Raw genomic sequence first — 50,214 nt, forward strand, 5'->3', positions numbered from 1 at the left:
ACACGACGACTATCGTTATAATCCGTCCATCCCGGGGTAAAGTAAGCATCGCCCACTCTTTGTCCATTTAACTCCAGTTCATACAGACCCAGGCTTGTAGCATAAATGACTGCTTTTTTACTTTTCCCTCAACTGAAAAACATTTGGAAGTGGCAAAAGGAGCGCGTGTCTGAAACTCTTCATTTATGCTCCGCTCCTTCACCGTGATCCATTGTGCTTTCCAGTCCTGCTCATGGAGCAACCCCATCTCCCAAAAGCCGGACTCACTCCATTTCGATTCTTCTGGTTCTGTGTCACCCGCTCCTTGAGCCCACACTTTTACCCGATAATAATATCTTTGTCCTGATTCCAGTGGAGGGCCTTCATATGGAAACAGAATGGATTGATCCGAATAGGCAAAATGATTCCAGATCAGCAGTTCAAAAGTGGGATTAACGGATACTTGCAATTGGAACCGTTTTTGTGAAACATACATTTTGTCAGATTCAATCTGCCAACTGAGTCGCGGCTTTTTACAACCAAGTCCAATCGGATTATTTAAATGCTCGCATCTAAGCGCTTTCACTTTTAGCATTCTTATGTCCTCCCTGAGGTCTTCTTTTGTATTTCTATACTTAAATTAAAACGCTTTCATCGATTATGCGTCAATGTTGTATCCATGCATGTTATATGCTTGATTTACAGGTGTTGAAATTCCACCCCTTATATTGAATCTTAAAATGGATCTATTAGAAAAATATGTACGTTTTCAAAGCAGCACTCCTTAAAAAAGCCTGAATCCGTTTGGGGCGGATTCAGGCTTGAATTTTACTATAAAGTATATTTATTCTTTTTTAGCTAGCTTATGCCTGTCCGGCTATCACTTGTTCCGGCGTGGAGGTCGGGTACAAGTGGCAGGCGACCTGCCGACCCGGTGCAGCTTCGGCAAAGATTGGCTGTACTTTGCTGCAAATGTCCATGGCTGCCGGGCAGCGGTTGTGAAACGCGCAGCCGCTGGGCGGATTTTCCGGGCTCGGCACATCGCCTTTAAGCACGATCCGGTCCCGTTCCGCTTCTGGATCGGCTACAGGTACCGCAGACATCAACGCCTTCGTATACGGATGCAGCGGCTCCTTGAACATTTCTTTGGTCGGTGCGAGTTCGACTAGCTTGCCCAGGTACATCACACCAACGCGATCGCTAATAAATTTGACGACCGACAGATCATGGGAAATGAACATATACGTCAGGTCGTACTGTTTTTGCAAGTCCTTCATCAGGTTGAGCACCTGCGCCTGAATGGACACATCGAGCGCTGAGACCGGCTCGTCACAAACGATAAATTTGGGATTGAGCGCCAGTGCCCTTGCAATCCCGATCCGCTGACGTTGACCGCCCGAAAACTCATGCGGGTAACGATGAGCGTGATAAGGGGACAATCCGACTACTTCGAGTAGGTTTTCTACACGCTCTTTGAGCTGTGCTTTGCTCAACTTTTCATGGGTGATGAGCGGTTCTTCCAGCACCTGCTGTACCGTCCATCTTGGATCAAGTGAAGCAAACGGGTCCTGAAACACCATCTGCATATCCGTTCTGAATTTGCGCAGTTGCTCGTTATTTAGCTTCCGTATATCCGTACCGTTAAACAGAATCTCTCCATCGGTTGGTTCAATCAATCTGAGGATTGCTCGACCGGTTGTAGATTTTCCACAGCCGGATTCCCCCACGATTGCCAGGGTTTCACCCTGCTGTACAGTCAGGTTAATACCATCCACCGCTTTGACTGCTCCCACTTGTTTGGAAAAAAGTCCTTTTTTGAGCGGATAGTGTTTTTTCAGATTACGTAATTCAAGCAGTGTACTCATGATATCCCTCCTGCTGTAGCAAGCAGCGGCTTTTGTGCCCAGGTTCCACTTCCACAAGCCCCGGGGCCTCTGCAAGGCAAATTTCTTTGGCAAACTGACAGCGTGGTGCAAAACGGCAGCCTTTTGGCATATCGAGCGGGTTGGGAACCTGGCCCGGAATGGAAGCCAGACGCTCCTGATCACTGTTCAATTGCGGCAATGATGCTAACAGACTTTGTGTATATGGATGCTTGGGAGCTTTAAAAAGCGTTTTGACATCCGTTTCTTCCACCACCTGCCCGGCGTACATAATAACCACCCGATCACACATTTCAGCTACAACGCCAAGGTCATGGGTAATCATCAGAATGGAAGTTCCTTCGGACTTTTGCAGGTCACGCATCAAATCAAGGATTTGCGCCTGAATGGTCACGTCGAGTGCCGTGGTCGGCTCATCCGCGATCAGCAGCTTCGGATTGCAGACCATTGCCATTGCAATCATAACCCGCTGGCGCATCCCTCCCGAGAGCTCATGCGGATAAGAAACGGCTACTTTCTCTGGGCGTGGAATACCAACTTTCGTCAACATTTCCACGGCCATGTCCTTGGCTTTATGTTTACTTACACCGTGATGGTATCTGGCAGATTCGGCAATTTGTTTACCGATTTTGAACACGGGATTCAGCGAGGTCATAGGCTCCTGAAAAATCATAGCCATCTCATTGCCTCGAATTGAACGCATTTTCCGCTCTGAGTAATCCAGTATGTTTTCGCCGTTAAACCGCACTTCACCAGCAGCTACTTTCCCAAGCCCTTTGGGGAGAAGCTGCATAATGGAAAGGGAAGTGATGCTTTTGCCACACCCAGATTCCCCAACGATTCCAAGTGTTTCCCCTTTGCCAACCGACAGATCGACGCCATCCACTGCCCGGATGGTACCCGCCGCAGTCTCGAACTCTGTGCGGAGATTGGTTACTTCAAGCAATTGTGCCATGTCCTCTTCCCCCTCCTTGTCCATCACGAATCTTCACGTTTTTATCTAAAAGGACGAGTCTATTCGGACTTGCCCATCGTTTGCAGATGCTTCATGTCTCCGTACAGCTTGGTGATATGTTGAAATTCTTTTTCCGAATGAAAAGAGCATTGGCCGCGTCCATAGGCCTTGGCTGTTTCCACAGCCACTTTAGCAGCCAGCGAAATATCGCCTTCGTGGCTTGCACCCGTTGCACTGCCTGGTACGGGGGCGGCTGCGGTAATTGCTACACCCACAACCGGGGCCGAGGTTGCCACCGCTGGCTGCAAAATGCTGTTGATATGATACAGATCATTGCCGTAAGGTGTAATATCCTGCGTGGTCACAGCAAAAGTAACACACGGTTCGCCGGTTACGGTCTGCACAATATCGACAAGGTCTTCACTGATCCGCAACACGTAGCCCTCACGTACGGTAGGGGAAATAGCAATCCCTTTATGATTGATGACACGATTCCCTTTTGTGGTATCAATCGACAGAATGGCTTCCATCTCGGGAGTCACTTCGTAGTTGTTCATAGTCAAAATATCTACTGGCGAATCCATAAATGGAACCGGATCATGCGGCTGGGTAGGTGCATCCGGGCAAATGTGTGTACAGATAATCACGTCGCCGTCCAGCACATCACCTTTGGACTGCATAGACAAAAGCTTGGCTGCTGCTGAAATCGCTGCTGCCGCGCCATCACCATCAGATACAAATCCGATCATTTCCGGACGTGCTCCAAGTCCGCCAAGACGACCAATCACACCCAGGGTTGGGCAATCGCCACCGCGAATACGACCGTTTTTTCCGGCAATAACAACTTTGATAAAATCCGTAGAGCCTTTCTGACCCTCAACGGTTGTGACGCTGATGTCCGCTTGACCCAGTTGTTCCAGATAAGCTTTTACTTCCGCCCCGCTAGCGGACGGGCTGTCCAAAAGATCATATACCTCGTAAACTTGTTTCATCATACGTCTAGCTCCCCTTAAGCTTCTGTTTTTGTTGTGTTCAGATATTTAAGCGCCGTCAAGGCGTATACTTTCGCGGATTGAATGATCTGCCATACCGGAGCTCTTTCGTTGAAGTTGTGGATGGTTCCCAGGTCGGCAGGTCCATATTGCAATACCGGAATATTATATTGGCGGAATGCACGTGCATCACTGGTTGCCCACTGCAACACGCCATAGGCTTCTTTACCGCTAACCTCAGCGATGGAATCCACAAGATCATGCACAATCGGTTCGGTTGGCGGAGTCCAGTTGGCATTACCGAAAAACCCGAACTGCTTGGGTTCAACGTGAATGTCTACACTAGCAAGTAATTCTTTCGCTCTAGCCAGTACATCCCGGTGGTCTACACCAAAAGGAACGCGGGAATCCACTTGTACCGTACAACGGTCGGCAACCACATTGACTTTGGTGCCCCCCTGAATCGTACCGATGTTCACTGTTACATGGTCAAAGGCTTGCCCATAAGCCGGGTTTTCCCGTTCGCTTACATAACGCTTGGAAATTTCAATGATCTCTTTGACTTCTTCCGGAATGTCTGGTTTGATATCCCACAGTTGTTGCAGGGCTTCAATTCCTCTGGCCGCTTTCAAAATAGCACTTTCACCTGCGATCGGTTGCAGACTGCCGTGACCCGGCGTACCTTCAACGGTAAACTCAAACCAGCAGCTTCCTTTTTGACCGATCGTCGGGTTTTGCGGGCCCGAAGGCTCTGCGATCACAGCAGCCGTTCCTTCAATCAGTTTTCTTTCCAGCACCCAAGGTACCCCAAGATGTCCCCCGGTTTCTTCGTCTGGAACAACCAGCAGCGACAATGCGCCCTCAAGCGGTACACCAAGTTTAGATAACAGTGCCACTGTAAAAATCAATCCACCCAGTCCGGCTTTCATGTCCGAAGCGCCGCGGCCAAGCAGATAGCCGTCACGAATTTCACCACAGAACGGATCAAAATCCCAACGGGTACGATCCCCTGCCGGAACAACATCCGTATGTCCGCAGAAGATCAGTTTTTTTCCATCTACGGATTCAGTTCCATAGTCGGAAATAAGATTCCACATATTTGGCCCGGATTCATGTACAGTTGTTTCAATTCCCGCTTCTTTAAGGTAGTCCATAATAAACTGGCTGATTTCACGTGAATCACCTGGAGGATTTTCCGAGGGAAACTGAATTAACCGCGAGCAAAGCTCAAGCAGTTCATCCTGCCGTTTTTCTATTTCATCAAGAACTAACGTTTTCCAATCTGTCATTTCCATTCAACCCCTTCACGTTTTCCATATAGCTAACTGAACCCTTACTTTCCATACAGATCAGCTTCATACTTCAGGTGTAAAATGATAGCCTTCGGCTGTAAGAAACCGAAGGCATCAGGGTAAGATGAGCAACTTACTCTTTATTCAATGAGTAGAATCGGATCACTTCATCCGGGTAGTAAACATATCCAGTGACGTCTTTGCCCATGCCAACAACCCGATTGTATTCATACAGGTACGCCCAAGGCGAATCTTGATTGATAAGTTCTTGTGCTTTGCCATACAGTTCTTTTCGTTTATTTCCATCTTGCTCTTTGCCTGCTTGCTCCCACAGCTTATCCACTTCTGGATTAGCGTAATGGATATAGTTCGAGGAACCACCGCTGTACATCAGGAATCCAAGATGGTAACCCGGGTCATTGACGAAGGAGGTCCATTTGGAGATGTATGCTGTCAGGTTGCCTTCTCGTTGTTGTTCAAGGAACTGTGCACGGGCAACGTTGACAACGTTCATTTTCACGCCGATTTTGGCAAGCTCAGCCTGGATTAATACGGCGTCATCCGCCCAATCCTGGAAGCCCGAGCCTAGGGTCAGGTCAAAGCTAAACCCATTAGGATAACCCGCTTCTGTAAGGAGTTGTTTCGCTTTAGTCAGGTCGTGCTTATAGCTGTAACCTGCATCACTATAGCCAGGTGTGTTACTTGCCACAGAACTCTTCATTTGTTTGGCTTGACCGTACATGACGTCATCGATCAATTGCTCGTAAGGTACAGCATAAGAGATCGCTTGACGTACTTTTGGATCATTAAAAGGTTTGACTTTATTGTTCATGGCGAAATACAAAATCCGGTTACTTGCATTGGATTGAACCTTCAGATCGGTGTTGCTTTCCAGCTTCGAGACGTCTTTTGCAGGAATTTCAATCGCCATGTCGACGTCACCTTTATCCAGCAGTAATACACGGTTAGAAGCTTCTTTGGTAAACTTCATCGTAACTTTGCTTAATTTTGGTGCACCTTGCCAGTAACTCGCATTAGCATTGAAGACAGCTTCTGATGCAGGGTCCCATTTTTCAAGCTTGAACGGACCGGAGCCTGCCGCATGTGTTTTCAAATACTCGCCATCGCCCTTTTCTTTGACAAGCACGTCATCCACGATAGAGAAGTTATACAAAGACAGAATTTGCAGGAACATATGATTAGGCTGGGACAATGTAATGATAACGGTGTGCTCATCCGGCGCTGTAGCGGTTTTGATAGAGCTCATACCATAAAGGAAGCTACCAGAATCAGAATTTTTAAGCCGCTCCAAGGAATACAACACGGAATTGGCAGTCATCGGATTGCCACTTTGGAATTTAACGTCTTTACGCAGATGCATTGTATAGGTCATGTTATCAGCGGAAACATCCCATTTCTCAGCCAGCATGGGCTTAATTGCTTCTGTATCTGCCACTTCACCACTGTCCGTAGATTTTTTTCCGTAGGTCACAAGCTGATCATAGAGCGCAAGCACAAGGGTGTCCGATGTAAGATCACTTGCTTCAGCAGGGTCCATGGTTGACCCTCCCTCCGAGTAAGCAAGTGTAATTGCTTTTGGTGGGGATGAGGCATCTGCGCCTTTCTCTCCAGATGAAGCGGACGGGCTATTGGCATTGCTTGCGCAGCCTGCCGTCCAAAGCAACGTAGACAAGACGACAATTAGAGAAAGACTTTTTTTCAACATGGCTTACGTTCTCCCCTTTGATGATCTATTATTTTTATTTGCTAGAGCGCAGTCTAGGATCAAGCACATCCCGCAAACCGTCTCCAAGCAAATTGAAGCCCAAAATAGCTGTCGCGATTCCAAGACCCGGGAAGGTCACAATCCACCACTCACCGGAAATGATATACGCTCGCCCTTCTGAAATCATCGCGCCCCACTCGGCAATCGGGGGTTTGACGCCAAGACCGAGGAAGCTGAGACTGGCAGAGGTCAGGATGGCAAAGCCCATCCCCAGCGTTGCATTCACAAGCAGTGGAGCAAGCGCATTGGGTAGAATGTGGCGAAACAAGATGGTTCGGTTGGTTACACCAATGGCCCGGCTGGCCTCAACAAACTCCTTTTCCCGTAGAGAAATGGTTTGTCCGTGAATCAGTCTGGCGAATTCGGGTATGCCTACAATCCCCACGGCGATAAGTGCGCTCATCAGTCCTGGTCCCATGGCCGCAGCGATCGCCATGGCGAGTACCAGCGATGGAAAAGCAAGCAGGATATCCATACAGCGCATAATAATGCTGCCCATTCGACCGCCGTAGAAGCCAGCGATGGCTCCAAGCGGTACGCCGATGATAAATGAGATCGACACGGCGATCATTCCGGTCCATATGCTGATTCTCGCTCCATAAATAACACGGCTGAGAATGTCACGTCCGTAATTATCGGTCCCAAACCAATGTTCTGCACTTGGCGGCAGCAGCTTGTTAGCCGGGTCGGTTACGTAAGGATCATGTGGAACGATCCATGATGAGAGGATCGCGATCAGCGTCCACCCCACAATAAAGATGAATCCGATTAAAGCGAGTTTGTTGCCAAACAACAATTGCCAAAAGGTCTTTCTTTTCGGTATAGCGGCTGCATTGGGCTGAGGTACAGCCGCTTTTGCTACCAAATCACTTGCAGTGCTCATCCAAGTACCTCCCCTTACTTTTTATGCTTTGTGTCATTATTCGTACCGGATACGCGGATCAATCAATCCGTAAACCAGGTCGACTCCAAGGTTGATAAAGCTGTAAATCAGCGCACTCACTAAGGTAAAAGCTTGAATGGGCGCGTAATCAGCGGCCAAAATGGAATCCGTCACATAACTGCCGACTCCCGGCCAGGTAAAGATGGTTTCCGTAATAACCGCCCCGCCAATCAGATAGCCGACCTGCAAGCCAAGTACGGTAAGTGTCGGAATAAAAGCGTTAATCAGAGCGTGCTTGTAAATGACTACTCCCTCACGCAGACCTTTGGCTCTGGCCGTGCGGACAAAATCCTGCCCGATGACCTCCAACATGCTGGAACGCATCATCCGTGCCACAATCGCCATCGTACCTGTACTTAGGCAGATTGCTGGCAGGACTAAATGGGATAAACTGCTTTTTAAAGCTACAAAATCACCAGTCATCAAACTATCGATTACATAAAGTCCCGTAATGTTTGTTGGTGGATTGATGTCACCGCTGATTCGGCCCATTGGCGCCGGAGCAATGCCCCATTTGGCATAAAAAATATAAATGAACAACAGTCCGATCCAGAAGATGGGCATACAAGCCCCAATCAGAGAAAACACACGCGAAATGTGGTCTACAATCGACTCTTTGCGAGTGGCCGCCAGAATGCCGATCGGGATCGCAACCAGGATCGCAATAATCAAGCTTGCCAGCGCCAGCTCAATGGTTGCCGGAAACCGGGTAGCAAAATCACTCGCCACCGATTGCCCGGTGTGGTAGGCCTGGCCCAGATCACCCTGGAACAATCCGCCTACATAATGAAAGAATTGAATGTACTTCGGTTGATCCAGTCCCATGCTGCTGCGAATATTTTCAATCGTCTCAGGTGTAGCCTGTTCCCCCGCAAGCATCACGGCAGGATCACCCGGAAGCACTCTCGAGATAATGAATGTAATGACGATAATACCAAGCAGTGCCGGAATCATTTGAATCAATCGACGTAGTGTGTAAACGGCCACAGCCTGTCCCCCCTTGTTCTTATTCCCATGTTTTCTTTTTTGTCATCTTTTTTATCATCACTTGTTATTTTGATTAATTGTACTAAGGAACAGGATGAGGTACTACGTCCTGAATAACTAAAAAAAATGACGAATTTTGTCGTTCACGCACTAAAATGACTCATTACGTCATTTAAATGTTATATATTAATGAAAAAAATTAAAAACATGACAATATTACAGTAAAGCAGTATCGCAGTATAGCGTTGCCATATTGTTGTATATAAAAGCACAAAGGCCCTTCATCCAACAGGACAAAGGACCTTTATCAAATGACTTGTTACATCTCTGCGACTCTACAAATTCCCGGTTACGACAATCCCCTCTGCTTGTTCCAACTGCACTCTGGCCCAAGTTGTAAAAGAATCTATGAATGCACGCAGTTCTAGCTCTTTAGTAGGCCAAGCATCCATTTCTGTTAAGATCTCGCGCCACACCGGCTCCGAAATCGGATTATCCCAGCAGGGATCAAAGGCCTCATACGTTTCTTCCGTTTCAGAATCGATAAGCGGATATTTGGACTTTAATGCAGACAACAGGATATCAAAGTCATCCGCGTAGATAAAGATCATCTCCTCCAGCTTCGGTTCGTCTGTATCCCGAAAGCGCAGCGGTGCAAAAATATATCCTACATTCAATCGTGGCCCGCTATAGCGGTAGATTAGTGTCTGAATTTCTTTTTTCCTCTTCCTAGTCAATTTTTCCTCAACTTTCCTTCCATCTCTCCGCATCCTTACCGCCAATATGAACTATTTATTTAACCTTCTGAGCTACAGGCTCTATTTTACCTTTTCCTTTTCTTACCCCCAACAGAATGACGGCCATAACAGCTACCAGAACCGCTATAAACGCAAAGGGAATATATTTGTCCACCCGATACAGAGTCGTCGTCAAAATAGGAGCAATGATCGCAGAAATGCCCTGAACAGCAGCCACTAAACCAGCGGCTCCCCCCTGCTGTTCTTTACTGACAGACAGAGAAGCACCCGCCATAAAGCCGGGCATTAGCAAGCCCGTACCTATACCAAACATAAAGAACGCTGCATAGTAAACGATCAAACTGGTTGACACCAGAAATAATCCCATTCCCGTAATCAGGAACAGAGAACCAAGCAAAATCATCGGCTTAGGCTGCCATTTAAGCCATTTCATCTGAACGATCTGTACAATCAACATGGCTGCCCCGGAAAACATGAGCCCAAAGGAAACGACTCTTGCTGTTTCTTCGGATGAAAGGCCTAATTGATCTTGAAAATAAAATCCGCCTATAACCTGGATGGTCACAATACTAATCATCGTAACCAAACCTGCAAACAAATACATTCTTAGACCAGACTGAAATGGGTTAATCCGAGCCGGCTTTTGCTGAATAACGGGTTTAGCAGCCGGAATCGCCAGCAGGGCCACTACAAATGCAACAGCGGCAATCACGATCCCAAAATATAAGGGCCACAGCAGCCCTATTAAAGTAAAGGCACCTGCAATAGCGGGCCCAAATACCAGTCCAAGCCCATTGGCCGCGCTAATGATAGCCATCCCAGTACCTCGATCTTCTCCCTCCGTTACATCCCCCATATAGGCTTGAGAGGATGACAGCACTGCTGGGATAAACCCGCCTATTAAACCACGTGTAACTATCAGCAGGACTAACAACAGCCACCCGCTGAGCCATCCATTTAACCCGCCAAAAAGAGTAAGCGTAAACAGCAAGCAACTTACACACATCCCGATGAACCCAATCAGGATTACAGGTTTGCGTCCTTTTGCATCACTCAGATTTCCCCATACTGGAGCCATTAAGGCCATGGTAATGGAACCCAGCGATATGATTAACCCGGAATGACTTTCTCTTAACCCTAATTCACGAATAAGGGGCGGCATAATTGGAGCAATGAGCATGAGCCCTAGCATAGCCACAAATACACTAAAAAAGATGCTCCCTTTTATTCTATTCATCCTCGTACACTCCTCTGTTATAGATTCTCTCTATGCAGAAGTATACGAGTGATAGCAAAACCCTGCTGCCTATATACGGATTATTCTACGGTTAAACGGATTTTAATTTTAAAATACTTTCTTTATGGATGATGGCTTCACTCCGTATTCGCGGAAAAATTGCTCTGAAAATGCACTCACATTACTGTATCCTACAGCCATCGCTGCTTCTGTCACATTGCTTTCTTGACTTCGTAGCAGCTTCATCGCATAGTCCAGACAAATGTGACGCAAATATTCAAATACAGTAGTTCCAAAACAAGCCTTGAACCCCTTTTTTAATTTAAAATCGTTTAGGCCAACTTTCTTGGATAATGTGATCAGTGAGGGAGGATCAATCATGCTGGATTCAAGGATTTGCCGGGCCATATGCAGCTTTCTGACATCTTCTTTAGACAAACCTTCGGGCATGGGTGTTAAATCGAATAATTGAATCATAAACCTGTTTAAAATCTCTAATGCCGCTGCTTCCATTAATAAAGATGATCTATGCACACTTTTCAAGTCTTTTATCAAATGCTCTATCATCACTATACTTCTGTGATCCAGTTCAAAACTAAAATGATGGAATGCAGCTCCCTTAAGAATTTGATTAAATTCAATGGCTACCTGCTGACGAGCTACCAACTGTGAGGTCGCATAGTTAAACAACGAGACAGGGATGCCAAGTGCAAATGATGTATATTGCTCATGAACCGGAGGATAAAAATGCGCTTTAAAATCCTGTAAAAAGATAAGTGCCCCTCGCCCTATCGGGAGTGTACAATCCAGACCGTCCACATGGACATGGCGTTGACCGGAAAGCGCAAATTGTAGTTCAATCATTTGTCCACTGGAAGAAAACTAGGTTGGATATGGCTCAAAAGAAGCACTCGTGGCCTGGGTGAAATATGTGGCAATGGCTTATTCAGAGCAGCATATTAGAATAAATACAATATCTCCAGGTGCAACGAACACAGCCATGACTGAAGATTTTAATATCATATTTAAAAAAGTGATATCTGAAGATTTTACCTCCGTTGCAGGAATTGCTACTCCCGAGGATCAAGCAAATGCGTTATTATTAATAAATAGTAGCTTATCCAGCTATATTAGCGGGCAAGATATATAAGTAGATTTTGCTGGAGCCACTCAATATCTTTTTCATAAAGGAGAATGACAACATGAATCCAAAAAAAATTAAAAATGTAACTATTAATGCTTCATTCAGCAGCGAAAATGAAGTTGCTAAAAAGAATATGGATGTCATTATAGACTTTTTTTCTTTATACCTAGGGGACACGGACAAATTTTATTCTCTGTGGGTTGAAGATAATCCGGTTGTCATTACTCCATTTACGACTGATGATGTGGCGGTTTTGCACGATTCTGTTCAAGAAGGCTGGGATGCCGTAAAAGGTTTCTTTAATCCCATTTTTAATGATATGAAAGGGACGTTCGAATGGACCATTGATGAGTTTATGGTCGGAGAAAATCCTAACACGATTGTGACAAAAACACGCAGCCATATTGATATCACAGCGAATGGAGCATGGGGAGAAGACAAAAAAATAAAATACAACGGGATCTATGTACAGATCTTTAAATTTGAAAACAATAAAATTAAATCTTTTGAAGAGTATTATGATACTGCACTGTTAAACAAACAATACTCATAATGACTGACTAGTAGAAAAAAGTCTCGGCCTATGATCTACATTTCCATTACGGAATGCACATTTCAGAGACCGAGACTTTTTTCGTTCTTTATTCTGCGTCAACATCACCCGTTATTTTTTCTACTAACCCTCTCAAGCCGTGGTTGGTTACATTTAATTGATCAATAACATTCATAAATTCCGTTACAAGCTTGGCTTGCTCTTGGGAGGAAACCGCAATCTGCGTGATCTCCTGTTCCATGTTATAAACCGATTGTCTGACAGCTTGCAAGGACTGTTCAATCCGTCCGGTAGCTTCCTTTGTGCCCGTAGACATCTTGCGGATTTCTGTAGCGACAACGCCAAAACCCGCTCCTGCCTCACCCACCCGGGCTGCTTCAATTGCTGCATTTAACCCAAGCAAGTTTGTCTGCTCTGAAATTTCCTTAATGTAGCCAGCCACTTCAGTCACGTTACCGGAATCTTCAACCGCCTGTTTCGTATTGCTCAAGATTTCTTCGGCTGTCGCACTAAGCTCCTCCGAATGGGCCGCCACATGCTGAATCCCTTCAACTAGCTTGCTGGTAACCTCCTCAGCTTGAGTCATCAACTTCCTCAATTGATCTTGATTATCCATACTATAGGTAATACACATTACAGCCGCAATTTCATTCTGTTCATTCTTAATCGGATGAAAATATGAATCAGCAGCGATTCCAAAAACTTCAGCAGCATAACGCTCTCTGGTCTTTTCACCACCCACTAACATTTTGAAGTTTCTGTGGACGTCAGGAAGAGGATCGCCTGCTTTGAAGTCATACACTAAACTTTTACCTGATTGAAAGAACAGAAACTTTTCTCTATCCATTACAGAAATTGAAACATCTTGTCGTGCAGCTTCTTTGATAAACGGCATAGCGGCCAAAACAGCTTCTACTTGATTCATAATATGTATCCACTTCCTTATATTTTGATATATGCCCTATCCTTTATTTCGACATTTTCATCCAAATATTTTAGTCAATTTAAAAATACAATTCATTTCCTTTCATATGTATACCATGTTCATTTTCTTTTAGGTAGTTTCATGTAAGTTATCACTGTCGAGAATTTCCGCACTCTTTCTGTTATTATCGAAAAAAGATTGTTTTCATTTCATAATAAATTCAAACAGCGCGTACCAATGGAGCATCGGCACGCGCTGGCTGTATATATATTTTTTAAGACCCGTTTTTGGGTTCTCTCCACTCGCAAATCAGACATTAGGATTTAATCCAACTGCTCTCCATTCGTTTCTATCACGTTCTTGTACCAATAGAAACTCTTCTTTCTGGATCTGGCAAGTGTACCGTTGCCTTCATTATCCTTATCAACGTAAATGAAGCCATAACGCTTTTTCATTTCACCGGTTCCTGCACTTACCAGATCAATACATCCCCACGGAGTATAGCCTATCAAGTCTACCCCATCAGCAATCGCTTCTTTCATTTGCTCAATGTGTTGTTTCAGATAGTCAATTCGATAATCATCGTTAATTGAACCGTCTTCTTCCACTGTATCTACGGCACCGAGACCATTTTCAACAACCATTAATGGGATTTCATATCGGTTATAAATGTTATTGAGGGACCATCTTAATCCCTGTGGATCGATCTGCCAGTCCCAAGCACTTGCTTTCAAATGAGGATTCTTTAATCCCATGGATAAATTCCCTCCCACCTTCTCCTGGTTGGGATCGGCACTGACACAAGTAGATGAATAATAACTGAAGGTATAGAAATCCACACAGCCTTCTTTAAGGATATTCTCATCATTTTCTTGCATGGCGATATCAATATTATTTTCTTTAAAATATCGCTTGGCAAATCCGGGATAGGCTCCTCTTACTTGAACATCTGAACACAGGAAGTTGCTCAAGTTATCCTTTTGTTGGGCCAGCAGTAAATCATCAGGATGACATGTAAGTGGATACGAACACATATAAGCAATCATACAGCCGATTTTAAAGTCCTTGTTGATTTCATGCCCCAGCTTTACTGCCTTTGCGCTGGCAATAAATTGATGGTGCAACGCTTGATACAGAACCTGCTCATCCTTCACTGTAGCATGGGCAAGCTCTCCATTCCCCTCCGGCATCATAGCCCCAGCCATGAACGCGCCAAAAGACAAGGTTAAGATATTGATTTCATTAAAGGTTAACCAGTATTTCACGACATCTTTGTATCTGTTAAAAAGCACTTCACAATATCTCACATAAAAATCGACAACTCTGCGATCTGACCAGCCATTATATTTTTGGGTTAAATGAAACGGTGCTTCATAATGTGAGATCGTAACCAAAGGCTCAATATTGTACTTTTTCAATTCTGCGAATACACGATCATAGAACTGTAAGCCTTGCTCATTCGGCTCTGTATCATCCCCGTTAGGAAATATTCTTGACCACGCAATGGACATTCTAAAGACCTTGAATCCCATTTCCGCAAATAAGCGGATATCCTCTTGATAGCGGTGGAAAAAATCAATAGCCTCGTGACTTGGATAGTTCACTCCTTCCTCCAGTACAGGCGTAATTCTTCGTGAAGTCGTATGCGTTCCGGCTGTAATCACATCAGCGGTGCTTAGTCCCTTGCCATCTACATTATATCCACCTTCAAATTGGTTGGCAGCCGTAGCCCCTCCCCATAAAAATCCTTGTGGAAATTCCTTAGTTATATTTTTCATTGTTCAGTTCCTCCTCAACATTTAATTAGGATTAGACTACAACCGTCAATAAATCCTCTTGAAAATCAATCGACTTCTTCTCTGTTTCAATAACATCCAGGTAATTGGCAGTATTGGCAACGATAACAGGTGTGGTCAGAACAAAACCTGCCTCTTTGATAGCTTCCATATCAAACTCCATGAGCAGCTGACCTTTTTTAACAGCATCCCCCTGTTTTACTTTAGGATAAAAATGTTTGCCTTTTAATTTGACTGTATCCTTGCCTACATGGATGAGGACTTCAACACCGTGATCACTTGTAATTCCGATCGCATGACCTGACGAAAATAATGATGTTAATACGCCGTCTACAGGTGAAACGACCTTGCCTTCGGAAGGCTCAATGGCAATCCCTTTACCCAGAGCACCTGTCGAAAAGGCTTCGTCTGTTACTTCAGATAAAGGCTTCACTTCGCCTTTTAATGGACTCATCACAGTCTCTTGTTTGACTAAAATTTCTCCTTTAGCTCCTCCTGTTGTGCTGTCTTCCTTATTCGCTTCTTTCACTTCATCATCTTTAAATCCGCTAAAGAACATAAGCAAGAATCCTAATACAAAGCTTACCAAGATTCCAATAATAGCTCCATAAAATCCGCTGTCTATTCCTGCCGGGCTGATATAGCTCGGAATGGCGAAAACACCCAATCCACCGAGGATATACCCTTTCGTTCCCATCATTCCTATAATGCCGCCGCCTACTGCAGCCGCTATACAGCTTAAAATAAATGGTTTCTTGCGTGGTAATGTAATCCCGTAAATCGCTGGTTCTGTAACACCAAAAATCCCCGAGATGACAGCTGGAATGGAAAGTGATCTCAGCTTTGCATTTTTGGTTTTAAACAAAATTGCCAGCACGACACCCGTCTGAGCAAAGGAAGCTCCAAGCGTCGCAGCAAGGATCGGGTCGAATTTGAGCACTGCCAAATTGTTAAGTGCGATCGGAACAAGTCCCCAATGTAATCCAAAGATAACAAACACTTGCCAGAAAGCACCCATGAGTATACCTTCAATAATTGGACTTAAGTTATACACAAAGAGAGTGCCTGCGCCAAGCAGCTGACCAGCCCAAGTTGAGAGAGGTCCAATTGCGATCAGTGCTAACGGAACAATAACTAACAAGGTGAAAAACGGAACCAAAAATGTTCTCACTACGCTAGGGATGACCTTTTTAAAGAAGTTTTCTATTTTTGAGCCTACATAGGTGGATATGATAATCGGAAGAACGGTTGACGCATAGCTCATCAGAATGACCGGAATACCCAAAAATGTTATATACACAGGCGATTCAAATATGGTTCCGCTAAATAAAGTGTACAGCGGTTTGCCCGAGGCTGTTATCGTGCTAAATGTCGGATAAACAAGCGATGCCCCTATGGCCATACCTATAAAAATGTTGGCATTGAACTTTTTGGCCGACGTATACCCCAGGAAAATAGGAAAGAAGTAGAACAAACAATCACCTAAAGCATTGAGAATTTGATAGGTACCTGATGTTGTGGTAAGCAAGCCCAAAGCTACAAATAAGGCAGTGAAGCCCTTAATCATACCCGTGGCACTCAGGACACCAAGCGTTGGTGTAAATACACCTGAAATCGTATCAATGAATCTATTGAACAAACTCACTTTTTCATCTGATACCTCTTCTGAAGACGCTTCCTGGAAACCGCCTAAAGCAATAACTTCAGCGTAAACCTCCGGTACATGATTACCTATAACAACCTGATATTGTCCGCCACTTTTTACTACTGTAACAACACCATCCATGTTTTTCAAAACCTCTGTATTAGCCTTGCTTTCATCTTTTAGTTTGAAACGCAAACGTGTTACACAATGAGTTAGACTATTCACATTTTCTTTGCCGCCGACATTTTTGATAATGTCTTTTGCTAATGTCTCATACTTCATCGTAACTTCCCCTTTATTTGTATTTGGCATTCTGCATCCATCTCGAGAGCGTTTCAGCAATATTATAGACTGCCTATATATTGTGCCTTCGAGGGAATTGAACTATTCAAAATAATGGTATTTATAAAAAAGGCGAAACCAAATAGATCAAATTCGATCTAGGTTGGTTTCGCCTGCTTTACCAGTAACAATCCAAGAATTATTTAATTTTGCCTTTGGGTCAAACGCTGAATATGAATCGTTATATACAGCTTCTCCTCATCTGACAATACCGTGTTCAAGTATTTTTCGATCTTCAGCATACAGCCGTAAGCCTTTTTATACTTGGCTTTCACTTGCCTCCACAAAAAATCGTCTTCCAGTTCTGTTTTTTCTTTTTTATTTAATCGCTGAAAGAAGAATCTTAAATGTGTAATAAATCGCTCATAACTGATTGAGTGTTCATCTATGGTGTTATTATAAGAGTATTTAATAATATTTAAAATATCCTGTATTTTTTGAGTTTGCTGAGCAACATCTGCTACCTTATTGTAGGAGCTGTTTACTTGAGCATTTATTAAATGAAGGGCTATATTACCTGCTTCATCTTCTGACAAGCGTTTGCCTGTTTCGTCTTCAATGAACTCCAGTGCTTTTAATCCAACCCCAAATTCTTTGGGATAAAATTTTTTAATTTCCCAGATTAACGGATTTTCATTTTTAAGCCCAACGTCAAACATTTTAAATGCATTGTTCATGTGGTCTGTAAGCGAAACATATATATAATCGCTCAATTGTGCTTCTAATATGCTTTTTCCATATTCAATGATGTCATAGCATAACGAAACATATTCTGAAGGAACATCCTCTAACAATAATTTAAATTTCTCTGAAGCATCTTTCTGTTTAAGCACAAAGACCTTTTCAATTAAATGCTCTTCTACTTGTTCTCCTGCACTCTTTTTGAATGCAATACCACGACCCATAACAACAAACTCATCCCTTTTTGAATCTTTGGCTATTATAGCGTTATTATTAAATATTTTCGTTATGATCATCTAACTGCCCCCTTATCCCACAAAAATTTAAAAAAGGATTTAGTTGCTGGGCGAAATTCCAGATAGGTCACAAGACGGTAATAGCCGATCAAACCTTCGTCATAAATCAAATTAAAATGTATTTGATTTACAACTTCGTGTTATGAAAACGCATTCATATCAAGAGACAAAAGCCTTACGTTTTCCCTGAATGATCTTGAGTGCTCTCAAACCGATCTGATATTCCGTTTTGCAAATGGATATAGTCGGTTAACCACGTCCTATGACATCATTTTTCGGATGTCGATTCGTTGGTTGACGTCATCATCTTTGTTGTTCAGCACTTGTAAGGCTTTATATCACTCACCTTTCTGCGTTATGGCTGGGCCAGATATTCATATCGTGCAGGATATCACAAATCTTGTATTTCTAAAAGAAAAGGCAAAACCCAACACATGGAAATATTAATTCCATGCCTCGGGTTTTGCCTTTTCAGTAACAATCCCAACATCATAATAACATCGAATTTAAGTTTTGCCAACAAAAATGTTTGCGCTTTCTTTTTTGGAGCAGTTACAACAAGTAGACCCTATTTTATTGGTATAAAATGTCAACCTCCAATGTAGGACATACTAATCTTTTTTCTATTTTTTGCTGTCTGTTCAGTGCGTTCATCGGAATACCGGTCTGTGCGTTGTTCCCATACTGAAGTAATCACAGCAAGCAGCTCTTCGTCATTTGTCCCGCTACGAAGCATCTGACGTAAATTAAATCCGCCTGAAGCAAACAAGCACGTATAAAACTTGCCATCGCACGATAAGCGGGCACGTGTGCAAGACGAACAAAACGATTCAGAAACCGAAGTAATAAAACCAATCCGTGCATCGCTGTCTTTATAACGGTAACGCTTTGCCACTTCTCCAAAGTAATCCCGATCCATCGGCTCCAGCTCGTACGCATTCTTAAGTCGTTCAACGATTTCTTTTTTGGTTAGTACCTTTTTGAAGCTCCATCCGTTGTCATTACCTACATCCATAAACTCGATAAAGCGAAGGGTTATTCCCTGCTCCTTAAAATAAGCGGCCATCGGCAAAATCTCCGAGTCATTAACGCCTTTTTGAACTACCATATTGACCTTGATTTCAAAGCCGATTTCTCTTGCATATTCGATCTGCTTCAAAATAACATCAGGCTTAATCCCCCGCCCATTCAACCGCCCAAACAGCTCGGGGTCCAGAGCGTCCAGACTGACGTTAAGCCGTCGTAGCCCCGCGTCATAGAGGGGCTTAGCCTGCTGTCCTAGCAGTACACCGTTGGTGGTCAAGCCGACATCTTCCACTCCGTCAATGGACAAAATTTGGGAGACCAGGTCGGGTAAATTCCTGCGCATTAATGGTTCGCCGCCCGTGAGTCGGATCTTTTTTACACCCAGGGATACAAAGAGCTTCGTCAGCCGGTGAATCTCTTCAAACGACAGACATTCATTTTGGGGAAGAAAGGCGTAATCGTCACCGAAAATCTCTTTAGGCATGCAATAGGAACAGCGGAAATTGCAGCGGTCTGTAACCGATATACGCAGGTCACGAATCGGCCGCTGCAACTTGTCTTTCAGTGGATGAAAATTCATACGCCCCCTCCTTTCTAGTTGTTTAGCATCGTTATCATTAGCCGCCGCTGACTGGGGGAATGAAAGCTGCAATGTCTCCATCCTGTAATACATCCGTAGACAACGCATACTCCTCGTTTATCGCAATTCGCACAGACTTGATCGGCATATCTGGATATTGATCTGTTATCCAATTGGATAAATCGCCTACCGTTTGGCCCGCCAAATCTGCCAATTCTTCTGCTTTTCCCGTCACCTCACGGAGTCCCGCAAAGTAGTACAGCTTAATCATGACTGATCTCCCCTGGCTTTTTCTTTTGATCTCCGACCCACTGCGTTCCATCTTCCCAAATCTCTCGTTTCCAAATAGGAACTATTTCTTTGATTCGCTCGATCGCGTATTCATTCGCCTCATACGCATCCGAACGGTGAGGTGAAGAAACGGCAATGACAACGGCGATATCACCGATTTGAAGCTCGCCAATGCGGTGCGCGATCGCCACTCGCGTTCCTTCCCATTTCTGTTCGATTTCGCGACCAATCTCTGCGAGTTTTTTTTGAGCCATAGGGACATAGGCCTCATAAGCAAGGTATAAGGTCCGTACCCCTTGAGTCCATTCTCGTACGTGCCCTGTAAAAACAGTCACCGCTCCTGCTTCCGGCCTTAGGACATAATCCGCATAAGCCTGCGGGATAATGGGCTCCGTCACGATTTCAAATACACTCATCTTATCCACCTTCCAGCCACCGGACAAGCCACTCTCCGGTGACAGACTCTTATAAATATTTCTGCTTTTTGTATCTACATCTCATTTAACCGAACAGCTGATGATATAGTTTTTGACCGTTGGCAACACTTCGTACACCGTGTATGAGAAGCCTTCCGTTTTTGAATAAAATCATTCGATGCTTAAAAGCATAAAATTCAACGAAATAAGGAGTTCTTTTTACGCTATCTGCTATAAGCCTGCCCATTTTCTCTGCATCATCGAGCGTGATCGGACGATGGGGGTCTGGAAGAACCTGTACCACATCCCGTCCGCACAGAGCAGCATACGCCGAGCGACGTGATGCCGTCAGTGCAGGAAACGTAGGATTTTCTCCACAGGTTGGACAATCTTGGTTACGGATGCGGGAAATCCCTATGTCCATCTGCGTGTTCTCCCATAGATCAAATAGATGAACCTTGCGGCGCATCTTATCATGTCTGCCGCTCAGCCACTTCATGGCTTCTGCACATTGGAGGGCGGCTGTCACCTGGACTGCAGGCGAGATGATTCCAGCCGTATCGCAGGTCTGATTGATCGCAGGCAGCGATGGCAGAAGGCAGCGTAAACAAGCTGACTCGCCCGGCACAAATGGAAAAACAACGCCTGTACTTCCAACACAGGCTCCATAAATCCATGGAATTCCTGTCTTCAGTGCAGCATCGTTGATAAGTAGACGAGTTTCGAAATTGTCCGTAGCATCCATCAGCAATATACTTTTGCTGGCAAGTTCTTGAACAAGCTCGGCATCCAAATTATCGAGATAAGTGTGCAACCGTACGTCTTCTCGTATGGCTTTCAGCCTTTTTTCGGCTGCCATAACCTTGGGCTGCATTTCCGCGGCGTCCTGCTCCGTGAACAATTGCTGACGTTGCAGATTCGACATCTCTACATAATCCCTGTCAACAAGATGAAGCTCCCCAACGCCCGCTCTTACCAGTGTTTCGGCAATGGCGGAACCCAGTGCCCCGCAACCGATAATGGTGACGACAGCAGCGGATAGATTACGCTGCCCTTCGCCACCAATGGGTCTAAATAAGATTTGTCTGGAATAACGCTCATTCATTAGATTGTGTCCCTTGATAATACAGCCATATGACGAGGATCAGGCTAGCCAGCGCCACTTGGGAGAGTAGCATGAATCCAATGGAATAATGGCCAGTAACGGCATGAATCGTCGACAACAAGATCGGAGGGAAAAAGCCACCGAGACCGCCCATCATGGATACAATTCCGTTAACTATACCTGCTTGTTTATTAAAATAAAATGGAACTAGCTTGAAAATGACGCCGTTCCCCACTCCAGCACATACAGCGATCGCCAAGCAGCCTACTGCATAAAGGGTGATCCCTGGTGAAAAAGCCAAAAGAATCGCAGCGACCGTATAAACAGAGAACGTGCCTACCAGCAAGAACAGAGGCTGAAACCGATCCGCCAGCCAGCCACCGATGGGACGGAAGAAAGTAGCAATCGCAATGAAGCCTGCTGTACGCATCCCTGCATCCACTTTGGTCAGTTCAAAATTTGATACCAGGAAATTCGGCAAGTACACCGTGAACGCTACAAATGAGCCAAATGTAATAAAATAAAAGAGCGAGAAAAACCAAAGCTTCTCATTTTTGTAAACTCCTTTAATCTGTTCCATAATGGGCGTCTTTACTTTAGCTTCATGACGGTCCCCTAAGAGAAAATTCAAAACGATAAAAACAAGCAGCAGAATGAGATACAGCTTCACTGTAGGGGCCCAGCCAATTTGGGTAGCCACAATAGGGGCCGAGAAGGTAGTGATGGCTGTTCCCAAGTTCCCTATACCATACATCCCATTTACAAACCCATGCTTTTCCTTTGGGTAATACTTCGGCAGCGAAGTCACCCCAACCGAGAACACAGCTCCTCCAATCCCAAGGAACAAGCCACCGATAATTAAATCCATCATCGTAGAAGCTTCACTGATATAGTAGACTGGAAACAAAAGCAAAATAAAGCTAACGAGAAAAACGATTCTTGCTCCGAAGATGTTGGCATAATAACCAAGCGGAATGCGCAGAATCGAACCAAGTACGACCGGAATCGCCGTGACCATGGCCAATTTTCCGGGTGGAATAGCAATATCCTCCGTAATGAACGGCATAAGAGAAGAAATGATAACCCATACCATGAATCCAAGAATCAAGTTCAATGTTTGTAACGGCAACTGCATTTTTCTAATCATTTAACTCACCTTTTCAACGTTTTTTCTGTCGAATTATTGTTTTGAATTTTCTGTCCCCATTGTAGCCGCTAGCCGATCAGTTCGAATATAGGGGACTCCCCTTTACCTGGCAGGGGACTCCCTGAAAATATAAAAAAGCCGCTTCTATATGAAGCGGCTTGGTCAGTTCAAGAGATAAGCGTATTTAATTTGTCACATAACTTGGTCAGATCATTCCGATTGATCTGTTGCTCTGCCATAGGAAAAAGTACGGTTTCTTCTTTTATAAAATGTACAGTCAGCACTTCAAAGGCCTCTCCCGCGTTCTTGGCTGCCTCCTGAATCTCATCAAGCGTGAGCAAACTCAAATCGCCCTCCGTCTGATAAAGGAAATGACCGATATAGCCTTCTATTTCACGGTGCTCCTCCTGTATACCGACGAGCGGCCCCTGTTCAAAACCAATGTAGGTTCCTAGCAGAGAAAAGAAGTGTTCTTCTTCCTTTTCGGTATGCTTCTTGAGGGGTACCCTAAAATCGATAATCTGCATTCTCAGTTTTTCCAGTTGCTTGTGGCCTTCTTCCATATCTAGTATTCTGTGCTGCTCAAACCACAATACAATGGCATGCCATTCATCCATCAGATATGTTAGATATCGATGCTCATTTTCAAGAATACGCATGGCAGGTTTGGAAAAGCGTAGTTTCTCATTTTCCAGCACGCGGATTTCCTCCATTCATCGGCTAAAAATCCAGCATTTTTTTCTTTAATGCATATTGGACCAGTTCAGGCCGACTTCTTAAATTCAATTTCTCCATGATTTTCGCTTTGTTCGCTTCCACCGTCTTGACAGAGATGAACAGCTTTTCTGCAACTTCCTTGTTACCGTAACCTTTTGCGACCAGAGGCAGAATCTCCAGTTCCCGCTTGGACAGGATCTCATACGGATCTTCTGATTGTGACGTCGTATCTTTCTTTATGAACTCACGAACGAGAGAGGTGGCCATTTTAGGATGGATATAAGTCCCACCCCCATGAATGGTTCGTATAGCAAGCAATAGTTCCTCATCTGGAGCATTTTTCAAAACGTATCCTGAAGCACCATTCTTCAAAATATGAAATAGATATTCTTCATCGTCATGCATGGTCAGAATCAGAATTTTAGTATCAGGGTGGTCCTCTTTAATCTTGCCTGTGGCGATCAATCCACTTTCGCCTGGGGGCATGCTGAGGTCCATGATTAGAATATCCGGACGATATTTAGCTACCATCGTATATGCTTCAATGCCATCCGCAGCCGTTCCGACAACCTCCATATCCGATTGGAAGTTCAAAATCATGGAAAATCCGCTTCGTACAATAGCATGGTCATCCGCTAACACAATTTTGATCAAGTCTCTATTCCTCCTCTTGTCCAATCGGAATTTGTAAAAAGACTTTGGTTCCCTGACCAACATTTGAAAGGACGCCAAAACTTCCGCCTACCAGCTCTGCTCGCTCCTGCATACCATATAAACCTAATCCCGTTCCAATAGGCTTGCTCCCCTTTTCAAAGCCAATTCCATCGTCCTCTACAGTCAAACGAAGCGTATGATCGTGCTCAGTCAAAGAAACTTTAACCATGTCTACCTGGGCATACTTCAAGGCATTGAGAACAGCCTCTTGGCAGACACGGTAAATGACCGTTTCCTTTTCACTTCCATATCGCTTTTGGGGAAGATCCGACACAAATTCAACTACCAGACCAAAGCTTTGTTCAACCCTCTTAAAGTGAGAACGAAATGCCGCTTCAAGTCCAAAATCATCAAGTGTGGCGGGGCGTAGTTCCACAGACAGGTTGCGGATATCATCCAGCAATCGCGTCATGGATGCTTCGGTCTGCTTCATATTTTTTAGGAGCTGTTCATCATTCGTCATGTATTTTAACACCCGTAGTTCAACAACCGCGCTCATCAATTCCTGGGCGACGCTGTCGTGCAGTTCCCTGGAAAGCCGTTTACGCTCATTTTCCTGCGCTTCAATGACATGCTTCATCATTTTGTTTTCATACAATTTTTCCTGCGTCTGAAATTGCGGGGTCAAATCTCTCAACATCAACACCCGTGTTCCATGTTCAGAATCAATCGTGTGAAAAGAAGCGGCATAGGGAACCATTCCGTTGCTCTTCGTTTCCAGATACACCTGAAAAGAAGCGAAATCCTTGGATTCTGGCATATTGAAATAACAGTCAAGGCAGGTGCGGGGCTCCGTTTCGCTTGTATAGCCCCTGCATGTTCCACATAAAGCTCTGTCCTTCCCTTCATAGAGTTGAATGAGGACGTCATCGCCCACAATCTCCTCAGCTGCCGGATTCATGGCTAGGGTATTCCCTTGCCTATCAAAAAAGAAAATGGCTTCCGTACTGTTCTCAAACAACTTCACCATTAGCGCACTCAAAGAGCCAGTCCCTACAGACAATGTCAATTCACATCACTTCCTTCCCGTTCAACTCTCCAATTCCCCTATGCGCCAAGGCTTCCAAATCACGCATCATGGCTTCGGTCATCAGCTGTTCTTCCCGAAATCCACCAAGCAGTACACCCGCGACGCGAGCATCATTCCATAGGGGAACAGCCCCGAGACTCTTGAGCTTCTCGGATTGAACGATCGGATAGTTAAACAGGTTGTCTGCCCCCACATATTGATAAACAGATGGAATGAAAACGGATTTCCCGGTTTTAAACACGATTCCTGCTATGCCCTTACCGGATTGCAGCACAATCCGCTTAAAGCGATCATTTAAATTACCGGCTGCATTTTTCCATTTAATTACGTATTGATATTCGGCCGGTTCAACCAGAGCAAGCGCCATGAAATCATAACCGAAATGTTCGCGTATTCGCTCAAGCTCCCTTTGATAATCCATCCTATTATTCATCGCTCTCTCCTAATAGAATTAGGAAAGAAGGCAGAGCCCGCTTTCCTAATTCGATTTATGTCTTCTGTAAAGGATATAACTTCTGCGCACATAATTCAACGGAACACTCCACACATGTACAAGCCGGGTAAACGGCCAGAATGCAAAAATCGCAAAGCCCATAAGTATATGAAGCCTGAAAGACATCGGTACGTCTCTCATCAGTGTCGGGTCAACACGGAATATGAATAAACCGCGGAACCAGATCGAGATCGTCTCCCGATAATCGAATTCCGGCTGTACCGCATTCGTCACAAGAGTCGCGAACATCCCCATACATACAATGGCCAAAAGCAATACGTTTACAATCAAATCAGACGCTGTACTTAAACGGCGTACACTGCGTATTGTAAAACGACGAGAGGTAAGAATCAACATACCGAGGAATGTCATCGCTCCAAATATTCCACCAACATAAACTGCTCCAATATGATACAGATGATCGTTTACACCCAGTGCATGCATCCAGGTTTTTGGTATGCCCAGACCGGATACATGACCCATAATAACCGGGATAATACCCAGGTGGAATAAGAGGCTTCCGATCATCAATTGTTTTTTTTCAATAAACTCACTTGATTTTGCTGTCCAATTGAACTGGTCGTTTCTATAGCGGAAAATATGCCCTACAATAAAGACGACCACGCACATATAAGGGAAAATGACCCATAAAAACTGCTCTAGCATCATCATTGCGCGGCTGCCTCCTGTTCTACGCAAGCTTTAAGCGTTTCGCGCAGTCCCTTCACCAAATGAAAATACGGGCTTTCCATTTTTTCCAGCGCTTTAAGCAAATGATATGTGCCGTCTTCCAGGATCGCGATTGGCATGCGGAAGTTTTCTGTCGTCTTCGGATCTTGCGCCCATTCGGCGGCATACAGAAATTCACACATGAGCGGAAGATAATCTGGCAGCTCTCCATCTGGCATTTCAAGTCCGTACATCTCATATAGTACCTTTAACTTGACCAACATTTGTCCCCGTTCTTTTGCATCTTCGAATTTAAAGTAAGTCATATATAGTGCACAATTTTTTTGAAAATCAAAGGTTTCTGTATACATTTCCTGAATCTCTTCCATACTGAACCCTTGCATAAGGGACCAGTAGGTGTTCGCATACGTATATGCCGGATGGTTCGGATCAAACGATGCTTCCAGAAAAGCCGGATGAAAATCCAGCTTTTCTGGGTACATGAGTTGCTGGGCGAAAAACCCGAATGATGGCTTGCATTCATACAGCTTCGCTACATTAATCACGCCAAATACCCCCGTAGAAATTTTCTTCATACATTTCTTTGCCCGTTTTCAAAGGCTCTTCCATCCCCATTGAACTTGCCAGACTACAGCCGTCACATCCAGAGCCTGAACCCATGTTTCCCATGGTATCGCCGTAACCAGCAGATCCTTGAGCACGGTATGGATTCGAATATCCTTCTTTATGCGATGTCGGAATGACGAAACGATCCTCATACTTGGCAATCGCCAGAAGTCGATACATCTGCTCGGTCTGCCGCGGTGTCATGCCGATGCGCTCAAGACGGCTTTCATCGAAAGATTGTCCTGTGGACTGGGCACGCATATAGGAGCGCATCATAGCCATTCGCTGCAAGGATTCCTTCACGGTTTGCGTGTCACCCGCCGTCAGCATATTGGCAAGGTACTGAATGGGGGTACGCATCTCTTCGATAGCCGGAAAGATCATATCGGGATTCTCAATCGAGTCTTTCCCTTCAAAGTAATTCATGATCGGACTAAGTGGTGGCACATACCAGACCATAGGTAATGTGCGATATTCCGGATGAAGCGGGAATGCCAGCTTGTGCTCAATGGCAAGCTTGTAGACCGGCGAGTTCTGCGCTGCTTCAATCCAGTCCTCCGAGATACCGTCTTTTCTCGCTTGAGCAATCACTGCCGGATCACTTGGATCCATAAACAGGTCGCACTGTGCTTTATAAAGTTCTTTCTCATCCTGCGTAGAAGCGGCCTCAAGCACTCGATCCGCGTCATACAGCATAACGCCGAGGTAGCGAATTCGTCCTGTACATGTCTCGGAGCAGACTGTCGGCAGGCCAGCTTCCACACGTGGGAAACAGAAGGTGCATTTTTCCGCTTTGTTCGTCTGCCAGTTAAAGTACACTTTTTTGTATGGACAACCCGTCATGCAATACCGCCATCCGCGGCAGGCTTCCTGATCCACGAGCACGATTCCGTCCTCGTCTCGTTTGTACATGGCGCCCGAAGGACATGACGCGACACAGCTTGGATTTAGGCAATGTTCGCAAAGCCGTGGGAGATAAACCATGAACGACTTCTCAAAGTTAAATTTAATCTCTTCTTCGATTTTCTGAATATTTGGATCAAGCGGACCGGTTACATGCGCGCCCGCCAGGTCATCTTCCCAGTTTGGACCCCACTCCAAATCCATTTTTTCACCCGTTACCGCAGAATGCGCGCGTGCCACAGGTGAATGCTTTTGCTCGCCGGCGTTGGTCAGTTGCTCGTAATTATAAGTCCAAGGCTCATAATAATCTTTCATTTCCGGCATATCTGGATTGTAAAAAATCTTACCCAGTGCTATCTTGGACAGCTTATTGCCTGACTTGAGCTCCAATTTCCCTTTGCGGAGTTGCCAGCCCCCTTTATATAATTCCTGGTCTTCCCAGCGCTTCGGATAACCGATACCAGGTTTGGTTTCCACATTGTTAAACCACATATATTCCGCACCTTTGCGGTTCGTCCAGGTTGTTTTGCATGTCACGCTGCACGTATGACAACCGATACATTTATCCAGGTTCATGACCATGGCAATTTGAGCTTTAATCTTCAAGCCAGTTAACCTCCTTCATTTTACGTACCGCAACGTACACATCACGTTGATTGCCGATGGGACCATAATAGTTGAATCCATAACTAAGCTGAGCATATCCACCGACCATCTGGGTTGGTTTTAAATGAATTCTTGTCGGAGCGTTATGACTACCACCGCGTGTATCCGTGATTTCAGAGCCTGGCACTTGAATGTGCTTATCCTGAGCATGGTACATGAACATCGTTCCTCTTGGCATCCGGTGGCTGACAACCGCCCGGGCGGTTACGACGCCGTTACGGTTGTATACCTCTACCCAGTCATTGTCGGCAAGATCGTGTGCCTCTGCGTCTTCGTTGTTGATCCACACCGTAGGACCTCCGCGAAACAGTGTAAGCATGTGCTGGTTATCCTGGTAGGTGGAGTGAATATTCCATTTACCATGCGGTGTCAGATAACGGAGCACAAGTGAATCTTGCCCGCCTTTTATTTCCCGATCGCGAGGGCCGAACACCATTGGCGGCAGAGTCGGTTTGTAGATTGGCAATGATTCCCCAAATTGTTGGAAAATCTCATGATCAATATAGAAATGCTGTCTTCCCGTCAAAGTACGAAACGGAACGAGACGTTCAATATTCGTTGTAAATGGTGAATAGCGGCGTCCCTTCTTGTTCGATCCAGTGAATACTGGTGTCGGTATAACTTCACGCGGCTGTGCCGTGATACTTTGGAAAGTGATCTTTTCCGCTGCCCGATCGGCCGAGATATCTTTGAGTTCCACACCGTGAAGCTCTTCTGCCTGCTCATAAGCCTTTTGCGAGACCCGTCCATTGGTCGCGGATGAAAGGTGAAGAATCGTATTGGCCACTTGGCGAGCTGTCTGGATTTTTGGCAGCCCATCTTTAATGGACTCATCGTAATAAACTCCGTTCAACTTTTTCAATTCCTCATATTCGTCCGCTACGGAGAAGCTGACGCCATGCGCACCTGTTTTCCCAGTAGCCAAATTCGGACCGAGTGAGATAAATTTATCGTGAATCTTAGTATAATCGCGTTCGATGATGCTGAAATTCGGCATGGTTTTACCCGGAGTCGCTTCAATCTCGCCCTTCGTCCAATCCTTTACAAGACCCATCGGCTGTGAAATTTCGCCTATACTATCGTGTGCGAGCGGCGCGGTCACAAGGTCTTTATATATTCCTGGTAGGTACTCTTTTGCCATATCCGAAAAGACTTCGGAAAGCTGGCGGTAAATATCCCAGTCCGCGCGAGATTCCCACAGTGGATTAACAGCCGGATTAAACGGGTGCACGAAAGGATGCATGTCTGTTGACGACAAGTCTGTTTTTTCGTACCAGGTTGCCGCCGGAAGCACGATGTCCGCGTACAATGGAGTTGTTGTCATCCGAAAATCAAGTGCAACCATCAGATCAAGCTTTCCTTCTACATCTTCTCTCCAGACGATTTCCTCAGGTTTCTGTTCTTCGTTCGGCCGGGCAAGCAGGGCATCAGATGCTCCGAGTAAATGTTTCATGAAATACTCTTGTCCCTTCGCCGAACTGGAAATCAGATTTGACCGCCAAACAAAGAGTGAACGCGGGAAGTTCTCGGCTGCCCCAGGATCTTCTACAGCGAAGCGTGTCTTACGTGATTTAATCTCTTCCACAGAATGATTAATGATATCCTCGTTGGACTTCTTGCCTAATTGCGCAGCCTCTTCGGCGAACAGCAGACTGTTTTTATTAAACTGCGGATAAGAAGGCAGCCAACCCAGACGCGCTGCGAGCACGTTGTAGTCTGCTGGATGTCTGTAACTGACATCCCCGCCAATCGGTGACTTCAAGGTGTCTGTTCCACTTTCTTCATAACGCCACTGCTCTGTTGCAAAGTAGAAAAACGATGTAGCATTTTGCTGTCGAGCCGCCCCTTGCCAGTCTTTTGCAAATGCAATCGATGACCAGCCTTCGATGGGACGGAGCTTTTCTTGACCAACATAATGCGCCCAGCCTCCACCGTTTACACCTTGGGAAGCAGTCAACACGACAAGATTCAAGATGGACCGATAGATCGTGTCACTATTGAACCAGTGGTTGATACCCGCACCCATAATAATCATGGAGCGCCCTTTAGTATCGATAGCATTTTGAGCAAATTCCCGAGCAATCTGTACCACAACTGACGCCTTCACGCCTGTGATCTTCTCCTGCCAGGCAGGGGTATAATGCGAAGCTTCGTCGTAATAATTCTTGGCGTTATGAGGGCTGTCATTGCGTGCGACACCGTACTGGCTCATCATCAAATCGTACACGGTTGCTACGTAACGTTCCGAGCCATCTGCCAAGCGTACTTTTTTGGCTGGAATTACACGTTTGAACGTTCCATTACCGGCGTTATCAAAGTAAGGGAATACGACTTCTTCCCATTGCTCGCCATGCCCTTCCACAGTGAGCGCAGGCTCAACCTTTGTTCCGTCTTCCCGTTCCAGAATCAGGTTCCATTTCTTATCCTGCTCCCAGCGCTGTCCCATCGTACCGTTCGGAACCAGCATTTCCCCCGCCGCTTCGTCATATATGACCGGCTTCCAGTCTGCATGCGGCGATACATCCCCAAGGTCACTCGCCCGTAGAAAACGTCCACCTTTCCAGACTCCTTCGTGTGGATCAAGCAGAATCATAAACGGCATATCCGTATATTGTTTGGCATAGTTAATGAACATCGGTTCTTGGCGCTCTTTGTAGAACTCATCCAAAATAACATGCGTCATAGCCTGGGCTACGGCAGCATCTGTACCCGGATGTGGTGCAAGCCAGTTGTCAGCGAACTTCACATTCTCCGCCAAGTCGGGAGCCACCGATACGACTTTTGTCCCCTTATAACGTACTTCCGTCATAAAATGAGCGTCTGGCGTCCGGGTAAGTGGTACGTTCGATCCCCACATGATCAGGTAACCCGCATTGTACCAATCAGAAGATTCCGGTACATCCGTCTGCTCACCCCAAATTTGAGGAGATGAAGGCGGAAGGTCGGCATACCAGTCATAGAAACTCAACATCTGTCCACCGAGAAGCGAAATGAATCGGGCTCCTGAAGCGTAGCTTATCATTGACATCGCCGGGATTGGCGTAAAGCCCGCGATCCGGTCGGGACCATACTTACGAATGGTATAGATGAGTTGCGCCGAGATCAGACGCAGGACATCGTCCCAAGCGACACGGACATGACCACCTTTTCCGCGAGCCGATTTGTAGAGCTTGGCTTTCTCAGGGTCTTCTACGATGCTTGCCCATGCGTCTACTGGATTCGTATGCTCCTTAATGGCGGCTAACCAAAGCCGCAATAACTTACCGCGCATATAGGGGTATTTCACGCGTAATGGACTGTATTCATACCAGGAAAATGTAGCCCCACGCGGGCATCCACGCGGTTCAAATTCTGGCATATCTACACCGCAGGAAGGATAATCGATCTGTTGATTTTCCCAGGTAATGATGCCGTTTTTCACAAAAACCTTCCAACTACAGGAACCGGTGCAGTTCACTCCGTGAGTCGTCCGAACCACTTTGTCGTGAGACCAACGCTGACGGTACACGTTTTCCCATTCTCTATTTTTTTCCTCAAGGATTGACCAATTTCCCGAATAGCTTTCGATCGGTTTAAAAAAGTTGAGGTTGTATTTTTTTTTCATCGATGACCAACACTCCTTTTTAGAATGAATCATCCCAACGCAAGTTCCATGGGAAGGTTCATTCGCTTACTCTCATTATGTAATTCATTCATCTCTGTTCCCATTAGGGAATGTCCTATAGCGCTACAGGAAATCCCTCGTTCTATGGAAAGATACAAAAAAGCCTCCCTCTGCTAAAGGGAAGCTTATATGAAGTGATTAATTGTTCTTTTGGCCCGTTAACAGGAGCATGATAAAAGAAATGAGTATGATAGAGCATGTCCAGGCCCAGGCCATAGGAAGATGACCAGAATCCACTGCAATATAAATGGCCGTCGGAATCGTTTGTGTTTTACCCGGAATATTTCCGGCAATCATCAGCGTAGCACCAAATTCGCCCAGACCGCGGGCAAAACCGAGTATAAAGGCAGCTTTAAAAGAAGGGAAAATTAAAGGGAAGGTGATATATCGGAAAACCTGCCATTCACTTGCACCCATCGAACGTCCCGCGTTTTCCAAGTCCCGGTCAACAGAAGACAATCCCATTCTCAGCGTCCGATAGACAAGAGGAAAAGCCACTACCACCGCTGCTATAACCCCAGCCCACCACGAGAATACAATTGGTTCTCCAAACCATTGCTCCACGAAACGTCCGAACCCGCTTTTTCGTCCAAGTAATATTAGCAATAAAAAACCAACAACCGTCGGTGGGAGTACCAAGGGCAGCATAAGCACGGTTTCAACGACCGTTTTCCCTTTAAATAATCCTAACCGCGACATTGACCATGCCACAAGCAAGCCTAATATGATTACCAGAACGCTGGATAACAGTGCAACCTGCAACGATAATCGGATAGGAGGCCAATATTCATTCCAATCTATATCTTGCATGCTCACTTCGGTATGGTAAATCCATACTTAGCCATAATATTCAGAGATTCTTGCGATTGTAAGTATGCATAAAAGTCTTCGGCTTCTTGATTGTGCTTTGAAGCTTTGACAATCCCGATTGGATACTCAACAGGTGAATAGGTTTTGGGATCCACCTCAAAGGCGATTTTTGCCTTTTGTGAAGTCAATGCATCTGTTTTATATACAAATCCGACATCAGCATTCCCAGTTTCCACATATTGCAGTACTTGTCTAACGTCTTTTGCTTGAACCAGCTTGCTCTGTAACGTGTCCCAAAGCTTCGCTTTCGTCAGCGCTTCCTGTGCGTAGTTGCCCGCAGGAACACTTTCAGGAATTCCGATCGCCACTTTCTTCACTTCTTTTTTTGTTAAATCGGTTACACTCGCGATGTTCATCGCCCCGTCTGAAGGGATAACCGCGACCAATTCGTTCGTCAGCCACGTTTTTTGTTTTTTGTATCTATTAACTGCTGATCAACAAGGGACTTCATGTTTTTGGTTGAAGCGGACAGAAACAAATCTGACGGCGCTCCTTGCTCAATTTGTTTTTCCAGCGCACCAGAGCCGCCGAAGTTAAAATTCAATTTGATGCCTGTATGAGTTGATTCGTATGAATGCTGAATTTCTTTGAGCGCATCCGTTAAACTTGCTGCTGCGGATATGGTAAGCTCAATAGTTTCAGCCTTTTTCGAAGATGTCTGGCTGGAAGATTGGTTCTGGCCCGCACTGCCAACATTTGAATCTAGTTGTTGTTTCGTACCGCATCCTGAAAATAATAAAATGATGGAAATAACTAAAACTAAAACAGTGCTGCTTTTAATTAATTTTTGCATTTGGTTCGACTCCTCAATGTTAGTTCATCATTAATTAATGGGTTTCGCTATTAGCTGTGCCTGTCTCGTACGTTCCACTAGTGTACAATTTTCAAGAAGAATATGATTAAAAACATCTGCTTCAAGGTCTTCTAACCGCTTCAATACGAGTCGGTGCGTACCACAAGCTTCCTGCATCGGCTCAAAGCCGTTTGTGATCAAGCGCATTTCCTTCAGGAATTCCACCACCGTTTGATGCTCGTCTTGCAACTTGGATAAAATTGGATTTAACGCATCTGCTCGTTCCACTGTTGATTCTTGTAAAAATGCTTCAATCATCGGAAACACAAGGTCCTCCTCATTTTGAATATGTTCCGATAATTCCTGTTTAAGCAAGGTGAACAGTTCATTAACTCGCTTTAGATGCGGATAACGTTCGCCGTGAACCCGCGTTAGTTTGGTTACATACGGCGTTAACGCCGATAGTTCTTCCCGAAGCTTCGTATGATACTCATTTTGAATATAGGCGATTAGTTCTTTTGGTTCGAGTGAAGGAGGTTGCATCTGCTTATGCTGCGCCTGCTTTTCTTCCACTTCATGTATCTGCGTCAGCAGTTCACCAGCATGGAGGCCTCGATTGGCTGCTGCTTCACGGAGCGATATTTTCCCTCCACAGCAGAAATCAATCCTCAGTTTGCGGAACAGATCTCCCGTTTTGGGTACTTCTTTCACAATGTCCGCCACCCATGTTTCTTCCGTTAACTGGCTCATCTTCTATTCCTCCATACTTACTTTGATTTTAATGCTCCACTTTCATTCTACGTCTCCCTTAAAGCTGAACCAATCAGGGGGTTCCCTCTTTCACTAGTGGAAAGAGCCTGATTATAAAAAATCAGAAAGCAATTGTTCAGCCGCTTCTTTCCCTTGAGCGATGCAATCTGGAATTCCAACGCCCCCATAGCCGGCACCGCATAGAAAAACCCCCGGTAAATACTGTGCGAAGTCCTGTCTCATCTTCGCCATATGCTCTTTGTGTCCAATCGGATATTGCGGCATCGATCGATCACACCTGCTGACTTCGGCGAATTCCGGTTCCGCTTTCAGGCCCATTAAATCTTTCAAATCTTTGCGCGCGGCATCCACAAGTTGATCGTCTGTCATCTGAATCCACTCCTGTGCGCCTGCATGTCCAATATAGGTCCGTAAAAGTGTATATCCTTCAGGAGCAGTATGGCTCCACTTTGTCGAAGACCATGTACATGCCGTAATCTTTTTGCCTTCTTTGCGGGGGACTAGAAATCCCGTTCCCTCAAAAGCAAGATTAAGATCTGTGTTTTTATAAGCAAGGGCAATATTGGCTACGGAAACATAATGAATATTGTGTAACCAGCTAGCGCTTGCAACGCCGGAGAATAATGTAGCCGCTTCAAAAGCTGGAATAGCGCAGATCACCGCATCCGCATCTATTTTTTGTCCATGTTCTAAAATGACCTGATAACCGCTTTCCTTCCTTACTTCAACTACACCTTGCCCCATAACAAAACGTACGGTATCCAGTCTTTCCTTTAGCCGCTCCACGATTGTAGATAATCCTGACCGATAAGAAAGAAACATACTTTTCTTAGCGATATCCAGCAGTTTGTCTTGTACTGCCGACTTTCTTCCCGCCCCTTTAGACATACCCTTAATCAGACTTCCATGCTTTTGTTCCATTAGTTTAAATTGAGGGAAGGTTGACATTAGGCTCAGAGAATGTGTATCCCCAGCGTAAATTCCAGACAACAGAGGTTCTGTAATCTGGTCCAGAACTTCTTTGCCGAGACGCCGTTTGATAAAATCACCTAAAGATTCGTCCGCATCACCTTTCTTCGCCGGAATGATTAAATCCAGGGCTGCCCGTGCTTTTCCCAGCGGAGAAATAAGCCCTGTCCGAATGAAAGGGGTGAGCTTCGTTGGAATGCCCAGAATGAAGCCCATTGGCATCGTATGAAGTTTGCCCTTATGCAAAATGCAAGCAGATTTGGCTTTCGGGTTTGTCGATACCAGCTCTGCTTCCAGCCCCAACTCCATGGTCAGATCCAATATTGCCGTCTTTCTGGCCAAGAAAGCATCCGGTCCTTTTTCGATCATAAAATCGTTTTGGCGAACGGTTTGCAGCTTTCCCCCCAGACGTTCACTTTTCTCCACCAGTGTAATTTCCACTTCAAGCTGCCTATCCTCAGCCAGCTTTTTCACATAAAAGGCAGCACTTAAACCGCTTATTCCTCCACCGAGAATAACGACTTTTTTAGAACTTTTTTTCATGTAAACACTTTTCCTCTCCAACCCCGGGTATATAAGCGCAATAAGGGTCACTCTCCAAATAGTCTCCTGTTATTGCAAAAGCCCTTGCTCTAGAGCCCCCACAGACGGCCTTGAATTCACAGACTCCACATTTACCTTTAAGTAGGGACTTATCTCTAAGATTCATCATGATCGGAGAGTTGCGATAAATATCTGCCAGGCTATCCTTTCGTACATTCCCGCACATAAGAGGCAGGAAACCGCTTGGGTATACTTCGCCGATATGACTAATAAAAACAAATCCATCTCCGTCATTTACACCTTTAGGAGCACGTCCTAAAACATCTGCCCTCTTTTGTCCGTCTGCTACACTGCTCTCACCTGCTCTGTGCTTTTCCTGCAGTACAACCCTCCGGTAGTGAGGAGCTTCTGTAGCCTTCACGCCGTACGGCATCTGTTGCTGTATTTGATACAACCATTTCATTACAGCTTCATGCTCATCAGGAGTAATCATATCTTTCTCCATGCCACGTCCGGTTGGAACAAGGAAAAATAAACTCCATAACACAGCCTGCATTTCCTTTACCCTTTCTGCAATTTGCTCCAGATCATGAAGATTGTACCGGGACACCGTAGTGTTCACTTGAATAGGGATATTCAGTTCCTTTAAATAACCAATTCCTCGCATGGTCGTATTGTAAGAACCCGCTGTACCCCGAAAATGATCGTGAATGTCTGCACATGAACCGTCCAGACTAAACGCCCACCGCGATAACCCAACTTGCTTTGCTTTTTCAACCGCTGCTCTTGTCACTTTAGGGGTGGCACTGGGGGTCATTGAAACCGACAGATTTTTCTCTTCAATTGCATATTGAGCCAGTTCAAACAGATCAGGACGCATTAAAGGATCTCCGCCTGTGAATACAACCAACGGATGATTCATTTCAGCGATTTGATCTATCAGCTTCTTCCCCTCTTCTAATGTCAGCTGGCGAGGATCAGGCTTGTACTGAGCTTCCGCTCTACAGTGAAGGCACTTTAAAGCACAAGCTCGTGTAACCTCCCAGATGACTATAAACGGGTCTGTATGATAATCACGCGGCGTTTTCAAAGATATCATTGATGTCTCTCCTTTTAGAAGTATAAAAACAACACAAAAACATAGAGCATCATTGAAAATCCAATTTCCGCCATGCCAACTTGTTTTGCCTTTAATCCGAGTTTAGGAAGCCATATGGCTCGTATCAAAAAAAACAAAAAGGGAACAAACAGAGGTAACTTTAACCAAGTAGCAAACAACAAAATCGCCAAATGATAGATGACGGAAGCATAATGGTAACGTATATTTTTTCTTTCACGAATGATCGTTTTGACATACAAAGCAGTTCCGATAAAGTAAAGCACCGAAAGCAAGAATAGCTCTGTTGCTACTCTCCAATCCTCTCCTCCCCCCATATAAATAACGGGGTATATAAAAGAACAAAAGAGTAGAATTGCAACAATGTCATTGAGTAAAGCACGTTCATTTTTCGTTTTTGCAAAATAAATATTAGCCATAAAAAAAAGCAATAGAAGAACTCCATACCAGATCAAGGCAGGCTCAAACCATATCAGTGAAATTAACAAAGGAAGTAATATCACTCCGTATACAACGGCGGGTTTGCGGTATCTTTCACTGCTGCCTGTTTTGATCCATTGGAGGACAGGAAAACTGAATAAGTAGATAAAAAACCAGCACACAAATAGGGGTATATGAATGAGTTCCCCTCGAGAAGCAGCTAAACCGAATAAAAATGGAAGAATGAGCATGGCCCAGGCTCCATGTTGATTGGGTATGTATCTGCTTATCCCCTTCAAATCCTTGATCCTTTTTTCACAATCTTTTTTATGTCTGTTATTTCGGTTAATCGATTCATCATCCATTCCCCCAAGATTGAGTTTTATCTTCTAATTTCATTCTAAGTATTATATGAAATTGAACCAATTAGGGAGTTCCCTTTTCCTTAGGGGGGAATATCCTAACCGGAAAAATAACGCTATTTTCTTATGCTATACTGTACTAAAAAAAGGGAATAAAGAAAGGATGAACTGTTATGGGAGGACCTTCTTTACGTCAACTGCACGCTCATCATGCCATTCATCAAGGCGGGCTATCTGGCGCTCTAGATAAGACGAGAGAAGTAGAGGAATTACTCGAAGCAAAAGAATTCAAGGTGGCACGCCAGGCTGCCGACCACTTGATCGAATATTGGGAAACCCGCATTCTCAGCCATGCTGATGCAGAAGAGGAAGGATTCTATCAGGAAATGGTCGAGAAAAAACCGGAACTGCAGGAGGCTGTCGTCAAACTTACACGGGATCATGATCTGCTCCGAATCATTGTAAAAGAGCTCAAAGCCGGGATCCGTGAAGAAGGGCTTACGCCTGAAGTTCTTCAGCAGTTCCACGCGCTCCTGGTTGTCAATGCCATTCATAGTCGGGAAGAAGAACGTTTGTTGTTTGAGGAACCGTCATGATCAAGATGTGGCGTAAAGATTCACTTTTTCTATAAAAACGTACCGAAGAAATAGTCCAACGCCTCCTGTGAGTATCCGTCATCTCCTTGCCAAGCTGCTACGGAATAAAAATCATGATTGCCGTTCTGTCGTTTACGAGGCGTGTCCTGTGGGACCAGCAGTCCGGCATATCCCCACACCTCCATGACTACATCACGCTCGTTTTTGCTGGATGGAAACACATCCTTCCAGCGCTTTTCCAATTGACGTGCACTGCTTTGAGCATCACAGTTCTGAACAGCTTCGAGCATGTTATGAAGTATAGCCAGATCCTCATCGGAAACCTGAACATTCTCTTCTTGACTGAACAATTCAAGGTCCATCCAGCAATACAGAAGGTGATTCAGACGAATACCGCCCCATTTGATTCGTTCAAAATTCAGTACATTCAAATCTTCATTGACGTATTCCTTATCGGACATCATTTTATTAAAATTACAATCCCCACAGCTACTGTAATTGGGCAGGACGACAGGCCGCTCCCCATAGGTGTGCAAAGGAAGCCCTGCGGTTAATGCCCAGCTCGATAAAGCGCTTCGTAAATGAACCTTTTTCGTGGAAAGACTGTGCAAAAACGCTGCTGCCACTCGCTCTTTTGTACCCTTTTGCTGGTGCAGCTCATGTAACCTATTTATAATCTCGTTATGTGTAATGGTGATCGGATCGAACATCAAGCCCTTACTTTTGGCATATTCAAAATCCTCACCCGAAAAAGATCCCCGCTCCTGCTTCCAGCCGCTGGAGGACCAGAATGTGTTCATAAGTATTTTTTTTGCCTTTTTATCCACAACACATCTCCCTTACTCATCCAACATCCCCACCTCCAACACCAAGCGCAGGGCTGTAGTTCATTTTATGTAAGATCGCTCAGACCAATTATCCCACGAAGTTGGAAATTCATCGCCCTGGAGCGAAATCTCCACGACAATTAGGCTTGTATCCTTAAAGCATACCGTCACGAAAAAATGCCGACGCAGCAAAGGAACCTGATCAAAGTGATACCAGATATAGTCATTACTCAGCTCCCTCACCGAATGAAAATATTTCGAATAAATCGCATGTTCATCTTCGACCTGAATGATTCCCGATTCCCAATTATTCATCACTGCCTCTCCTTCAACCCATGTACAAATCTCCCTGTTATTCTCTTTGTGATTTCCTATAATTCTCAATATATATTAAACTATATTTCATCAAGTACAAAATTCGAGAGGGGAGAAATCATGATGCAAAAATTTTCGCAAAAAGGTGTGGCCCTGTCCCTGCCTGTCATGATATCCGTATCGCTGATAGCTGGAGCGCTGTTTGCCAGTGTGCCTGCGGCGAGCGCGTCTGCTATTAAGGAAACGGTGCAACTATCCGGGCAGACTACTTACTACGGAGAGCTTGAGAACGGTCAGCCGAACGGACGCGGTACGATCAAATGGAGTGAAAACAAGCAGTATTCAGGCGATTTTGTGAATGGTAAGCGTTCCGGTACTGGAAAGTATATCAATCAGTACACCGATGCAGACGGACAAATCCATAAGGTCGTATACAACGGTACATGGAGCAATGACAATATGAGCGGCAAGGGTACGCAGACTGAAAAAGTAACTCAAATGGACGGAACGATACGTTCGAATGAGATCCAGGTAGGTGCCTTTCAGAAAAATGGATTACAAAATGGCTACAAAGTAATCCACGCTGTCGCTGATCCAGATTACAGCTTCACTTACAAAAATGGAAATGAAGTGCTAAACATCCTGCATAGTAATCAGAATTTAGTCCAAAGGTGGCAAAATGGAGAGCTTTTTTCTGTAAGCTATCAAAATGGCTCCATTCAAAAAGAATACTCCATGTTCCCGGAAGATACAGCCGCCAAAGAACGTCAAAGACAAGCAGCTATCAAATATCTTAAAGGAATTACCGCCAAGATCACACCTCACTTGCAGCAGTTCGAAAAGCTGTCCAAGCAGGTTCCTCTAAAATAAAAACTGAAGCGGCGCACATTATACATGGGTTCTAATTCTAATCAAGAGAGCCACTCCGTCAGATGGAAAGCTCCATTTTGAAAAGAGTGGCACTTTTACGTCCCTATTCCTACCTTTCTCGCTTATTGTTCCTCATGAACTCGTACAAACGACTTATTTTTGCTTTAAATCCCCTTCTTTTTTTCCAATATATGCTAGATTCACTAAAATATATGTAATCATTTTAATCATCCGAGGTAGAAATCATGGCTAAAATTATGGTTCCTCCCGAGAAACGAAACTGGAGGCGGTTTCCAGGCAGTTCGCCCAGGCTTGCGAGTTGGGTGTACAAATTTGCGGACAACTGTCACAGCAGATATAGCCATTAACGGTCTTTCGAAAAGCATGACAAACAAAATACGTTGACCATACACGATGGGAACGAGCGAAAAAAAAAGCGCTCCTGAATATACTATAGCTTGGCTCTATCGTATGCAGCTACAAGAGCTACAACCACGGCTGCCGAGTTGGTCGCAGCCAAGTCAAGATTGGAGTCAAAAGTACCTGCTGCTTCTGCGCCGGCAAGATCAGACAGAGAACGAACGGCCAGAAACGGAATACCAAACTGGTACGCTGTCTGGACGACCGCCGTCCCTTCCATATCCGTCACCTTGGCTTCAGGAAACTGGCTGCGAATAAAGTGGGCCCTCTCAGCCTGGTAGATAAAGGAGTCTGCCGTCGTAATCAACCCGGTAACGATCTGCCCCTCACTCTTGGTTTCTGCCAGAGTTTCTGTCGCAAAATCAAGCAGCGCTTGCTCCACCGGATAACTTGCCGGCATCTGCGGTACCTGTCCGTATGTATAGCCGAACGCGGTTCCATCCACATCACTGTAAGTCAGCTCGGTCGCCACTACGACATCGCCAATACGGAGCGCTGGATCAAGCCCGCCAGCAGACCCGGTATTAATGACAAGCTCCGGGTTAAAGCGCTCAATCAGCAGCGCCGTAGTCAAGGCTGCGTTCGCTTTGCCAATTCCCGATTGCAGCAGAACAACTTCCTTGCCCTGAAGACGACCTGTATAAAAAATTCCATTCGCGATCCGGGTCATGCTTATCCCTTCGATCTGCGCTTTCAAACCTGCTATTTCTTCTTCCATGGCTCCGACAATGGCTATACTCACAGTTCGTTTCTCGCTCCCTCCATGAATTCCCTGCATTTTAGTTTATTTTTTAAAAATGCCCGTTGTGGCTATTCTCTGCACCGCCTCCAGTAGCCGTTCTTCACTGTTCACCAGACTCACCCGCACATAGGATGCTCCGGCACGACCAAAGCCTTCGCCGGGAGCCACTGCAACTTGGGCCTCGTCTAATAAAAAGTCCGCAAAAGAAGCGGAGGTATAGCCCTCAGGCACCTTGAACCAGGCGAAAAAAGACCCTTTGGGTGCGGCTACATCCCAGCCAATACCACGCAACGCCGCAATGAGAACATCGCGTCGCCGCTCATATAATGCCGCCAGCTCCCGCACCGGCTCCTGCGAACCCAGTAATGCCACAGCACCCGCATCCTGCACCGCTCCAAAAACAGTGCTGTAGGCATGCGTATGATAATGCTTGAGCGCACCGATAACAGACGCGTTTCCAACAGCAAAGCCGAAGCGCCAGCCAGCCATGTTGTACGTTTTGGAAGCCGTATACGTCTCGACACCATATTCCTTGCCGCCGGGGATTTGCAATAGACTGAGCGGCTTATGCCCCCCAAACCCAAGGGCACCGTAAGCAAAATCGTTCATAACCGGAAAACGGTGCTCAGCGGCATAGTCCAACGTCTTCGTCAGAAAATCCGTAGTAGCCACGGCGCCAGTCGGATTGTTCGGATAATTAATCATGAGCAATTTGACCTGTTGGGCGATTTCTTCTGGCACCGTGGTATAATCAGGCAAAAATCCATCCTTTTCATGGAGCGGAATCGTATGGATATGGGCTCTTGCCAGCGCAGCAGCGGAAACATATTGCGGGTATGCCGGGTCGGTGGTCAGCAACCAGTCACCGGGATTTAGCAATGCCTGCGGAATCCCCATTACGCCTATGGCGGAGCCGTTGAATACGGCAACCTCCCGATCGGGATCAAGCTCCACCTGATACTCCCGTTTATAGAACGCGGCGACTGCCTCCAGTGTGCTTTTTTTCCCGTGAAAAGGCGGGTAGCCCTGATTTACCGGTTGATCAACTGCTTCCTTCAAAGCGCTGATGATATGCGCCGGTGTCTGCTGATCCGGGTTGCCGGCTGCCAAATTGATTACATCTATTCCTCTGCTTTTATACAGATTCACTTTGTCGTCAATTGCGCTAAAATAGTTGTCAGGCAGCGCCTTGACGAGATCAGAGGATGAAAAAATCACGTTCATCTCCACCTTTTATCCATAAGATACAGGCTGACAGTGTCAGCTCGCAGAAGACAGTAACCCCATATTATTTAAAATAGCTTGGCAGCTTATAGCCTTCATAAACCGGATTCGATTTGATGTACTTTTGGAATTCATCCGAATGATACCCCTCAATGATGTCTTTGACGAATGGCTTGTCCTTGTTCTTGCTATCCACAGCCACCACGTTCGTGAATGGGTCTGTCATATTTTCAAGCTGTAATGCCGAGGTCAGCTTCATTCCATTCGAAACGGCAAAGTTCCCCTGAATAGCGGCAAAATCAACATCCTCCAGTGCGCGCGGTCCCTGTGCAGGGTCGGTCGCCACAAATTGCAAATGATGCGGATTAGAGATAATGTCGTTCACCGAGGTTTGCAGTGGATCAATATTATCCTTTAACGTAATCCAGCCCACTTCCTTTAAAATATTCAGCGCACGCAGCATATTGACTGGCTCGTTCGGCAGGTTGATTTGAGCACCGTTGCTGACTTCGTCAAGACTGGTATGCTTGCTGGAGTACAATCCCATTGGCGGAGTCGGAACCTGCACAGCTCCAATCAGATCAATATTCTCCCGCTTATTCATAGAAGCCAGATAGAGTGAATGCTGGAACACATTAGCATCAATATCGCCATTAGCCACAGCTACATTGGGCTGAACGCCGTCTGTAAATTCTTTATATGTAATCTTGTAGCCCTTCTTCTCCAAATACGGAGCCACTCCATTCTTGAACTGATCACTGTATGGACCCGGATTAAAACTGATATGCAGTGTCTTCTTTTCTTCACTCGCAGCATTTCCCGTCGTATTCTTACTGCCACAGCCAGAGATAAAAAGTGCGACTGCTCCCACCAGCAGTATAAATGGAACCCATTTTTTCTTCATTTCGATTTCTCCCCCTGATATCATCTGCTCTTTGTTAAGTTAGAATGCTGCAATCCAATCAAATTCCGAGTAATCTTATGTGTTTATAAATATTACAATGATATTTTGATAACTGTCAACAATATTTGATAACACATCTTCTGCATAATAAAAAAAGGACCGGATACGGCGACCCCTTTGATCTCATATTTCACTAGCTCCATAATATCAGGCACACCTGTCTATTTTTAATCACCCCCATAGTTAAGCAAGACAATTCACAAATTGGTCATTTACATTCGTTTCAAATATACCCCACAGGGGTTTATTTGAGTGTGGAATTAAAACCCTAAAGGAGCTGTAAATATGAGAAAACAATGGGCTTTGCTCGCTGGTGCAGTTATGATTATTTTGAGCGGGTGCGGGAACAGTAAGATTCCAGACCAGGAGCACCCGACAAGCAGCAGTCAACAACATGACACATCAGATATGAACCATTCCACTTCTAGTGAGCTTCCTGCCGGACTAAAAGAAGCTGTAAATCCAGCCTTCAAAGTTGGCAGCCAAGCGATCATCCGAGCTGACCATATGGCAGGCATGAACGGCGCTACTGCCACGATTGTTGGTGCTTATACGACTACTGCTTATACGGTTTCATATACTCCAACCACTGGAGGGGAAAAAGTGACTAATCATAAGTGGGTTATTCATGAAGAGATTAAAGATGCGGGCAGCGAGCCCTATGCACCGGGCACGGAAGTTATCCTGGCAGCAGATCATATGAAGGGGATGGATGGGGCCAAGGCTACCATTGATTCCGCTGAGCCAACGACCGTATATATGGTAGATTATACGCCGACTACAGGAGGAGAGCCTGTCAAAAATCATAAATGGGTGACGGAGAGTGAGCTTTCAGCCATTTAGAACTCTTACATCACAGGTTGCTTATGATAGCAAAAGGGAGCCTGACATCAGCTCCCTTTATACGGCTTTATTATGGTTTGGACAAACCTACTTCGCTAAATTCAGCTTGGCATCCTTAATATCATACAAGGTTCCTTGGTTGCTATCTACGAGCTTTTTCATTTGTTTATTGGCTAGTCCGCTTGCAGGAACTATCGCATTAAAAGTAACGCCATTTTTCTGTAATTGCTCGTTTATTTCGTCCACTGAAAAACGGGCTTTACCCAGCGCTGTATTTTTATCATGTACGGGTGCATCTGTAATGAATATAATGGTTTTGGAATTAGAGCTTTTGGAAAATTTACTTACAGCCAGCTGGATGGCCTCCAGCCCGGATTCTTTCAGATCCCCGCCAGCAGAAGGACGTAACGTATTCAAATTCCCTTTTAACTTGCTCTTATCCGCCGTAAAATCAAAATACTCCAAATCTTTATCTGCTGTTAAATTAATGTCCCGAAATGCAACAACGGCAAATTGGGAGCCTGATGGAATCAAATCAACAAAGCCTTTAACCTTCTGTCTTACATAATCCAGCGTTCCGGTCATACTACTCGTAACATCAATAACGAATACGATATCAGAAGATTTGGTGATGGTACTGGATATATTGTTCAGTATGGCAGGCTTCGATTGTGGCTCAGTGTTGGCCTCGTCTTCATCCATTAATTGTTCACTTTCATTTGTTGTTAAAACCTGTTGCGGGGTAAGAAAGATCACAACACTCTGAGCGGCAATATTCCACTTTACCTTGGCTCCCAGGGCCTCACTTACAAAGCGAATAGGAACCATCACTTTGCCGTTAATTAATCTCGGTGCCGCATTGAGACGCACTAACTTACCGTTGATATAGGCATCTCTGGAGCCTACGGTTAACTTGATCGTTGTATTCCCTTTGGTCGCGGTAACGGTCTTCGTAGCACCATCCCATTTCACCTTCGCTCCAAGCGCCTCAAAAACAGCACGAAACGGCACCAGCATGCTTCCGCTAATCGAAGTCGCAGGCTGCTCATATTGTTGCAGTTTCCCATCAATAAACACCAAAGCCTGAGCTTTGTTATTATTTACGGGAATAAACTGGGGGACAGACGCTGCCGAATTCCCCGACTGATCCATCATTTTAATATAAAAGTAGTACCCGCCCGTAGACAAGTTCAGGTTACTCAAAGGGTAGCTAAACGTTGTTGCCGGATCGAACTGAATGCGTTTAACCAATTGTTCTTCCGAATTTTTCACCATAACGTAGGAAGTGTACGTGGGCTGAATATTTTTCATCTTCAAACGAATCGTAAACGAAGTACCCGAAGAATTGATCGTAAACGTACCCGGAAAGTATTCTCCAGACGGTATAGACAAAGGAATCTCGGGCGATTCATCTACAGCTTGATCCTCTTTAGACTCGATAACGGGCTGCGTTACTTTCGGCTCATCAACAGATGGAGCAGCCACTGGTTCACTGACCGTTGGAGCCATTTTGGATTCCGCTTCAAGCTGAATGATTCTTGGATCACGGAAAAATGATATTATTGAGAATTTATCGGAGGGCTCTGTGTCGATGGTGTCCAATTTATTGTAGTAAAATTCAATTTTTCGCCCCAAAAGGAGGTGCTGGTGCTTTATTTTCAATCGTTAGTGTTTTGTTCACGTAATCAACTGTGAAATTAGAGGGAGAAATGTGCGTATTGTCAATAATTAAATGGGTCTTGGTGCCCTCTTTAATCACGTTGCGGGTCTTTATTTTAAAAGTACGACTCAGACCATCTCCATTAGGAAGAGCTACACCCCACATTTTTCCGGCAGACCATTCCATGTCTGGTTCAATCGGAAACTCAATATAATTCTTTGATCCTGGATAAGGTGCTGCGTGAGTATCCGAAATTGTTATCGTAGAATTAGCATAATCAACCGAAAAATCTCCGGGGAAAATTTCAGTAAGATTGCTGTACAAACGAATTGGAGTACCTTGCTTAATACTATAGTCCATATTAAATTTAAACTCTTTGTTGATCCCGTTACCATCATCAAGTATAAGTATAAGCTTGTTTCCATCTCTTAGTACCATCGAATTGTCTGCATGTGCTCTTTCTGTTCCTACAGCAAACAAACCCATGAGTATCGTTGAAAACATAAATAAAAATATAGTCCTTCTGAACTTCATCCTTATTTCCCCTTTTTGAATCTTTCTTTTTGGTAAATCATAGCATAGGGTTAGATGAAGTTCATTCCATCTGATGACAATTATGGATATTATGTCTTACTTTTTTTGCTGTTGTTCCATATTCATATTTAGCTCCTTGAATTGATTCTCATGCCTGAGTAGCCATTCCTTTCTCCATAAGCCCCCCGCATAACCCGTTAATTTCTGGTTGGAACCAATAATTCGGTGGCATGGAATCACGATACTCAGCTTGTTTTTCCCATTGGCGCTGCCTACAGCTCTAATGGCTTTTTCATTTCCAATCGAAAAGGCAATGTCTTTATAGGCCGCCGTTTCACCGTAGCCTACTTTCACCAAAGCATCCCATACATTTTTCTGAAAATCTGTGCCCTCAAAAACATGAGGAAACGTAAACTCATAGCGCGTACCTTTAAAATACTCGTCAAGCTGACTAGCGCACGCCTCTAAAACGGGGTGTGAAGTCTCGTCCAGCATCGTGGTAGTTGATGTATCCCGATCAGAGAACATGATAGAATGGACGGCCTCATCTGTGCCCCATATTTCTATCTCTCCAATCGGGGATGCATAATTCAATAAATATAACCTGCTCATAAAAGGATAACAACCTCCTGTGTCTATAGATCTACAGCATCTATTCACCTGTTCAGCTTCCTGTATTCACTAGGGGAACACTGCTTCAAACAGCGAAATGCCTTATAAAAATTCGAAGGACTTTGAAAGCCCGTCTCATAGCAAATCTCAAGATTGGTACAATCCGTGCTTTTAAGCAGATATGCTGCTTTATCCACTCTTATTTTTTCCAGATAGGTACGCGGGGTTTCTGAGGTTTCCTGTTTAAAGATTCGATCCAGATAAAAGGGACTTACTCCAGCATAATCCGCAATATTCTGCAATACCAATCTTTCCTTATAGTGATTGACCAGAAAGGTAACCACAGTCTGGACAAGCCTGATATACGGTGAATGATCAATATGAGGCTGACATCTTTTACAGGCACGAAACCCCGCCTTTTCCACAGTGTCGATGTCATCATAAAACTCAACATTTACTTTTTTCGGCTTTTTGGATCGACAGGAAGGTCGGCAGTATATTCGGGTTGTTTTCACCGCGGTAAAAAACAACCCGTCATATTTACGATCACACGCCATAATTTTCTCCCACATTTCTTCAAAAGAAAGATTGATTTCAGCCATGAGCGAATATCCTGTCCTTTCCTTTCTAAAGTTCATCATCACCCATATAAATGCGAAGTATCTTGTAGCTCTATTAACTGCTCGGCGTTCTTTTGCAAAGCAACCATGATATGATCCGAAAAGGCATTGCCAAAGCTAAACCGTTTCACTCCCAATTGCTGAAGCTTACTGACATTCGTCAGACCCGGCAAGGATAAAAGATTAAGCGGAGCATGTACCTGATATACCACTTCCCTGATCTCATCGTCAACCTTCAAACCCGGAACAAAAATCCCGCTCGCTCCACTCTCCACATACGCATTTGCTCGTTCGATCGTTTCCAAAAGCGGGGTATCCTTTTGCAAATATGTATCCGTTCTTGCATTTATAAAAAAATCGTTAAATCCATGAGCATCCAGTGCTGCTCTAATCTTGGACAGAAGGTTACTATGCAGAACCACTTCTCGAAGTCCCTTTTGCTGTTTTAATGAATCTTCAATATTAATCCCTGCGACTCCCACATCTGCTGTCCTTAAAACATGCTCGACAATCGTTGCTGTGTCCTCCCCATACCCTGCCTCAATATCTGCCGACACCGGAATCTGGACATGATCTGCAATCGTCTGAATAATCCTTATATGCTGGTCAAAATCAATAAGCTCCCCGTCGGACAATCCAAGCGTATTCGCAATCCCCCAACTCGTCGTTCCAATCGCCTGAAAGCCTGCCTTCTCCAAAGCCACGGCAGATAACAAGTCCCACGCATTCCCCAAAAACAAAAGTTCCTCTGATGTATGAAGTGCTTTAAATTGCTGTATTTTGTTCATGTAATAGCCTCCTGATATGTGATGTAACTCATTTTATCAAGAGGCTGTATTTGTTTCGTCCTCATTCTTGCGCTTATGCTCTCGGGAAATCTTATTTGCTCCGAATCCATTAAGCAAATTGAAAATATTTTCGGCATTCTGTCTTCGGAGGTTGCGAAGCATCTTATGCTAATTGCTCAAAGGATGCTGGCTCAGAGCGGAAAAGACTGCCCTGGAAGCCCGAAACTTGCAAGCTCCTGAAACAGTCTTGTAAAATGTTCCTTAAGTCGAAAGGGAGGTCGTTAGATCAAACGATAGCCGGATGGAAGTTTCCCGGTACTGCGGATATTACGGATTTGCTGCAACATCAAACGTTGATTGGTAGAGATAAGAGATTCTACATCATTTCCACGAATCAGATCATCCAGGTTGGCGAAGCGGCGATTGCCTCTGAAGACTTGAAAATTACCTCTAAACCGCGTGCGGGTAAAGAGTACCAGTGTAGCATCGCTGCTTGTAGAAAAGAAACGCAGGCTCTCTATGCCATCGAGAACGGTATCCGTATCGCGAATACCTAAATTTCCCGTGTATACTCTGCTGGCCCCCCGAAAATTTTCTTCACCAAAGACGGTAAGACGCGGATACGTTTGAGATACAAATGCTTTGCTGATCATGTTGTAATTCCTCCTTTCCAATTCTAGCTTATGTCCACTGGAAGAATTGGTTTGGGCCTGGGATTACCATTTCACAAAATCGTTCTATGATTTCATAAACACGTAACAGACTTGAAAAAGGAACGTATGTTCTGTATAATCTAGCTTAGCACATTGTACAATCCTGAACTAACGGAGATGCGGACATGGACACTAAATTTATTGAGGAACTGCGCGAAATTAGCAGAAATGACAAGCGGAGATCCGAATTTCTCATCAAGGGTATGAAAGAAACACTTCAGGAAAGAAAAGAAAAAAACTTTATCGAAAGATGGATTTGGCGTCAAAAGAATAAGAAGCGTATAGAGCAGAAGTTCAAATCCTGATAGATTCAACAGGCTTTCTCACTAACTGTTTGCAGCCTTCAACATTTGGGGTAACACTCACATAATTACATAGAGAGGCAACCGCAAACAGCAT

Annotated in this window: 48 protein-coding genes and 3 pseudogenes; 6 read left to right on the top strand and 45 right to left on the bottom strand. The window is 44.9% G+C overall.

What is annotated here, in order from left to right; all coding sequences use genetic code 11:
- The 11 genes and pseudogenes from QD47_RS21095 to QD47_RS21145 form a co-directional block, all read right to left on the bottom strand.
- Positions 1–574 (bottom strand): annotated as a pseudogene (locus QD47_RS21095) (glycoside hydrolase family 78 protein); the annotation flags it as partial.
- A 268-nt stretch (positions 575–842) separates the two neighbouring features.
- Positions 843–1,844, bottom strand: a complete 1,002-nt coding sequence (locus tag QD47_RS21100) for an ABC transporter ATP-binding protein (RefSeq protein ID WP_044647982.1) — start codon at positions 1,842–1,844, stop codon at positions 843–845.
- The gene (locus QD47_RS21105; RefSeq protein WP_044647983.1) at positions 1,828–2,817 is read right to left on the bottom strand and encodes an ABC transporter ATP-binding protein; all 990 of its coding nucleotides are present in this window, start codon (positions 2,815–2,817) and stop codon (positions 1,828–1,830) included. The genes QD47_RS21100 and QD47_RS21105 overlap by 17 nt, the downstream gene beginning before the upstream one ends.
- Positions 2,818–2,876: 59 nt before the next feature.
- A complete protein-coding gene (locus tag QD47_RS21110; RefSeq protein WP_044647984.1) occupies positions 2,877–3,812 on the bottom strand; it encodes a DUF1177 domain-containing protein in 936 nt (311 codons plus the stop codon).
- Between the two features lie 14 nt (positions 3,813–3,826).
- Positions 3,827–5,098: a M20 family metallopeptidase gene (locus QD47_RS21115; protein ID WP_044647985.1), complete on the bottom strand. Its 1,272-nt coding sequence runs from the start codon at positions 5,096–5,098 to the stop codon at positions 3,827–3,829.
- 136 nt (positions 5,099–5,234) lie between these two features.
- The gene (locus QD47_RS21120; RefSeq protein WP_044647986.1) at positions 5,235–6,827 is read right to left on the bottom strand and encodes an ABC transporter substrate-binding protein; all 1,593 of its coding nucleotides are present in this window, start codon (positions 6,825–6,827) and stop codon (positions 5,235–5,237) included.
- A gap of 34 nt (positions 6,828–6,861) precedes the next feature.
- Positions 6,862–7,770 (bottom strand): ABC transporter permease, encoded by a 909-nt coding sequence (locus tag QD47_RS21125; protein WP_044647987.1) that lies wholly within the window; start codon positions 7,768–7,770, stop codon positions 6,862–6,864.
- 36 nt (positions 7,771–7,806) lie between these two features.
- The gene (locus QD47_RS21130) at positions 7,807–8,817 is read right to left on the bottom strand and encodes an ABC transporter permease (RefSeq protein ID WP_200893485.1); all 1,011 of its coding nucleotides are present in this window, start codon (positions 8,815–8,817) and stop codon (positions 7,807–7,809) included.
- Between the two features lie 335 nt (positions 8,818–9,152).
- A complete protein-coding gene (locus QD47_RS21135) occupies positions 9,153–9,494 on the bottom strand; it encodes a hypothetical protein (RefSeq protein WP_235332320.1) in 342 nt (113 codons plus the stop codon).
- A 115-nt stretch (positions 9,495–9,609) separates the two neighbouring features.
- On the bottom strand, positions 9,610–10,812 hold the full coding sequence (locus tag QD47_RS21140) for an MFS transporter (RefSeq protein WP_044647988.1): 1,203 nt from the start codon (positions 10,810–10,812) through the stop codon (positions 9,610–9,612).
- A 108-nt stretch (positions 10,813–10,920) separates the two neighbouring features.
- Positions 10,921–11,709, bottom strand: a pseudogene (locus QD47_RS21145) (helix-turn-helix domain-containing protein); the annotation flags it as partial.
- Positions 11,710–11,749: 40 nt separating this feature from the next.
- Between QD47_RS21145 and QD47_RS21150 the strand changes: the two are divergent.
- Together QD47_RS21150 and QD47_RS21155 are read left to right on the top strand one after the other, a co-directional pair.
- Complete coding sequence (locus tag QD47_RS21150) at positions 11,750–11,962, top strand: SDR family oxidoreductase (protein WP_161797191.1); 213 nt, start codon at positions 11,750–11,752, stop codon at positions 11,960–11,962.
- A 52-nt stretch (positions 11,963–12,014) separates the two neighbouring features.
- Complete coding sequence (locus QD47_RS21155; RefSeq protein ID WP_044647989.1) at positions 12,015–12,509, top strand: nuclear transport factor 2 family protein; 495 nt, start codon at positions 12,015–12,017, stop codon at positions 12,507–12,509.
- A gap of 88 nt (positions 12,510–12,597) precedes the next feature.
- On the opposite strand, the gene QD47_RS21160 is transcribed toward QD47_RS21155, so the two are convergent.
- The 23 genes and pseudogenes from QD47_RS21160 to QD47_RS21270 form a co-directional block, all read right to left on the bottom strand.
- On the bottom strand, positions 12,598–13,434 hold the full coding sequence (locus QD47_RS21160; protein WP_044647990.1) for a methyl-accepting chemotaxis protein: 837 nt from the start codon (positions 13,432–13,434) through the stop codon (positions 12,598–12,600).
- 323 nt (positions 13,435–13,757) lie between these two features.
- Positions 13,758–15,212, bottom strand: coding sequence for a glycoside hydrolase family 1 protein (locus QD47_RS21165; protein WP_044647991.1), 1,455 nt, complete (start codon positions 15,210–15,212; stop codon positions 13,758–13,760).
- Positions 15,213–15,243: 31 nt separating this feature from the next.
- Positions 15,244–17,157 carry a beta-glucoside-specific PTS transporter subunit IIABC gene (locus QD47_RS21170; RefSeq protein WP_044647992.1) on the bottom strand — a complete coding sequence of 638 codons (1,914 nt, stop codon included), beginning with the start codon at positions 17,155–17,157 and terminating at the stop codon, positions 15,244–15,246.
- Between the two features lie 203 nt (positions 17,158–17,360).
- Complete coding sequence (gene licT, locus QD47_RS21175; RefSeq protein WP_044647993.1) at positions 17,361–18,194, bottom strand: BglG family transcription antiterminator LicT; 834 nt, start codon at positions 18,192–18,194, stop codon at positions 17,361–17,363.
- A gap of 589 nt (positions 18,195–18,783) precedes the next feature.
- A complete protein-coding gene (gene moaA, locus QD47_RS21180) occupies positions 18,784–19,800 on the bottom strand; it encodes a GTP 3',8-cyclase MoaA (protein WP_044647994.1) in 1,017 nt (338 codons plus the stop codon).
- Between the two features lie 37 nt (positions 19,801–19,837).
- A complete protein-coding gene (locus tag QD47_RS21185; protein ID WP_023989694.1) occupies positions 19,838–20,071 on the bottom strand; it encodes a MoaD/ThiS family protein in 234 nt (77 codons plus the stop codon).
- Positions 20,064–20,507, bottom strand: coding sequence for a molybdenum cofactor biosynthesis protein MoaE (locus QD47_RS21190; RefSeq protein WP_044648021.1), 444 nt, complete (start codon positions 20,505–20,507; stop codon positions 20,064–20,066). The genes QD47_RS21185 and QD47_RS21190 overlap by 8 nt, the downstream gene beginning before the upstream one ends.
- 85 nt (positions 20,508–20,592) lie before the next feature.
- Complete coding sequence (locus tag QD47_RS21195; protein WP_044647995.1) at positions 20,593–21,612, bottom strand: ThiF family adenylyltransferase; 1,020 nt, start codon at positions 21,610–21,612, stop codon at positions 20,593–20,595.
- The gene (locus QD47_RS21200) at positions 21,605–22,759 is read right to left on the bottom strand and encodes a nitrate/nitrite transporter (RefSeq protein WP_044647996.1); all 1,155 of its coding nucleotides are present in this window, start codon (positions 22,757–22,759) and stop codon (positions 21,605–21,607) included. The genes QD47_RS21195 and QD47_RS21200 overlap by 8 nt, the downstream gene beginning before the upstream one ends.
- A 167-nt stretch (positions 22,760–22,926) precedes the next feature.
- Positions 22,927–23,457, bottom strand: a complete 531-nt coding sequence (locus QD47_RS21205; RefSeq protein ID WP_200893486.1) for a hemerythrin domain-containing protein — start codon at positions 23,455–23,457, stop codon at positions 22,927–22,929.
- Between the two features lie 22 nt (positions 23,458–23,479).
- Complete coding sequence (locus QD47_RS21210) at positions 23,480–24,127, bottom strand: response regulator transcription factor (RefSeq protein WP_023989699.1); 648 nt, start codon at positions 24,125–24,127, stop codon at positions 23,480–23,482.
- A gap of 7 nt (positions 24,128–24,134) precedes the next feature.
- Positions 24,135–25,199, bottom strand: coding sequence for a PAS domain-containing sensor histidine kinase (locus QD47_RS21215; RefSeq protein ID WP_044647998.1), 1,065 nt, complete (start codon positions 25,197–25,199; stop codon positions 24,135–24,137).
- Between the two features lies 1 nt (position 25,200).
- Positions 25,201–25,653 carry a GAF domain-containing protein gene (locus QD47_RS21220; protein ID WP_044647999.1) on the bottom strand — a complete coding sequence of 151 codons (453 nt, stop codon included), beginning with the start codon at positions 25,651–25,653 and terminating at the stop codon, positions 25,201–25,203.
- A 45-nt stretch (positions 25,654–25,698) separates the two neighbouring features.
- The gene (narI, locus tag QD47_RS21225; protein ID WP_082067264.1) at positions 25,699–26,382 is read right to left on the bottom strand and encodes a respiratory nitrate reductase subunit gamma; all 684 of its coding nucleotides are present in this window, start codon (positions 26,380–26,382) and stop codon (positions 25,699–25,701) included.
- On the bottom strand, positions 26,382–26,948 hold the full coding sequence (narJ, locus tag QD47_RS21230; RefSeq protein ID WP_044648001.1) for a nitrate reductase molybdenum cofactor assembly chaperone: 567 nt from the start codon (positions 26,946–26,948) through the stop codon (positions 26,382–26,384). Before narJ ends, narI begins: the two co-directional genes overlap by 1 nt.
- A complete protein-coding gene (gene narH / locus QD47_RS21235) occupies positions 26,941–28,518 on the bottom strand; it encodes a nitrate reductase subunit beta (RefSeq protein ID WP_023989704.1) in 1,578 nt (525 codons plus the stop codon). The genes narJ and narH overlap by 8 nt, the downstream gene beginning before the upstream one ends.
- Entirely contained in the window at positions 28,508–32,182 is a 3,675-nt protein-coding gene (locus QD47_RS21240; protein WP_044648002.1) for a nitrate reductase subunit alpha, read from the bottom strand. Before QD47_RS21240 ends, narH begins: the two co-directional genes overlap by 11 nt.
- 198 nt (positions 32,183–32,380) lie before the next feature.
- A complete protein-coding gene (gene modB, locus QD47_RS21245) occupies positions 32,381–33,058 on the bottom strand; it encodes a molybdate ABC transporter permease subunit (RefSeq protein WP_044648003.1) in 678 nt (225 codons plus the stop codon).
- Positions 33,055–33,905, bottom strand: a pseudogene (gene modA, locus QD47_RS21250) (molybdate ABC transporter substrate-binding protein). The gene modB and the pseudogene modA overlap by 4 nt, the downstream one beginning before the upstream one ends.
- A 30-nt stretch (positions 33,906–33,935) precedes the next feature.
- Positions 33,936–34,655, bottom strand: a complete 720-nt coding sequence (gene ric, locus QD47_RS21255) for an iron-sulfur cluster repair di-iron protein (RefSeq protein ID WP_044648004.1) — start codon at positions 34,653–34,655, stop codon at positions 33,936–33,938.
- 111 nt (positions 34,656–34,766) lie between these two features.
- Entirely contained in the window at positions 34,767–36,188 is a 1,422-nt protein-coding gene (gene hemG, locus QD47_RS21260) for a protoporphyrinogen oxidase (protein ID WP_044648005.1), read from the bottom strand.
- Positions 36,172–37,287: a TIGR04053 family radical SAM/SPASM domain-containing protein gene (locus tag QD47_RS21265; protein ID WP_044648006.1), complete on the bottom strand. Its 1,116-nt coding sequence runs from the start codon at positions 37,285–37,287 to the stop codon at positions 36,172–36,174. Before QD47_RS21265 ends, hemG begins: the two co-directional genes overlap by 17 nt.
- A 14-nt stretch (positions 37,288–37,301) precedes the next feature.
- Positions 37,302–38,090, bottom strand: a complete 789-nt coding sequence (locus QD47_RS21270; RefSeq protein WP_044648007.1) for a YwiC-like family protein — start codon at positions 38,088–38,090, stop codon at positions 37,302–37,304.
- A gap of 170 nt (positions 38,091–38,260) precedes the next feature.
- On the opposite strand from QD47_RS21270, the gene QD47_RS21275 reads away from it, so the two are divergent.
- A complete protein-coding gene (locus QD47_RS21275) occupies positions 38,261–38,683 on the top strand; it encodes a hemerythrin domain-containing protein (protein WP_025682831.1) in 423 nt (140 codons plus the stop codon).
- A 29-nt stretch (positions 38,684–38,712) separates the two neighbouring features.
- Here the strand turns inward: QD47_RS21275 and QD47_RS21280 are convergent, their stop codons facing one another.
- Positions 38,713–39,510, bottom strand: coding sequence for a hypothetical protein (locus QD47_RS21280; protein WP_044648008.1), 798 nt, complete (start codon positions 39,508–39,510; stop codon positions 38,713–38,715).
- 60 nt (positions 39,511–39,570) lie between these two features.
- Entirely contained in the window at positions 39,571–39,825 is a 255-nt protein-coding gene (locus QD47_RS21285; RefSeq protein WP_235332322.1) for a hypothetical protein, read from the bottom strand.
- Positions 39,826–39,948: 123 nt separating this feature from the next.
- Between QD47_RS21285 and QD47_RS21290 the strand changes: the two genes are divergently transcribed.
- Positions 39,949–40,695 (top strand): MORN repeat-containing protein, encoded by a 747-nt coding sequence (locus QD47_RS21290; RefSeq protein ID WP_044648023.1) that lies wholly within the window; start codon positions 39,949–39,951, stop codon positions 40,693–40,695.
- Positions 40,696–41,146: 451 nt separating this feature from the next.
- On the opposite strand, the gene QD47_RS21295 is transcribed toward QD47_RS21290, so the two are convergent.
- The 3 genes from QD47_RS21295 to QD47_RS21305 all read right to left on the bottom strand — a co-directional run bounded on the left by QD47_RS21295 (position 41,147) and on the right by QD47_RS21305 (position 43,985).
- A complete protein-coding gene (locus QD47_RS21295) occupies positions 41,147–41,857 on the bottom strand; it encodes a 5'-methylthioadenosine/adenosylhomocysteine nucleosidase (RefSeq protein ID WP_152643843.1) in 711 nt (236 codons plus the stop codon).
- A 42-nt stretch (positions 41,858–41,899) separates the two neighbouring features.
- Positions 41,900–43,075: an aminotransferase class I/II-fold pyridoxal phosphate-dependent enzyme gene (locus tag QD47_RS21300; RefSeq protein WP_082067263.1), complete on the bottom strand. Its 1,176-nt coding sequence runs from the start codon at positions 43,073–43,075 to the stop codon at positions 41,900–41,902.
- A 70-nt stretch (positions 43,076–43,145) separates the two neighbouring features.
- Positions 43,146–43,985 (bottom strand): MetQ/NlpA family ABC transporter substrate-binding protein, encoded by an 840-nt coding sequence (locus QD47_RS21305; RefSeq protein WP_044648011.1) that lies wholly within the window; start codon positions 43,983–43,985, stop codon positions 43,146–43,148.
- Positions 43,986–44,330: 345 nt separating this feature from the next.
- On the opposite strand from QD47_RS21305, the gene QD47_RS21310 reads away from it, so the two are divergent.
- Positions 44,331–44,888, top strand: a complete 558-nt coding sequence (locus tag QD47_RS21310; protein WP_044648012.1) for a YdhK family protein — start codon at positions 44,331–44,333, stop codon at positions 44,886–44,888.
- 87 nt (positions 44,889–44,975) lie between these two features.
- Here the strand turns inward: QD47_RS21310 and QD47_RS21315 are convergent, their stop codons facing one another.
- From QD47_RS21315 to QD47_RS21335, 6 genes are all read right to left on the bottom strand, one after another.
- Positions 44,976–46,397 carry a stalk domain-containing protein gene (locus QD47_RS21315; protein WP_235332323.1) on the bottom strand — a complete coding sequence of 474 codons (1,422 nt, stop codon included), beginning with the start codon at positions 46,395–46,397 and terminating at the stop codon, positions 44,976–44,978.
- A 109-nt stretch (positions 46,398–46,506) separates the two neighbouring features.
- Positions 46,507–47,082: a hypothetical protein gene (locus QD47_RS33380; RefSeq protein WP_235332324.1), complete on the bottom strand. Its 576-nt coding sequence runs from the start codon at positions 47,080–47,082 to the stop codon at positions 46,507–46,509.
- Between the two features lie 96 nt (positions 47,083–47,178).
- Positions 47,179–47,694, bottom strand: coding sequence for a methylated-DNA--[protein]-cysteine S-methyltransferase (locus tag QD47_RS21320; protein WP_044648013.1), 516 nt, complete (start codon positions 47,692–47,694; stop codon positions 47,179–47,181).
- A gap of 44 nt (positions 47,695–47,738) precedes the next feature.
- Positions 47,739–48,296 (bottom strand): bifunctional transcriptional activator/DNA repair enzyme AdaA, encoded by a 558-nt coding sequence (locus QD47_RS21325; RefSeq protein ID WP_044648014.1) that lies wholly within the window; start codon positions 48,294–48,296, stop codon positions 47,739–47,741.
- 38 nt (positions 48,297–48,334) lie between these two features.
- Positions 48,335–49,102 carry an isocitrate lyase/PEP mutase family protein gene (locus QD47_RS21330; protein ID WP_044648015.1) on the bottom strand — a complete coding sequence of 256 codons (768 nt, stop codon included), beginning with the start codon at positions 49,100–49,102 and terminating at the stop codon, positions 48,335–48,337.
- A 281-nt stretch (positions 49,103–49,383) separates the two neighbouring features.
- Entirely contained in the window at positions 49,384–49,755 is a 372-nt protein-coding gene (locus QD47_RS21335; protein WP_044648016.1) for a hypothetical protein, read from the bottom strand.
- Positions 49,756–49,940: 185 nt separating this feature from the next.
- On the opposite strand from QD47_RS21335, the gene QD47_RS21340 reads away from it, so the two are divergent.
- Positions 49,941–50,120, top strand: coding sequence for a hypothetical protein (locus tag QD47_RS21340; RefSeq protein ID WP_044648017.1), 180 nt, complete (start codon positions 49,941–49,943; stop codon positions 50,118–50,120).
- Positions 50,121–50,214 lie beyond the last annotated feature (94 nt).

Source organism: Paenibacillus terrae, from assembly GCF_000943545.1.
GTDB classification, from domain to species: domain Bacteria; phylum Bacillota; class Bacilli; order Paenibacillales; family Paenibacillaceae; genus Paenibacillus; species Paenibacillus terrae_A.

Excerpts from the sequence above, each read along its gene's own strand:
- QD47_RS21265 (WP_044648006.1), bottom strand. The coding sequence starts at position 37,287 with ATGATATCTTTGAAAACGCCGCGTGATTATCATACAGACCCGTTTATA.
- QD47_RS21185 (WP_023989694.1), bottom strand. The coding sequence starts at position 20,071 with ATGATTAAGCTGTACTACTTTGCGGGACTCCGTGAGGTGACGGGAAAA.
- QD47_RS21305 (WP_044648011.1), bottom strand. The coding sequence starts at position 43,985 with ATGAAGAAAAAATGGGTTCCATTTATACTGCTGGTGGGAGCAGTCGCA.
- QD47_RS21155 (WP_044647989.1), top strand. The coding sequence starts at position 12,015 with ATGAATCCAAAAAAAATTAAAAATGTAACTATTAATGCTTCATTCAGC.
- QD47_RS21140 (WP_044647988.1), bottom strand. The coding sequence starts at position 10,812 with ATGAATAGAATAAAAGGGAGCATCTTTTTTAGTGTATTTGTGGCTATG.
- moaA (WP_044647994.1), bottom strand. The coding sequence starts at position 19,800 with ATGAATTTTCATCCACTGAAAGACAAGTTGCAGCGGCCGATTCGTGAC.
- hemG (WP_044648005.1), bottom strand. The coding sequence starts at position 36,188 with ATGAAAAAAAGTTCTAAAAAAGTCGTTATTCTCGGTGGAGGAATAAGC.
- QD47_RS21290 (WP_044648023.1), top strand. The coding sequence starts at position 39,949 with ATGCAAAAATTTTCGCAAAAAGGTGTGGCCCTGTCCCTGCCTGTCATG.
- QD47_RS21310 (WP_044648012.1), top strand. The coding sequence starts at position 44,331 with ATGAGAAAACAATGGGCTTTGCTCGCTGGTGCAGTTATGATTATTTTG.
- QD47_RS21220 (WP_044647999.1), bottom strand. The coding sequence starts at position 25,653 with ATGAATAATAGGATGGATTATCAAAGGGAGCTTGAGCGAATACGCGAA.
- QD47_RS21320 (WP_044648013.1), bottom strand. The coding sequence starts at position 47,694 with ATGAGCAGGTTATATTTATTGAATTATGCATCCCCGATTGGAGAGATA.
- QD47_RS21110 (WP_044647984.1), bottom strand. The coding sequence starts at position 3,812 with ATGATGAAACAAGTTTACGAGGTATATGATCTTTTGGACAGCCCGTCC.
- QD47_RS21160 (WP_044647990.1), bottom strand. The coding sequence starts at position 13,434 with ATGAATCAAGTAGAAGCTGTTTTGGCCGCTATGCCGTTTATCAAAGAA.
- licT (WP_044647993.1), bottom strand. The coding sequence starts at position 18,194 with ATGATCATAACGAAAATATTTAATAATAACGCTATAATAGCCAAAGAT.
- QD47_RS21240 (WP_044648002.1), bottom strand. The coding sequence starts at position 32,182 with ATGAAAAAAAAATACAACCTCAACTTTTTTAAACCGATCGAAAGCTAT.
- QD47_RS21190 (WP_044648021.1), bottom strand. The coding sequence starts at position 20,507 with ATGAGTGTATTTGAAATCGTGACGGAGCCCATTATCCCGCAGGCTTAT.
- QD47_RS21105 (WP_044647983.1), bottom strand. The coding sequence starts at position 2,817 with ATGGCACAATTGCTTGAAGTAACCAATCTCCGCACAGAGTTCGAGACT.
- QD47_RS21100 (WP_044647982.1), bottom strand. The coding sequence starts at position 1,844 with ATGAGTACACTGCTTGAATTACGTAATCTGAAAAAACACTATCCGCTC.
- QD47_RS21285 (WP_235332322.1), bottom strand. The coding sequence starts at position 39,825 with ATGAATAATTGGGAATCGGGAATCATTCAGGTCGAAGATGAACATGCG.
- QD47_RS21120 (WP_044647986.1), bottom strand. The coding sequence starts at position 6,827 with ATGTTGAAAAAAAGTCTTTCTCTAATTGTCGTCTTGTCTACGTTGCTT.
- QD47_RS21270 (WP_044648007.1), bottom strand. The coding sequence starts at position 38,090 with ATGGATGATGAATCGATTAACCGAAATAACAGACATAAAAAAGATTGT.
- QD47_RS21115 (WP_044647985.1), bottom strand. The coding sequence starts at position 5,098 with ATGACAGATTGGAAAACGTTAGTTCTTGATGAAATAGAAAAACGGCAG.
- QD47_RS21150 (WP_161797191.1), top strand. The coding sequence starts at position 11,750 with ATGGCTTATTCAGAGCAGCATATTAGAATAAATACAATATCTCCAGGT.
- ric (WP_044648004.1), bottom strand. The coding sequence starts at position 34,655 with ATGAGCCAGTTAACGGAAGAAACATGGGTGGCGGACATTGTGAAAGAA.
- narI (WP_082067264.1), bottom strand. The coding sequence starts at position 26,382 with ATGATGCTAGAGCAGTTTTTATGGGTCATTTTCCCTTATATGTGCGTG.
- QD47_RS21275 (WP_025682831.1), top strand. The coding sequence starts at position 38,261 with ATGGGAGGACCTTCTTTACGTCAACTGCACGCTCATCATGCCATTCAT.
- QD47_RS21195 (WP_044647995.1), bottom strand. The coding sequence starts at position 21,612 with ATGAATGAGCGTTATTCCAGACAAATCTTATTTAGACCCATTGGTGGC.
- QD47_RS33380 (WP_235332324.1), bottom strand. The coding sequence starts at position 47,082 with ATGAAGTTCAGAAGGACTATATTTTTATTTATGTTTTCAACGATACTC.
- QD47_RS21335 (WP_044648016.1), bottom strand. The coding sequence starts at position 49,755 with ATGATCAGCAAAGCATTTGTATCTCAAACGTATCCGCGTCTTACCGTC.
- QD47_RS21125 (WP_044647987.1), bottom strand. The coding sequence starts at position 7,770 with ATGAGCACTGCAAGTGATTTGGTAGCAAAAGCGGCTGTACCTCAGCCC.
- QD47_RS21325 (WP_044648014.1), bottom strand. The coding sequence starts at position 48,296 with ATGGCTGAAATCAATCTTTCTTTTGAAGAAATGTGGGAGAAAATTATG.
- QD47_RS21315 (WP_235332323.1), bottom strand. The coding sequence starts at position 46,397 with ATGGCTCCAACGGTCAGTGAACCAGTGGCTGCTCCATCTGTTGATGAG.
- QD47_RS21165 (WP_044647991.1), bottom strand. The coding sequence starts at position 15,212 with ATGAAAAATATAACTAAGGAATTTCCACAAGGATTTTTATGGGGAGGG.
- QD47_RS21170 (WP_044647992.1), bottom strand. The coding sequence starts at position 17,157 with ATGAAGTATGAGACATTAGCAAAAGACATTATCAAAAATGTCGGCGGC.
- QD47_RS21340 (WP_044648017.1), top strand. The coding sequence starts at position 49,941 with ATGGACACTAAATTTATTGAGGAACTGCGCGAAATTAGCAGAAATGAC.
- QD47_RS21200 (WP_044647996.1), bottom strand. The coding sequence starts at position 22,759 with ATGATTAGAAAAATGCAGTTGCCGTTACAAACATTGAACTTGATTCTT.
- QD47_RS21330 (WP_044648015.1), bottom strand. The coding sequence starts at position 49,102 with ATGAACAAAATACAGCAATTTAAAGCACTTCATACATCAGAGGAACTT.